Origin of the sequence: Egicoccus sp. AB-alg2, from assembly GCF_041821065.1 — a bacterium.
Lineage (GTDB): Bacteria > Actinomycetota > Nitriliruptoria > Nitriliruptorales > Nitriliruptoraceae > Egicoccus.
Window position 1 is genome coordinate 1 of record NZ_JBGUAX010000015.1, and the last position, 56,365, is coordinate 56,365.

Genomic DNA, 56,365 nt, shown 5'->3' on the forward strand with positions numbered 1-56,365 from the left:
AACGTTGAGGCCGCCCACCGGGCGGCCTCAACGCATTCCACCAGCCTGCTCGCACCGCGCCGACGTCCACACGTCCGGCACCCAGCCGCCGCGCCGCGGACAAGCCGAGTTTCTCCATCCGGCCCGCCTCCGGGCGTCCCGTTCCGGGCGGCCGACATCGCGCCGCCCGCGGGCGGCCGCGTGCGCCGCCACGGCATCGGCGGTGGCGTCACCGGGGCATTGGTCCCCGAATCATCGTTGGCATCCGAACGATTTGCGTATGCTCTCGCGAGGCCGGCCCAGGGGAGACGGGCCGGCAGTGCGTACGGGACGTGGGAGGAGTGCCACCATGGCACGAAAGCGTGCTGCAGTCCGGGGCTCCGAGTCGGGCGGCGGCCCCCGGCTCGAGGCCAACGCCGTCGGGTTCCCGACGGCACTCGCGACGGCCGTCGGGCTCATCATCGCCTCGTCGGTGCTGTTGACGGCCACGACCGGGTTCGGCGTCGGCGGCGTCGTGTTCGCGATCGCGATCCTGATCGCCTACGTGCTCATGATCTTCCAATCCATGAGCTTCTCGGAGGCCTCCGGCGTCATGCCGTTGGCCGGCTCCGTCTACGACTACATCGCCTCGGGCCTCGGTCGGTTCTTCGGGGTGACCGGCACGCTGGTCGCCTACCTCGTGGTCCACCTGTTCGCTGGCACGGCCGAGACCGCGGCGGCCGGACTGTTCGCCAGCGTGAACTTCCCGTTCCTCGAGGGGCTGACGCCCGAGACGTCCTGGGTGGTCGGCGTCGGGCTGCTGCTCGTCTTCGGGATCGTCAACGCACTCGGCATCCGCCTCTACGGCGCCGTCGAGGTCGCCCTTACCGCGGTGATGTGGGTCACGCTGGTCGTCTTCGGCCTGCTCGGCGTGCTCCGCGCGGCGACGGTGGACACCGGCGGCTTCTTCGGCGAGTCGCTCGTCGGCAACGACCTGACGGCCGTGCTGTCCATGGTCGGCCTGGCCATGTTCCTGTTCGTCGGTGTCGAGTTCGTCACACCCCTCGCCGCCGAGCTGCGCGAGCCGGCTCGCACGATCCCGCGTGCCATGTTCCTGGGGCTCACCGCCGTCGCGGCCGCGATGGTCCTGTACGGCGTGGCCGTGCTGCGACAGGTCCCCAACGAAGAGCTCGAGGGTGGTGTCCTGCTGTTCGAGACCCCGCTGCCGATCCCGACGTTCGCGCAGGAGGTGCTGGGCACGTTCGGGCGCTGGTGGCTGGCCCTCGCCGTGCTCTTCGCCGCCGCCGCGACCATCAACACGTTGCTCGCCGGCATCCCGCGCATCCTGTACGGGATGGCGAAGGACAACGCCTTCCCGCCCGTCTTCGGCTGGCTGCACCCCCGCTACAAGACCCCGTGGGCCGGGATCGCGCTCGCGGTCGTCATCCCCGCGGCCCACGCCATCTACATCCAGGGCGACATCGACTCCATCATCGTGCTGATCCTAGCCGGCGTGTGCGCGTGGCTGTTCGCCTACATCCTCGTCAACATCTCGGTGATCCGCCTCCGCGCCCGGCGCCCGGACCTGCCGCGACCGTTCCGCACGCCCTGGTTCCCGGTGCCGCAGGTGCTGGCCAGCCTCGGGATGCTCGTCACCATCTGGTACATCGCGCCGCCCGGCATCAGCCGCGGTGACGTCTACCTGCGGTTCTTCGGCATGCTGGCGCTGACGGCACTGTTCGCGGTCTGGCAGACGGTCGTCAAGACGAAGAAGCCGCTGTTCGAGCCGGTCGAGCCCGAGGACTTCGTCCGCGAGGAAGCCGGCGCCGTATGAGGCCGACCGACCTGCGCGACCGGGTGGCCGGCGACCTGGACGGTTGTCGGCTGCGCCCGGTCGACGCCACGCACGCCCTGCTCGAGACGGACGCCGGGCCGCTGTGCTGGTGGGAGGTTCGTCAGGAGCGTCGCCGCCTGCTGCAGTTGCAGGTCAGCGCCTTCCATCTCGACGGTCCGGCGACCACGGCCGACGTGCGGGTGACGTTCCGCCACACCGGCAACGTCCGCCGCACCGGCCTGCGCGCCAGCGTGAAGGGGCGTGACCAGCTCGTCGGCGTCTCGTTGCGCGACCAGCTGCTCGCGGACGGCGAGCTGCAGGCGGCCAGTCTGCCGCTCGACTTCACCCGGTTCACCGTCGAACCCCTTCGGGGCCGGTGGCGCGCGACCCTCGAGCTGATGGGCGGCTCGTACGTGCGCACGACCTTCCCGCCCAGCGGCAGCTACGTGCGCCTGGCCGCCGACCAGACCGCCGCCCTGCTGGCTACCGTCCGCGTCCTGCACCGCCGGCTGCCGGTCGCGCCCGAGACGTTGCGCCCGGACCCCTCGCCGGCGAGCGACCTTTCCGACCACCTGCCCCGGAGAACCGTGTGACCGCTGCGACCACCGACTGGCACGAGCTCGCGACCCGCACCACGCTGCGCAGCCGGGCGGTGATCGACGGCGCGCTCCACGACGCGGTCAGCGGGGCGACCTTCCCGGCGGTCAGCCCTCGCGACGGGCGCGTCCTGGCCGAGGTCGCCGCCTGCCAGGCGCAGGACGTCGACCGGGCGGTCGTCGCCGCACGCGCCGCCTTCGACGACGGCCGCTGGTCCCGTGCGCGGCCCTCGCACCGCCGGCAGGTCCTGCTGCGGCTCGCCGCCCTCGTCGAGCAGCACGCCGACGAGCTCGCTCTCACCATCTCGCTGGAGATGGGCAAGCCGATCAGTGACGCCCGGGCCATCGAGGTACCCGCGCTGGTCAAGACCCTCACCTGGTACGCCGAACTGGCCGACAAGTTGCTCGACGAGCTGCCGCAGACCGGCCCGGACGAGCTCGCGATGATCACCCCGCGAACCCGTCGGCGTCGTCGGGGCCATCGTGCCGTGGAACTTCCCGCTCACCATGGCCGGTTGGAAGCTGGGGCCCGCCCTGGCGGTCGGCAACTCGGTCGTGCTCAAGCCCGCCGAGCAGTCCCCGCTGTCGGCCCTTCGGCTGGGGGAGCTGGCGCTCGAGGCGGGCCTGCCCGACGGCGTGCTCAACGTGGTTCCCGGGCTCGGCCCCGACGCCGGACAGGCACTGGGTCGCCACGACGACGTCGACGTGCTCGCGTTCACCGGCTCGGGCGAGGTGGGCCGGCACCTGTTGCGCTACGCCGCCGACTCCAACCTCAAGCGGGTCTACCTCGAGCTCGGCGGCAAGACCCCCAACGTCGTGTTCGCCGACGCCCCGGACCTCGCGGCCGCGGCCGCCACCGCCGCCTGGGGCATCACGTTCAACCAGGGCGAGATGTGCACCGCGGCCTCGCGGCTGCTGGTGCAGCGCGACGTGCACGACGAGTTCGTGCAGCAGGTCCTGGACGCCATCACCGCCCGGCGGGTGGGTGACCCGCTCGACGAGGCGACCCAGATCGGCCCGGTCGTCGACGACACGCAGTTGCGCCGGGTGCTCGACTACGTCGACGTCGGTCGCGACGAGGGTGCCCGGTTGCGGCTCGGCGGCGCCCGGACGCTGGAGGACACCGGCGGCACCTTCGTCGAGCCGACGGTGTTCACCGACGTGCGTCCCGACATGCGCATCGCCCAGGAGGAGATCTTCGGGCCGGTCCTCAGCGTGCTGCCCTTCGACGACGTCGACGACGCCGTCCGCCTCGCCAACGGCACGGTCTACGGGTTGGCCGCTTCCGTCTGGACCCGGGACCTGGCCACCGCGCACCGCGCCGCCCGCGCCATCCGGGCCGGGACCGTCTGGGTCAACTGCTTCGAGGAGGGTGACCTCAGCGTCCCCTTCGGCGGGATGAAGCAGTCGGGGACGGGCCGCGACAAGTCGCTGCACGCCATCGACAAGTTCGTCGACCTGAAGACGACCTGGATCGCCCTGTGAGCGCTCGCGGTCACCGGCCCGGGTTCGGCGTCCGCCCGGTGTCCCGTCCCCGGCCGGCGGCGCGTTCGGGCCGGCGCCACGGGTCGGGCCTCGGCGTGGCTGAGCGCCGCTCGCCCGCGGTGGCTGCGCTGGTCGGTCTGCTCCTCGTGCAGGCCGCTGCCGCCGTGGGCTTCGCCGTGTTCGTGACCTTCGCCGTCCTGCGGGAGTGGGGCACCGCCGCGGCGCCCGACCCCTCGGCGGTGGGCGTGCTGAGCGTCGGCGCCACCATGCTCCTCGGCGTGGTGGCCCTGGCCCTGGTCTGCGCCGGGGGGCTGTGGCGCGGGCGACACTGGGCGGGGACCATCACCGGGCTGCTGCAGGCGGTGCTGCTGGTGGGGGCCGGCGTTGGCCTGCTGTCGCTGGGTTGGCAACCGGCGTTGGGGCTCGTCGCGGCGGCCGGCGTCCTCGGGCTGCTGCTGTTGGCCGGTCGCCGCCGCGAAGTTCCCACCTGACCCGCCCGTTCGGTCGCCGCGGGGAGGACACGAAAGCCGGTTGACTCGCTGACTGCCGTCCCGGGAGGCATCCGGCATGAGCGCAGCAACGCGGCTCGAACGCAGCCGCCACGTCCTGCAGGCCGAGCACGCGGAGCTGCGGGTCGAGCAGGGCGTCGTCACGATCACGAAGCAGGTCGTGACCCGCCAGGAGCCGGTGGTCACCCACGTTGAGTTGGCGCGCATCCGCGGCGCCGACCTGCGCAAGCCCACGCGTGGGCAACCCGGCTGGCTCCACGTCTCCGCCGTGGGTGGCACGACCAGCCCGCCGTCAGAGCTCGCCGCGGCCAGCGACCCCTACACGGTGCCCGTCACGATGCGCACGCTGGGCACCGCCCGGCGGTTCGTGCGCATGGTCACCGAGCACGTCCGCGACCGCGGCCTTCCCACCGAGCGCCCGGGCGACGCCCCCCGCTCCTCCAGCGTGCTGGTGACGCCGGCCGCGGCCCGCACGGCACCGTCGCCACCGCCGGCCACGACGACGAGCGTCCCGCCCCCGCCTCCACCCGCCGTCGAGGGCGGCCGGCCGCCGCTGCGTTCGTCCACGCCACCTCCGTCGGTGCCGCCGCCCGGCGCGACGGCGCCGTCAGTCCCCGGGTAGCAGGAACGGCCGGCGAACCACCTCGTCCAGCACGAGGGAGGTCAGCGTGCCGCGGGCCCCGGTGAGACGGCGGATCTCTTCGAGCAGGAAACCGCGCAACTCCTCGAAGTCGGCGACGCGCACCATCAGCAGCACGTCGGCCTCGCCGGTCATGAGGGCGGCGTACTCGACGTGCGGGAGTGCCAGCAGGCCGGCACGGACCGTCTCCCAGTCGAGCGTCGTGCCGGGGCCGGCGGAGAGCAGGACGACGGCCGCGACGCCCAGCCCGAGCCTGCGGCTGTCGACGACCGGCGCGAAGCCCCGCACGACACCGGCCTCGCGCAGCCGCTCCAGGCGTTGGTGCACGGCGGACCGCGACAGGTGCAGCCGCTCGGCCAACGCCGTGACCGAGGCGCGTCCGTCGTCGCGCAGCAGCGCGAGCAGCTCGAGATCCACGTCATCGGCCTGGAACGACACTCGTTCGAATCCCCGGTCGCGTGCGAGACAGGATGCTCACGATAACCGCATTCGCCGCGCGATCTGTCGCGCGCGTCGTTCGGTCAGGTGACGACGTGCGCGCACTGTCTAGGCTCGTGCGGTATCGCCGCACGCGAGGTGAACCCGTGCCCGAGGCGTCCTCCGCCGCCGACGAGCCCGCCTATGGTCGCGGCCTGCCGCTGGACCCGGATCCGGCGCAGGCCGAGGCGCTGCTCACGCGCGCCAGCACGCTCGTCGCCGCACTCTTCGACGGCGTCGGTGACCGGCCGGTCGCCGGGACGCCCACCGATCCCGCGTTCGTGGCCGGGCTGCTGGCCGACCGTCCTGGCGAAGCTCAGCCGATCGAGGCCGCGCTGGCCACGCTGATGGAGGCCATCGCCCAGGGCCACGAGAGCCGCACGGGCGGCCACCTCGCCTACATCCCCGGCAGCGGGCTGCTGACCGCCGCGATCGGGGAGTTGTTGGCCAGCGCCGGCAACCGCTACACCGGCCTGCACGCGCCCTCGCCGGGGGCGGTGGCGCTGGAAGTCGGGGTGCTGCGCTGGCTGTGCGAGTTGTTCGGCATGCCCGAGGGCGCCCAGGCCGTGCTGCTCTCCGGCGGGTCGATGGCCAACCTGACCGCGCTGGTCGCCGCCCGCGAACGTCACGCGCCGGGCCGGCCGCAGCTGGCGACCGTGTACGTCGGCGAGCAGGCCCACGCGTCGGTGCGCAAGGCGGCCCGCACGATCGGGATCCTGCCCGAGCACGTGCGTGTGTGCCCGTCCGGTGACGGTCTGCGCCTCGACGTGGAGACCGTCCGGGTGATGGTCAAGCAGGACCGCGCCGACGGGCTGGTCCCGACCGCGATCGTGGCGGCCGCCGGCACCACGAACTTCGGCGCCGTCGACTGCCTCGGACGTCTGGCCGACCTGGCCGCCGACCTCGGCGTGTGGCTGCACGTCGACGGCGCCTACGGCGGGTTCTTCCGACTCACCGAGCGGGGACGGGCGCGGCTGGCGGGCATCGAGCGGGCAGACTCGATCACCCTCGACCCGCACAAGTCGCTGTTCCTGCCGTTCGGCACCGGGGCCGTGGTCGTCCGCGACCGGCGCGCGCTCGTCGACGCCTTCGGTGAGGAAGCCGACTACCTGCGCGACCTGCCCGACGCCGACCAGCTCCCGGACCTGGCCGAGCTGACCCCGGAGCTGACCCGCGAGTGGCGCGGCGCGAAGCTGTGGCTGCCGCTGAAGCTCCACGGGCTGGCACCGTTCGTCGAGGCACTGGACGCCGACCTCGACCTGGCGGCGTGGGCACACGACGAGCTGGCGGCCATGCCGGGCGTGACCACGTGCGGGCCGCCGGACCTGTCCATCGTCGGCTTCCGGGTGCCCGGCGACGACGCCGCCCAGGACGCGGCCCTGGCCCACCTCAACGCCGAGGGACGGGTGCGCCTGTCCAGTACCCATCTGGACGGGCGGGTCGTGCTGCGGCTGGCGGTTCTCTCGCACCGCACGCGGCGGCACCACGTGCAGTACGTGCTGGATCGGCTGCGCGACTGGCTCGAGCGGCCGACGACCGGGACGACCTGACGCCCTGGTCCGCCGCCGATGTTCAGACGCCGGCGACCTCGGCCAGGAAGCCGTCGACGAGCGTCGCCACGTCGCGTTCGCAGCGCTCGCGTTCCGCGGCGGCGATCGCCAGCAGCGTGTCCAGGTCGGCGCCCGTGGCGGCTTGCAGGTCGGCGTGTGCCGCCGCGCCGCCCATCTCCAGCCAGCTGGCGACGATGTCGGCGTCGACCTCGGGGTGGAACTGCAGGCCGAGGTTGCGCCGCAGCCGGAACGCCTGCGGACCGACCTCGTTGCGGGCGAGCTCCTCGCCGCCGTCGGGGACGGTGAACACGTCGTGGTGCCATTGCATCCACGGGCCCGGCGGGACCAACTGCGGGGCCTCGGTGCGCACGGAGGTGAAGCCGATCTCCGCCTGGTCGGCCGCCTTCACCTCGCCGCCGTGGGCCGCCGCCAGGGCCTGGCCGCCGAAGCAGATGCCCAGCACCGGGACCGCCTCGCGGTCGGCCTCGCGCAGCAGGTCGAGCTCCCGCTGGATCCAGGTCCCGACGGCGCGATGGTCGTAGACCGACCAGATCGCGCCCAGCGGCACCAGCAGGTCGAACTCGCGGGCGCGCGGGAACGGGCCGTGGTAGGTCGCGTCGTGGATCGAGCCGCCGATCGGCAGCAGCTCGAGCTCGAACCCACGCTCGGCCAGCGCGCGGCCGACCAGCCCGGGCTGCGAGCCGGGATCGTGCTGGATGAACAACGCACGCACGGGAGCGCTCCTCTCGCCGGTCGGACAGTCTAACCCGGCAACTGTTCGGACCCGAACGGTCTGCTACCGTCGCGGGTCGGGAGTTGGGTGCAGGCCGCAAGGCACTCGGGAGGAGACGCGCCGTGACGACGCCGACGCTGCAGACCACGACCGCGCAGGCGACCCCGCCCGGCGTCGCGCCGTTCCTCGGCGACCGCTGGCTCGACCTCACCGACCCGGACGTCTACCGCGCCGGCGTGCCGCACGGCACCTTCGACCGGCTGCGCCGCGAGGACCCGGTCAGCTGGTGGGAGGAGCGCGAGGGCAGCGGTTTCTGGTCCATCACCCGCTACCGCGACCTGGTCGACCTCAACCGCGACTTCAAGGCCTTCACCTCGTCCAAGGGCATCCGCCTCGAGGAGATGGACGAGGAGGAGCTCGAGGCGCGCAAGACCATGATGGAGCTCGACCCGCCCGAGCACACCCGGCTGCGCCGGCTCGTGCAGGGCGGCTTCACCCGCCGCATGGTCGCCAGCTACGAGGGCGCCATCCGGGCGCTCGCGACCGAGCTGCTCGACGAGGTGCTGCCGCGCCGGCACTTCGACTTCACCGTCGACGTCGCCCGTCAGCTGCCGCTGCGCATGCTGGGGCGGCTGCTCGGCGCGCCCGAGGAGGACTACGACTGGCTCGTCGCCCACGGCGACGCCATGATCGGCAACACCGACCCGGAGTTCACCGCCCACGTCGTCGACCAGACCGACACCGAGGCGTTCCGGCTGATGCCGTTCCGCAGCCCCTCCGGCGTGGAGTTGTTCGAGTACGCCCAGCGGCTCGCCGACGCCCGCCGCGCCGCGCCCGAGGACGACGTCGTCAGCCAGATGCTCGCGCCCACCATGGACGGCGAGCCGCTGACCGACCTGGAGTTCAACAACTTCTTCACCCTGATGGTGGCCGCCGGCAACGACACCACCCGCTACTCGATGGCGGCCGGCCTGCTCGCCCTGCTCGACCATCCCGACCAGCTGCAGCTGCTGCAGGAACGCCCCGAGCTGATGCCGACCGCGGTCGAGGAGATGCTGCGCTGGTCGTCGGTCACCATGCACTTCCGCCGCACCGCCACCCGCGACGTGGAGATCCACGGCCGCACCATCAAGGCCGGCGACAAGGTCGTGCTCTGGTGGATCTCGGGCGACTTCGACGAGGCCCAGTTCCCCGACCCGTACCGGTTCGACGTCACCCGCGACCCCAACGAGCACCTCGCCTTCGGACGCGGTGGTCCCCATCGGTGCATCGGGGAGTGGTTGGCGCGCCTGGAGATTCGCGTCACCATGGAGGAGCTGCTGCCGCGGCTCGCGTCGGCGCGGGTGGCCGGACCGATCGAGCGGCTGCGCTCCAACTTCATCAGTGGGATCAAGCACCTGCCGCTGGAGGTCACGCTGCGCTAGCCGGCGGGCAGGCGAACGGGACGAATGGCTCCGCGACCGGGGAGGGCCGCGGGGCAGGAGAGAGAGCCGCATGGACACCTACGACCGGATCCGCGTGCTGTGGCCCGACCACCTGGGCCTGGCGCGCGGGAAGTACCTGCCGATCCGCTACGCCGACAAGGGCGCCTTCCACTGCATGGCCCTGTTCGCGCTCGGCTACGACCGGGAGATGACCCCCGCGCCCGGCACCCGCATGCTCGAGGGCCTGCCCGACCTGCACGCCACGTTCGAGCTCGACCAGGTCCGCAAGGGCTGGGAGCCCAACACCGGCGTCGCCGTCGCCGACATCTGGTTCCGTGGCGAGCCGGTCGCGATGTCCGCGCGCCACGCGCTTCGTCGCGCCATCGACGACTGGGAGGCGCTGGGCTACAAGGCCAAGGTCGGCATCGAGCTGGAGGCCTACATCCTGCAGCCCGATGGCGAGGGTGGCTGGACCCCGTGGGAGACCCCGGGCGGCTACGTCTATGGCACCGGCACGGCCGTCGACCCGATCGGGCTGCTCGACGAGATCATGCGCGAGGCCGCCGACGCCGACCTGCCGATCGAGTCGATCAACTCCGAGTACGACATCCCGCAGTTCGAGTTGACGCTGCACTACGACGACGCCCTCAAGGCCTGCGACGAGGCCTTCCTGTTCAAGGTCCTCGCTCGCGAGATCGCCACCCGTCACGGGCTGCTGCTGACCTTCATGGGCAAGCCGCTCGGCGACCGCGGCGGCTCCGGCCTGCACGTCAACGTCTCCTTCGAGGACGTCAACGGCCACAACGCCCTCAACGACGAGACCGCCGAGGACGGCCTGTCCAAGCTCGCCCACCAGGCAATTGGTGGGCTCATCGAGCACCACCGCGGGATGACCGCGCTGCTCGCCCCGACCGTCAACGCCTACAAGCGGCTGCGGCCGGGACAGCTGTCCGGCTACTGGAACAACTGGGGCTACGACCACCGCGGCACGACCGTGCGGATCTCACCCGAGCGCGGGGCCGGCCTGCGGCTCGAGCACCGCATGGCCGACGGCGCCGCGAACCTCCACCTCGCCGCCGCCACCGTGCTGCAGGCCGCCCGGCTCGGCGTCGAGCACGACCTGACCCCGCCACCGGCGGAGACCCAGGACTGCCTCGAGTCCACCGACGCGACCGAGCACTGCCCGGACTCCCTGCGTCTGGCCCTCGACGCGCTCGAGGAGGACACCGTGCTCACCGACGCGCTGGGCAAGGACCTCGTCGACCACTTCCTCGTCATCAAGCGGGCGGAATGGGACCGCTTCGCCGCCGCCGTCACCGACTGGGAACTGCGCGAGTACCTGCCTTTCCACTGACTTCGATCCTGGGTCCCCCGTCTCGTCGCTGCGCTCCTCGTTGTCCCCCAGGCAACCCGCGCGTGGCAGGCTCACCGGGGAACCCGTACCGAGCCACAACCCATCCTGGGTCCCCCGTCTCGTCGCTGCGCTCCTCGTGCCCCCACAGGCAACCCGCGCGTGGCAACCGACCGGGGCCGGGAACCCGAATCCGTACGTCGCACGTGGAGGAACGTCGTGAGTGAGCACCGGATCGAGGTCGCGGGCGTCGAGGTGGCGACGCAGCACTACATCGGCGGGCGCCGGGTCGGCAGCGCGTCCACCTTCGAGGTGCGCTCGCCGCTGGACTGGGACTGGAAGCTCGCCGACGTCGCCCGCGGGGACGCGTCCACCGCGCGCGATGCCGTCACCGCAGCGGAGGAAGCCTTCCCCGCGTGGGCCGCGCTGAGCGCCAAGGAACGGGCCGAGCACCTGCACCGCCTGGCCGACGTCATCGACGCCAACGTCGAACGCGTCGCACAGGTGGAGACCGTCGACATGGCGATGCGGTTGCAGAGCCTGCGCGAACGGCTGGTGCACCGCGGCGCGGAGAACTTCCGCAACTACGCCGACCTCGCGGCCGGCTACGAGGAGCGGGTCTGGTCGTCCAAGGGCACGGAGAACCGCGTCATCCGCATGCCGGCCGGCCCGGCCGTGATCATCACGCCGTGGAACGCGCCGTGGATGCTCTCGACCTGGAAGATGGCCCCGGCGCTCGCGGCCGGCAACCCCGTGGTGCTGAAGCCGGCCGAGTGGTCACCGCTGTCGGCCTCGATCCTCGCCGACCTCGCCGACGAGGCCGGCATGCCGCCGGGTGTGCTGAACGTCGTGCAGGGCATCGGCGAGGAGGTCGGGGCCGCGCTGGTGGCCGACCCGCGGGTGCGGCGCATCTCGTTCACCGGTTCGCCGGAGGCCGCCCGCCACATCGGGCGGGCCGCCGCGGAGAACATCGTGCCGTTCACCGCCGAGCTCGGTGGCAAGGGACCGCTGCTGGTCTTCGAGGACGCCGACCTCGACGCGGCCGCGAAGAAGGCCGCCTGGCAGTACGACGACTCCGGCCAGGTCTGCCTCGCCGGCACCCGACTGCTGGTACAGGACTCGATCCGTGAGGCGTTCCTGGAGCGGTTCCACGCCTACGTGGACACGCACGTGCTCGGTGACAGCCGCGCCGACGACACCACCATCACGCCGATGATCCACCCCGACCACCTCGCGCGGGTCGACGGCTTCGTGCAGCGGGCCCGGGACAACGGTGACCGCGTCGTCCGCGGCGGCCGGGTCCGTCCCGACGGCGGCCTGTTCTACGAGCCCACGCTGGTCGAGCCCGCGTCCAACGACAGCGAGATCGTCCAGCGCGAGGTGTTCGGCCCCGTGCTGACCTTCCAGACCTTCGCCGACGAGGACGAGGGCGTGCGGCTGGCCAACTCCACCGACTACGGGCTGTCCGGCATCGTCTACACCGGCTCGCGCGAGCGTGCGGAGCGCGTGGGCCGCGCCGTCCGGGCCGGCACCGTGTGGGTCAACACCTTCCTCGTCCGCGACCTCACCGCCCCGTTCGGCGGGTGCCGGATCTCCGGCATCGGTCGCGAGGGCGGTCACTTCGCGCTCGAGTTCCACGCCGACCTGAAGACCCTGCAGATCCTCGACGGCTCGACGGGCTAGTCGCCGGTCGCCGCGTCCGAGGTGCCCCCCATGGGCCGTTCCCGCGGTGCGCCACGGCCCGGCATCCGGTGCAGGCCCCAGAACGCGCCGTACCAGCGACCATCGGGGTCCTCGCGGTCGATGAACTCCTCGACGACCTGCGTGATCCGGGCGTTGAACTCGGCCAACGAGGCGTCGTCGAGGTAGAGGTCGAACCGCGCGCCGCCGGCCAGCGCGTCCGGGCCGGCGGCGTACAGCTCCTCGCGGAAGGCCTCCAGCCCGGCGTCGTACCAGCCGGGCTCGTCGACGGCCGTGTGGGGGAACGACAGCCGCCAGGACTTGCCCGTCGACAGGTACGGCTTCTCCAGCGCCCCCTTCGCGCCCTTGCGCACCTGCTGGGCCGCCAGGAACCCGGTGTCGACCAGCACCCGGACGTGGTGCAGGACCGTGCCCGGATCCTTGCCGAGCTCGTCGGCCAACTCGCGGTTGGTGCGCGGCTGTCGGTTGCACAACCGCAGGATCCGCAGGCGCAGCGGATTGGCCAGGGCCCGTACCTCGTCGGGCGTCGCTTCGCGTCGCTCCATGCGCCCAGGCTAGCCATGCGGTGGGGAAGCGCACATCGATGGAGAAATGCCCATCGATGTGCCAGACTCCACGGCGGCCAACCATGGTGGTTGGCTGCGGAGGCGGAGCGGGCGCGTGTCGGACACCAGCCGGACCTCCTCGGACGCGCCGGCGGCACCGCCGGCCGACCGGCGTCTCGGGCGCGACTACGTCAAGTTGTGGACCGCGTCGACGGTCTCCAACCTCGGCGACGGCATCGACAACGCCGCGCTGCCACTGCTCGCCGAGGCCCTCACGCGCGACCCGTTGCTGTTCGCGGGCGTTGCGACGGCCAACCGCCTGCCGTGGCTGATGTTCAGCCTCCACGCCGGGGCGATCGCCGACCGGGTCGACCGGCGCAAGCTGATGGTGGTCTCCAACGCGGTCCGCTTCCTGCTCATGGGCGCGTTGGGCGTCGCGGTCCTGACCGGCACGGCCTCGATCTGGCTGCTGTACGTGGTCGCGCTCGGGCTCGGGACCTTCGAGGTGCTGTTCGACAACGCGGCGCAGGCACTGATGCCGGCGGTCGTTCCCCGTGAGCACCTCGAGAAGGCGAACGGGCGCCTGTTCGCCGGCGAGATCGTCACCAACCAGTTCGCCGGACCGCCGCTGGGCGCGTTTCTGTTCGGTGTCGCGGCGGCGCTGCCGATCCTCCTGGACGCCGGGACCTTCCTGGTCTCCGCCGCGCTGATCGCGGCCATGACCGGCGACTTCCGCCGTCGGCGCACGGTCGCGCGCGGTGCCACCGAGGCCGCCGAGGCCGCCGAGGTGGCCGAACCGACCTGGGCCGCGGATGGCGAGGCCGTCACGAGCCCGACCGAACTGGCACCGGGGGCGGATCCGACCGCAGCCGTCCCCGGTACCGGTGACCGTCTCACGTCCGTCCCCGCGCCGGACGCCACGTCCGCGCCGAAGATGCGCCACGAGATCGCCGAGGGTCTGCGGTGGCTGTGGCGCCATCGACTGCTGCGCACGCTCGCGATCCTGCTCGCGGCCATGAACGGCACGGCCGCGTTCGGCATGGCCATCCTGGCACTGTTCGCCGTCGGCGAGGAGTCGGTCCTCGGCCTCAGCGCCTTCGGCTGGGGACTGCTGCTGACCGCCGGCGCGGCCGGGTCCTTCCTCGGCAGCCTCGTCGCCGAGCGTGTCGTCGCCCGCTTCGGGCGCGCCCGGACGTTGTGGGCCACGCTCGTGTCCGCGATCCTCGTGCCGGCCGCGATCGGCGTCGCCGACACGGTCTGGCTGGTGGTGGCCGCCCAGGCGTTGTTCGGCCTCACGGCCGTGCTCTGGAACGTCATCACGGTGTCGCTCCGGCAGTCGATCATCCCCGACGAGCTGCTCGGGCGCGTCAACAGCGTCTACCGCTTCCTCGGCTGGGGGGCGATCCCGGTGGGGTCCATGCTCGGCGGGGCCATCGCCAGCGGGTTCGGCCTGCGGGCACCGTGGTTCGCCGCGGCCGGCGTCATGGTGGTGGCGCTGGTCGCCGCCGTCGGCGTGATCGACGACCGCACCATCGACGAGGCCCGTGCCGCCGGCGAGTGACGTGCCGCCGGCGGGTGACGTGCCGCCGGCGAGTGACGTGCGCGGCGCCGCCCGTCAGTAGCGCCTGGGCACGAAGCGCTGCTGTTCCATCGGGGGTCGGTCGGCGTGGCTGGCGGGCGGCCGCAGCGGCAGGTCGACCTGCTCGCCGGTCACGTCCTCGTACGGGATCTGCTCCAGCAGGTGCGCGATGCAGTTCAGCCGCGCGTTGCGCTTGATCTCGCCGTCGACGACCCACCACGGCGAGGCGTCGGTGTCGGTGTGCGCGAACATGTCGTCCTTCGCGCGCGAGTAGTCCTCCCAGCGCTCCCACGACGCGACGTCCATGGGGGAGAGCTTCCAGCGCTTCACGGGGTCCTCGGCCCGGGCGCGGAAGCGGCGCTCCTGCTCCTCGTCGCTGACGGAGAACCAGTACTTGATGAGCTGGATACCGGCCCGCTGCAGCATCTGCTCGAACTGCGGCGCGGTGCGGAAGAACTCGGCGACCTCTTCCTCGGTCGCGAACCCCATCACCCGCTCGACCCCGGCGCGGTTGTACCAGGAGCGGTCGAACAGGGTGATCTCGCCGGCGGCCGGCAGTTGCTCGACGTAGCGCTGGAAGTACCACTGGGTGCGTTCGCGGTCGCTGGGCACACCCAGCGCGACGGTGCGCACGATGCGGGGGTTGGTCTTGGCGGCGATGCGCTCGATGGCGCCACCCTTGCCGGCGGCGTCGCGGCCCTCGAACAGCACGACGACCCGGTGGCCGGTCTCCCGCACCCACTGCTGGAGCTTGACCAGCTCGACCTGCAGCCGCGCCAGTTCCCGCTCGTAGTGCTTCTTGCGCACGCGTCCGCGCTCGTCGTACGCGTCAGATCCCAGCCGCCGTTCCCCGTTGGTCATCGCCGTCCGCCTCCCGTCGGTCGGGTGACGCTAACGCGACCAGCAGGTCGGCGACGCCGTGCGGTCGGCCATGGTGGGTGCCGTGGGCCGCGCCGGGCAGCTCGACCAGGCGGGCGTCGGGGGTGATGGCGGCCAGTTCCTCGACCCAGCGCCGGCCGACCATCGGGTCGCGCTCGCCGCGGACGATCAGGACCGGGTGGCGCACCAGCGGCAGGCGTCGGTCCAACCGGTGGCGCAGCGCTGCTCGCACGTACGTGATCGCGGCCAGGCGGTTGGTGAGCAGGCCGTCGGTGACGGCGGTGGCGACCAGCGAGGGGCGCTCACGGGTCGCGTCGAGCAGCAGCCGCCCGGCCTGCCGGAAGAACCCGTGCCGGTGGCGGTCCACCGTCGGGCCGATCAGCGCGACGTGCCCGACCAGCTCGGGATGGCGGATGGCGAGGTCGGTGACGACCTGGCAGCCCATCGAGTTGCCGACCACCGTGGTCGGGTGCCGGCCGGTCGTGCGCAGCCAGTCGGCGAGCACGTCGGCCAGCCCGGCGACGTCGGTCGGCACCTCGGTCGGCGGGCTGTGACCGATACCGGGCAGCTCCAACGCGACGGCGGGCAGACGGCCGTCGAGGGCGTTCAGGAGTGGTCGGAAGTACCTCGAGGTGGTGCCCGAGCCGTGCACGAGCACCAGCGGTCGGACGCCGGGCCGGGCCGCGTCCGCGGTCTCGCGACTGTGCAGCACCCGCCGGGGACCGCCTCGCGAGGCGTCGACGACGGTCCAGCGGCGGATCAGTGCGATGGTCAGCCCTTCCGTGGGGCGCGGATACCCCGGAACTCCCAGTCTCCCCCGAGCGCGGTCGAGCGCACCTCCTCGGACTCGGTCGGTTGGGCGCCCACCTCGTCGCGGATGGCCGTCGGGCCGGTGACGATGCGGTTGCGCAGCGTGCCCAGGCCCTCGACCTCGACCTCGACGACGTCGCCCGGCTGCACCGGTCGGGAGTTGGCGGGCGTTCCCGACAGCACGACGTCGCCGGGCTCGAGGGTGATGGTGCGGGCCAGATCGGCCACGAGGTAGGCCATGTCCCACTCCATCTCCGCGGTGTTGCCGTCCTGCTTGACCTCGCCGTTGACGAGGGTGCGGATGCGCATCCCGTCGCGCGGGTCCCAGGCGTCGGCGCTCACCATCCCCGGCCCCAGCGGACACAGCGTGTCGGAGCCCTTCACACGCAGCATCGAGCCGGCGTCGGTGTCGCGGAAGTCGTGCAGGCCGTAGTCGTTGGCCACCGTGTAGCCGGCGATGTGGTCCCAGGCCTGCGCCTGGGTGACGTTGCGGGTGTGCCGGCCGATGACGATGCCGATCTCGCCCTCGTAGTTGAGCCACTGGCAGCGCTCGGGACGCACCACGTCACCCTCGTGGCCGTTGAGCGCGGACACCGGCTTGTGGAAGTAGGTGGGCGCCGGCGGCAGGGTCGTGCCGAACTCCTCGACGCGTGAGCGGTAGTTGAGGTGCACGCACAGGATCTTGGACGGCAGGACCGGGGGCAGGTGCACGGCTTGCGCGACCGGGACGCGACGGCCGTCGCCGGCGACCAACTCGTCGCCCTCGCGCACCACCGTCGTGGCCGCGCCCGCCAGCAGGATCCGCCGTGTCTCCATGTTCCTCGCCACTCCCGTCGCTCGTGTCGTTCGGCTCCGAACGGTAGTCGGCCGTCGGGGGGTCGCGCCCGACCGCGCGTTCGTCTATCGTTCGGGACCGAACGGTTGGCTCGGGCACGCGTGCCCTCGGCCGGCCGGAACCGCACGCGGGTGAGGGAGCACACGTGGCCGAGTTGCAGGGATTCGTCTTTCCGCGCACGGCGACCGGGCGGTCGTCGATCCTGCCGGCGCCGCCCTGGCACTACAGCGGCGACCTGCTGACGATCGAGTACCGCACCGATCCGGAGCGGGTGATCGAACTGCTGCCCGACCCGATCGAACCCGCCGACGACCCCGGCGCGGTCGCGCTGGTGTGGGCGGACTGGCAGTCGTGCTCCGACACCTTCGACGAGCTGCTCGACCCGGTCCGGGCGCAGTACAAGGAGGTGTTCTTCGTCGTCCGCGGTCGCTACCAGGGCGAGCACGTCTCGCGCTGCGTCTACATCTGGGTCGACAAGGACTACGCGCTCGTGCGCGGGCACTACCAGGGCTATCCGAAGAAGCTCGGGTCCATCCACCTCACGCGGCCGGTCGCCTACGGCAAGGCCGGCCCCCGGCTGGAACCAGGCGGCCGCTTCGGCGCCACCCTGGCCGCCTACGACCGCCGGCTGGCCGAGGCGCGCTTCACCATCACCGGTACCGCGGACCAGGGCGGCTTCGTGAACAGCCACGCGATGCTGCACACCCGGTTCCTGCCGGCCATCGAGGGCGCGCAGGCACCGCCGTCGTTGCACGAACTGGTCACGATGAAGACCGTGGACGTCGACGCCGGACCGGTGTACGTGGGCGACGCGGACCTGACGCTGTTCGATGTGCCCGGCGAGGAGTTCGGGCGGCTCGCGCCGCGCGAGATGATCGGTGCGTACTACCGGCAGGTCGGGGCGACGTTCGTCGGCGGGACCACGGTCCACTCCTACGACGACTGAACACCCGACGAGCCGGCCAGGACGAGCCGGCCAGGACGAGCCGGCCACGACGAGCCGCTGACAGCGACCCAGCGACACGACCAGAGCAAGCCGCGGCGCCGGCAGGCCGGCGACCGTCACCGAGCAGGGAGGAGCAAGCCATGGGTGAGATCGTCGGAGCGGGCCTGATCTCGCACGCGCCCACCATCATGTTCGACGAGCCGACGCGCCGCGAACTCAACGAGGGCCAGGAGATCTCCCTCGTCCCCGGGCTCGTGCGGCTGCGCAAGGAGATCCTGGACGAGCTGCAGCCCGACACCATCGTGATCCTCGACACCCACTGGTTCACGACCGTCGAGCACGTCGTGTCGGCACACGAGCACCGTGAGGGCAAGATGACCTCGTCGGAGCTGCCGCGGGGCATGAAGCAGGTGCCCTACGACTACGACGGCGACCGGGAACTGGCGCTGCTCATCGAGAAGCACGGCAACGCGCTCGGGACGCCGACCACCGCAATAGACGACCCGTACCTGCCCGTCTACTACGCCACCGTCAACCTGGTCCACTACCTGCACCAGGGCGAGAAGGTCGTGTCGATCTCGATCGTGCAGACCGGCGACGACGACGACTTCCTCACCTTGGGCCGGGCCATCGGCGAGGCCGTCGCCGCCAGCGACCGACGCGCGGTCGTGCTCGCCAGCGGCGGGATGAGCCACACCTTCCACCGGCTCAAGAACCTGCCCGAGCACGAGGCCAGCGACCCCGCCCACATCATCACCCCGGAGGCGCGCGCGGCGGACGAGGAGCGGATCGCCTGGATGGAGGCCGGTGACCACGCGCGGATCATCGACGAGATGGACGCCTACCACCCCCACAACCCCGAGGGCGGCTTCGGTCACTACCTGGCGATGGCGGCGGCGATCGGCGGACGCGACTGCCGGGCGCCGGGCCGCAAGCTGTCCGACTACGAGAACGCCACCGGCACCGGCCAGGTCCACGTCTGGTTCGACCGCCCGGAAGGCGGCTGGACGGCCTGACCACCCCGCCACCGCGCGTGTGCCACCTGGCGGGTGCGTGCGCGCGGACGCTGGCCACCTGCACGAAGCCAAGCGCCCACCGGTGCGCTTGGCTTCGTCATCGGGCGAGCGACACGACGCCGACCGGCCACGGGCGGGCGGCCCCTGGAGAGCAGCATGGACTCGCATCTCGCGGACGTCTGGTTCGAGCTGACCGACCTGCAGGTCGTCAGCGGGTCGGGCGCGACGATCACCACCGCCGACGGCGTCGACTACCTCGACCTCACCTCCGGGATCGGCGTGGTCAACACCGGCCACTGCCACCCGGCCGTCGTCGAGGCGGTGCGCGAGCAGGCCGGCCGGTTCCTGCACGCGCAGGTCAACTGCTACCGCCACGACAAGCTCGAGCCGCTGGCCGCCCGGCTCGCCGAGGTGACCCCGACCGGCATCGAGCGCTTCTTCCTCGCCAACTCGGGCGCCGAGGCGACCGAGGCGGCGGTGAAGCTCGCCAAGCAGGCCACCGGCAAGCCCAACGTGATCGTCTTCCAGGGCAGCTTCCACGGCCGCTCGCACCTGACGATGGCGATGACCACGTCCAAGGCGGTGTACCGGGCCGGCCACGCACCGCTGCCCTCGGGCGTGCTGGTGGCGCCGTTCCCGTACACGTTCGTGACCGGCGAGGACGAGGACGCGTCGGTCGCCCGCTGCCTGCGCGAGTTCGACCTGCTGCTGAAGACCCAGACGGCGCCCTCGGAGGTCGCCGCGGTCGTCATCGAGCCCGTGCTCGGCGAGGGCGGCTACGTCCCGGCGCCGCGGGCGTTCCTCGAGGGCCTGGCCGAGCGCTGCCGGCAGCACGGGTTGCTGTTCGTCGCCGACGAGGTCCAGACCGGCTTCGGCCGCACCGGCGCGTTGTTCGCCATCGAGCACACCGACGTCCAGCCCGACGTGCTGATCATGGCCAAGGGGATCGCCTCCGGCTTCCCGCTCTCGGCGATCGGCGCGTCGGCCGAGACGATGGCGGGCTGGCCCGTCGGCTCGCACGGCGGCACCTACGGCGGCAACCCGATGGGCTGCGCCGCGGCGCTGGCCACCATCGACGTGCTGAGCGCACCCGGCTTCCTCGACGCCGTCCAGGTCCGGGGTCGGCAGTTCCTCGACGGCCTCGAGGAGTTGCGGGCCCGGCACCCGGCGATCGCGGAGAACCGCGGCGTCGGACTGATGCTGGCGACCGAGATCGTCGACCACGCCGGACGGCCCGATCCGGTGCGGACCGCTGCCCTGTTGTCGCACCTGCTGCGCCGGGAACGCGTGGTCGTCATGAGTTGTGGGCCGTTCGGGTCCACCGTGCGGTGGATCCCACCCCTGATCGTCGGCGAGGATCAGGTCGCCGACGCGATCGCCGCGTTCGATCGCGCGCTCACGGCCACCGAGGACGTGGAGGACGTCGCATGAGCCAGACCCCGGTCCGCATCGACGGCGAGTCCGTCACCACGGATGAGTCGATGGAGATCTACGCCCCCTACGACGGCAAGCTCGTCGGCGAGGTGCCCGCCTGCGGCGCCGAGCACGTCGACCGCGCCGTCGCCGCCGCCACCCGGGCCCTGCGCGAGGAGCGGCTGCCGGCATGGCGCCGTGCGGAGATCCTCGACCGCGCGGCGGAACAGCTCGCCGACGACGAGGTCGCCGAGGACTTCGCGCGCACCATCGCCCTGGAGGCGGCCAAGCCGATCAACACCGCCCGCGTCGAGGTGTCGCGGGCCGTGTCGACCTTCCGGTTCTCCGCCGCCGTGTGCCGCACCGTCGCCGGCGAGGTCCTGAACCTCGACGCCTCGCAGGCCGGGGAGGGCCGGCTGGGGTTCGGGCTGCGGATGCCGATCGGCGTCGTCGGCGCGATCACGCCGTTCAACTTCCCGCTCAACCTCGTCGCCCACAAGCTCGCGCCCGCCATCGCCGCCGGCTGCCCGGTCGTGCTCAAGCCCGCCCACCAGACACCGCTCACCGGCATCAAGCTCGCCGAACTGCTGATCGACCGCTGCGGGCTGCCCGCGTCGTGGCTGCACGTCGTGACCGGACACGGCTCGGAGGTCGGCGCCGCGCTGGTCGACCACGACGACGTGGCCATGATCACCTTCACCGGCTCCCCGCCGGTCGGCTGGGGCATCCGCGCGTCCGCGCCGCGCAAGAAGGTGTCGCTGGAGCTCGGCAACAACTCGCCGGTCATCATCCAGCCCGATGGCGACTGGCAGGGCGCGGCGAAGAAGATCGCGGCCGCCGGCAACAGCCACGCCGGGCAGTCGTGCATCTCGGTGCAGCGGGTGTTCGTGCACCGTGACGTCGCCGACGACTTCACCGCCGCGCTGGTGGAGGCGGTCGAGGCGCTCGTGGTCGGTGACCCGCTCGACGACGCGACCCAGGTCTCCACGCTGATCGACGAGGAGAACCGCGACCGCGTCGCCGGCTGGATCGACGAGGCCGTCGCCGCCGGTGCGACCGTGGCCACCGGCGGCAAGGTCGACGACGCCGGCGTGCTGCAGCCCACCGTGCTCACCGACGTCAGCGGCGACATGAAGGTCTGCGCCGAGGAGGTCTTCGGGCCGGTGGTCGGCGTCGCGACCTACGACGACGTCGAGGAGGCGTTGCGAGCGGCCAACGACACCAAGTACGGCCTGCACGCCGGCATCTTCACGCAGGACCTCGCGGTCGCCAGGCGCGCCATCGAGGAACTCGACTTCGGCGGCGTGGTCGTCAACGACGTGCCGACCTGGCGTGCCGACCAGATGCCCTACGGCGGCCTGCGCGACTCGGGGAACACCCGCGAGGGTCCGCTCTACAGCGTCCTGGAGATGACCGAGCTGCGGTCGGCCGTGTTCTCCTGAACCTGTCACCGCCCGGGTGGCCGGTCGCGTCCAGGCGAGAGCGTGCACCGGTCGCCCGGCGCACGGGGGTCAGGGGAGCTGCCCGCACCAGGCCAGGGCGCGGCGGACGATGCGGCCGTGCCCCTCGGACATCTCCTCGGCGATGTGCGGGCTGACGGCCTCGCGCGGCGAGAGCCAGGCGAGGTCCAGCGCGTCCTGCGGCGGCCGGCACTCGCCGTCGCAGGGCACGACGTAGCCCAGCGCCACGGCGTGCTGGCGCGGGTCGTGGAACCCGCGGCCCTCCTCGGGGAAGTACTCCGCGACGGTGAAGGGCGCGATCCCGGGCGGCAGCTGCGGTGCCGCCTCGGCGCCGAGATCCTTGGTCAGGTGGCGCCAGAGCGCGTCGCGCAACGTCTCGCCGTACATGACGCGGCCCGACACCACCGCGCGCGAGACGCTGGCGTCGGGCTGTGCTCGGAGGAGCAGCCCGACCTTCTCCACGCGGCCGAGGTGGTCGACGCGGACCGGGACAGCCTCGACGTACACCATCGGTACCTGGCGTCGGACCTCGTGCAGGGCGTCCTCGTCGAGCCAGGACGGGTGGGTCTCCGTGAGGTCGGACGTCGACATGGTTCGCGGCTCCGGGGGTCGGTGGCGCGCAGTGTTCCACCCGCGACGCTCTCACGTGTCGAAGCTGCGGCCGGCGAACGGCGACGATGGTGCATCCGACTGCACGAAGCGGACCGGTCGGACAGCGCCCGGCCGTCGGCACCGCCACGGCAGCGCGGACGTGTGTCCCGGGCGACCGGGGTCCGCCCGGACGTGGCGGCTCGGCGGCATCCCCACGGGCCGCGTCACGGTGGCGCTCGTGCCCTGCGGGCCCTGTCGACGAGGGGCCCCCGCGACCGGAGGAAGACACACCGTGAAACCGTTCCACCGATCCGGGCAGCGCGCCCTGGCCGCATCCGCAGCCGTCGCGCTCGCCCTCGCCGCCTGCAACCAGGAAGGCGACCAGCCCGAGGAGTCGCCCGAGCAGACGCAGACGGACCCGGGTACGGAGGCGGAGACCGACGACGAGGTCGCGCTGCCCACCGGGGTCTTCGGCGAGCAGTGTCAGGAGATCCTCGCCGCCGCCGACCTCGAGAACGGGGCCACGACCGAGCCCGGCACCGTCGGTGACGACGACGCCGGGACGGACGCGGGTACCGACACCGAGGCGGGCACCGACACCGGCACGGAGACCGACACGGACGCGGACGCCGGTACCGACACCGGCGCGGACGCCGGTACCGACACCGACGCGGACGCCGGCACCGACACCGACGCGGACGCCGGCACCGACACCGACACCGACGCGGACGCCGGCACGGACGACGCCGGCACGGACGACGCCGGCACCGAGGGCGACACCGGTGACCTCGACGCCGAGGCCGACACCGAGTCCGACGACCCCGGCGGCACGGCCGGTGACGAGGACGCCACCGCCGACACCGACGACACGACCGGCGCGGACACCGACCCCGGCACCACCGGTGAGTTCGGCGAGCAGCAACTGCGCGAGATGCCGCTGGTCGAGGTCGTCCAGGCCCTGCCGGCACTCTCCCAGCTGGCCGGGATGCTGCAGACGTCCGACCTGCTCACGCAGCTCGAGGGTGGCCAGGTGACGCTCTTCGCGCCCACCGACGAGGCCTTCCAGGGCTTCGACTCGCCGGGCGTCGCCACCGACGAGGGCGACACCGGTGCAGCCGACGACACGGGTGCGACCGACGACACCGGTGCGACCGACGACGCGGCCGGCGACACCGGTGCGACCGACGACACCGGCGCGACCGACGACGCGGCCGGCGACACCGGTGCGACCGACGACACCGGCGCGACCGACGACGCGGCCGATGACGCGGGTGCGACCGACGACACCGGCGCGGCCGACGACACCGGTGCCGCCGGCGACGCCGGCGTGGCCACCGACCCGGGTGCCGAGGCCGGGGACACGGAGAGCGTGCTCGCCTACCACGTGCACCCCGACGGTGCCCTGATGGCCCAGGACCTGGTCGACCAGGGCTCGGTGTCCACGCTGCTCGGCGCCACGGGCGCGACCGGCGACGCCACGACGGACGACGCCACGACGGACGACGCGACCGACGAGACCGGTGCGACGGATGACACGGGCGCTGCCGACGACGCGACCGACGACACGGGTGCGACGGATGACACGGGCGCTGCCGACGACGCGACCGACGACACGGGTGCGACCGACGACACGGGTGCGACCGACGACACGGGTGCGACCGACGACACCGGCGCGACCGACGACACCGCGACCGGTGGCGAGGAACTGACCGTCACCGCGACCGACGACACCGTCACGATCGAGGGCGCGCAGAACAGCGCCACCGTCGTCTGCGCCAACATCGAGACGGCCGACGGCGTCATCCACGTGATCGACGAGGTGCTGCTGCCCGACACCCAGAACGGTGCCGCGCAGCAGGACGACACGACCGAGGGTGCGACCGGCGGCGAGACCGACGCCGGCGCAGACGACACGGGCACGGACCTCGAGGACGAGGCCGACACCGGCACCACCGCCGACCCGGGCACGGACACCGGCGTCGACGGGCAGACCGAGGGCGACACGGACGGTGGCGCGACTGGCTGACCGACCGTTCCCCCGCGCGCGGGACGAGGAGGGTGACCTCCTCGTCCCGCTCGCCGTGTCCGGGGCCCTGCTGACGTGGTCGGTCGGGACCAACCTCGGGCTCGGTGACGAGGGGTACCTCGAGCGCAACGTCGCCCTCGCCGTCGGGTTGTGGTGGTTGGCACGGCGACTGGGGTACGACGCAGCCGAACTCGGCCTCGGCCGTGCGAGCCTGCGGCGAGGCACCGTCGTCGGTGCCCTCGCGTTCGCGGCCGTCGCCGTCGCGGTGGCGCTGGGCGTGGCGCTGCGCGACCGGCTCCCGATCGTGGACGCGCTGCTGGCGGACCAGCGCGCCGACCTCGCTCCATCGGAGCTGGTCCACCAGGTGCTGCTTCGCATTCCCGTCGGCACGGCGGCGTTCGAGGAGTTCGCCTTCCGCGGTTTCCTGCTGGCCGTGCTGCTCCGCCACCTCGACACCCGCACCGCCTGGCTGTGGGCGGCGGCCGTGTTCGGACTGTGGCACGTCCCACCGACGATCGTGACGCTGCGCATGAACGGCGTGGCTCCGGCCAGTGGGGAGGGGCTGGTGGCCGTCGCCGGCGCCGTGGCCGTGACGGCCGTGGCCGGGCTCGGCTTCACGTGGCTCCGCCGGCACGGTGGGCACCTCGTCGCGCCCGTGCTCGCGCACTGGGCGACCAACGCGACCGGGCTGCTGGCTGCCGCTGCGGCCCGTTCGGGCTGACCTGCCCCGGGTTCCCACCTCGGCCACCGACGATCGGCCATCTCGGGGGACCGGAGTCCCGGGTCGGTCGGCAACCCTGCCGCGGTCCGTGACCGTCCCTCTCCGCACGAAGGTCCATCGTGGATCCGGTTCTGCTGCTCGCCGTCGTGGTGATCGCCGTCGTCGTGCTCATCGGCGTGCTCGTGAGCGCGCAGCGTCGACGCGACGCCGCGCTGGAGCCCGTGGCGCTCGGTCCCAGCTGGACCCCGCCCGGCGTGGACCCGGACGACGACGCGCCCGACACCGCGTACCCGGACGTGGATCCCGAGGACCAGGCCAGCTTCATCGCCGAGCGCACCGGTGCCCCGCGCAAGGTCATCGACGAGGTCGTCAACGCCTGGCACGAGTACCTGTCCGTGATCGGCCTGGCCAGCCTCCCGGCGACGCACCGCTATCGCATCTACGACCCGTACAACCCGCCGGTCGCGCGACGTGGCCACGACGGCACCCCGGTCGCGGACCCGGACCGTGTCGCTCGCGACATCGGCATGCGCACCGGCATCCCGGAGCGCGACGCCGCTGACGTGCTCGCCGCCGAGCTCGCCTACCTGGAGCGCGTCGACCGCGCCTGACCCCGACAGCCTCGGGGGAGCGGCAGCTGCCGTGCGTCACACCGTCGGGACGGCCAGCCGGGCTAGCGGGCCAGGACGTCAGTGACCCGCGTCAGTACAGGAACATCGGCTTGTCGACGACCGTGCGGACCTTGGGTTTGTAGGCGTCGGCGTCGTACAGGGCGGCGACGTCCACGCGCTTCACCCCCCGGTCGATGACGTCCAGCGGCACGTCGCCGTAGGTGCCGGCCTGCAGCCCCACCAGCCGGCCCTTCTCGTCGTCCAGGGTGAGGTCGGCCGCCATGACGGCGTAGTTGGTGGCGACCATGAGGTCGAGGGAGTCCGGCCGCCCGGAGCGCATCAGATGGCCGAGGCTCTGCACGATCACGTCCTGGCCGGTCAGGTGCGTGATGAAGGCGCCGGTCGCCGAACCGATGCTCTCGCGCGGGATCAGCGGGTCCTGCACGTCGTCGAGCTCGCCGGTCATGCGCGCCCCCTCGGACACGGTGACCATCGCGTAGCGGCTCGGGTTGCGTCGCCGGTCCTCGACCAGCAGCGCGGCCAGCCGCTCCGGGTCGAAGGGCACCTCGCAGATCAGCGCGCGGTCGACGCTGGACAGGTAGGCCGACACCAGCGACGTCTCGCCCGAGTGACGGCCGAACAGCTCCACGACGGCGATGCGCTCGTGGGAGCCGGTCGACGTTCGCAGCTGGTGGATGAACTCCACGCTGCGGGTGACGGCGGTGGAGAAGCCGAGGCAGTAGTCGGTGCCGTGGACGTCGTTGTCCATCGTCTTGGGGACGCCGATGACCGGTACGCCCTCGTGGTGCAGCCGGAGCGCGTAGGTCAGGGTGTCGTGCCCGCCGATCGCGACGATGGCGTCGAGCCGCAGGGCGTCGATGACCGACAGGACGTGCGTGGTGACGTCGTAGGGACCGTCGCCGAGCTGACGGTGCGCCAGGAACCGCGGCAGTTCGTGCGGCTGTGCGCGCGACGGATCGACCCGCGAGGTGTGCAGCACCGTGCCGCCGGAGCGGTCGATGGTGCGCACCCGCTCGGCGTCCAGGGCGTACAGCGAGCGCTCGGCCGAGCCCTCGGGATCCTCCGGCTGGTACTCGACCAGGCCGGCCCACCCCCGCCGGATGCCGACCACCTCGTGGCCGTCGTTGGAGACACGCTCCACGAACGCCTTGATGCAGCGGTTGACGCCGGGCACGTCGCCACCGCCGGTCAGGATCCCGATCCGCACCGGTTCTGCTCCTCCGACGGGCGCAGCATGCCATCCCGCGACCCACGTGCCCGGAACCGCGCGTTCCCGGACGGGCCGGCGGCGGCCCCGCTCGCGTCAGGTCGCCGGCGTGGCCCTCTGGTAGGCCTCCGACAGGAACACGTAGCCGGCGACGTTGGGCCGCGGGACCTCGGGAACCTGCCGTTCCACGATCTTGGCCGGGACTCCCATGGCGATGGTCCGGGCCGGCACCTGGGTGCCCTCGGTCACGACCGCGCCGGCGGCGACGACGGCACCCTCGCCGATCACGGCGCCGTTCATGACCACCGCTCCCATGCCGATCAGGGCGTCGTCGCCGACGGTGCAGCCGTGCAGGATCACCCGGTGACCGACCGTGACGCGATCCCCGATGGTCACGGGAAAGCTCGGGTCGGCGTGCACGACCGTGAGGTCCTGCAGGTTGCTCTCCGTGCCGATGGAGACGGTCGCCAGTTCGGAGCGCACCACCGTGCCGAACCAGATCGACGCCTTCGGCCCCACCAGCACGTCACCCGCGACGGTCGCCGTCGAGGCGACGAACGCCTCGGGGTCGATCCGCGGCGTGTGGCCGTTCACGGTCAGCACGTTCGCCATGTGTCGCTCCTCGCCGTCGTCGGTGCGGTAGGCCAGGACCCTAGGCGGGCTTGCCCATCCGCCAGTTGGCGCGGCCGGTGTCGTCCAGGCCGACGAACCGGACGTCGATGCGTGACCCCAGCCGCCAGCGGCCCGTGGTGGTCGTCACCCCGTGCTCGTCGACGTCGAGGCGGCCGCGCTCGCGCGGCGGCAGGTCCAGGGCCCGCTCGGCGGTGACGAACCCCGTGACGCCCAGGCGTGGGAGCCGGATCCGCAGGCCGTTGACGGTCAGGCCCGTGACGACGGCCGGTTCCGGACCGTCCAGGAACCCGCGGTCGAGCAGCCGCGACCAAAGATCGCCGCGTTCGCGGGCCTGCAGGAAGTTGATCGCGCCGGCCCGCGCGTCGAGCCAGCCGGCCAGCCCGCGCAGGTCGTCCACCGACAGCGGCGGTGTCTCGCCGGCCAGCGCCGCACGGATCTGGCGGTGGACGGTCAGGTCCGCGTAGCGCCGGATCGGCGAGGTGAAGTGGCAGTAGGCCGCCGCCGCGAGACCGCGGTGGGCGGACGGGTCGGGCTCGTAGCTCGCCCGGGCGGTCGAGGAAGTGGCGGCCGCCACCAGCAGGTCGCAGTCCTCCGTGCGGCCCTCGGCGGCCAGCCGGTCGACCTCGGCCAGCACCTGGCCGACGACCTGGTCGGCGTCGCCGGCCGCGGCGTCGAGGGCCGGGATGGTCGCGCCGGCGAGTTCCGCTGCGGCGCGCAGGCGCTCGAGCCGTTCGGGGTCGACCCCTTCGTGGGCGCGGTACAGCGCCGGCACGCCCGCGGCCACGAGCCAGCCGGCCACGCTCTCGTTGGCCGCCACCATCAGCCGCTCGACGAGCCGGTACGCGTCCGCGTGCGGCTCGGCCTCGACGGTCGTGAGCCTGCCGTCGACGACGGCCGGTGCCACCTCGGCGGCCGCGAACAGGTCCTCGAAGGTCGTGCGGGCGTCGCGCTCGGCACCCAGACGCCGCGCGGCCTCCACGACCGCGTCCAGCACGCCGCCGACCTCCGCAGCCGGGTCGCCGGACAGGCGCTGGACGGGCCGCTGGTCGCCGCGCAGCCAGGCCTCGGTCGCCGCGTAGCTGAGCTTGGCGCGCGAGCGGATGGCCGCGACCTCGAGGTGCGGCTCGCCGAGCCGCCCCTCGCGGTCCACGGCGAACCGGATCGACAGGGCCTGCCGCTCCACGTCCGGTAGCAGCGACAAGGCGTCCTCGGACAGCGCCGGGTCGAGCATGGGCGCGTTGGCGCCCGAGGCGAGGTAGGCGCTGGAGGCGACGGTGCGGGCGTAGAGGTCGGCGGGCGAGCCGAGGCCGACCGTGCCCGCGGCGTCGGCGATGTGGACGGCCACCTCGACGGGGCCCTCACCGCCGTCCCAGTGCGCGGCGATGGCGTCGTCGAGGTCGCGGGCGTCGGCGTCGTCGATCGTCACGCACGTCTCACCGGTCCGGTCGACGACCGTCAGCGCCGCGCCCGGGATCGCTCCCTCGACCGAGAGGCCGTCGGCCCCACCACGACCACCGCCCGCCAGTTGGCCGACCACCCGGGTGTGGGTCGTGTTGGCCTGCACCGGGTCCAGGCCGGCGGCCTGCGGTCCACCCACGACGAGGGAGGGGGCGGCGCGACCGAGGGCGACCACCACGGCCGCGGCACGGATCGCCTGCGGCGAGCCGACCACGTGGGGGCCGGCGACCAGCGCCTTGCCGACGGGCGCGCCCTCGTCGTCGTCGACGGCCAGCACGACGATCTGCCGACCGACCTGTGCCTGCAGCCGCGGCGCCAGCGACGGGTCCAGACGGATCCAGCCGCTTCCGATCGCCGGGTCCGGTTCGAGCACGAGCCGTCCCGGGCCCTGCTGCACGCGGCCGACGAGCATCCGGCGGGCGCGCTCGACCAGCGTCATCGATTCGACGCTCGCGCCCTTGTCGTCGAAGGTCACGGTCGCGTCGACGAGGTCGTCCGCCAGGAACCCGGATGCCACCGGTGGCGGCACGAAGGCGGAATCGACGGTGCGTGCGGCGCCGTCCGGGTCGTGCCCGGTGACCTCGACCGGGGTGGCGCCGTCGGTCGCGACGGGGGTGAGGAAGCCGAAGCCTCGCGGGTGGGGGCGGTAACGGGCGCGGACCTGCACGGCGGACGGGACCTTCGTTCTCGGGGGTGGAGGCGGCGCGGCAGTGTGGCACCTAGCGGGGCCCCGGCGGCAACCCGCCCGGGTCGACGTCCTGGACCCGCGCGGTGACCTCGTCGAGCGGCCCGCGGTGGGTACCCGGCCAGTAGACGCGCTCGCAGTCGCGACAGCGCGTGAACGACTCCTGGCCCGCCCGCACCAACGGTGGCAGCGCGTCGAGCACCTCGGCCTTGTCGACCGCGACCAGGCGGCCGTTGCAGCGCACACACCGGGTCCCGGGCCGCATGCGCGGGGCCAGCGCGTAGCGCTCGGCGACCTCCAGCAGTTGCACCTCGGGGTCGTCGGCCCGTGGGCAGTAGCCGTGCACGACGTCGCGGCGCATCAGCAGGCCACGGTCGCGGCTGAGCAGGATCCGCTCGCTGGTCACGGCCACCTCGGCCAGCCGTGCGTCGTCGACGTCACGGTCCCACCACGTGTCGAACCCGAGCCAGCGCAGCCGCCGCGCGAGCGTGCCGAGGTGCACGTCCAGGGCGAACCGCCGCGGCTCGGGCGGCGGCGGGAACAGGTCGAGGCCCGGCGGCGGCGTGGCGCGCGTGAAGGGGGGATAGGCCGCGATCCGTTCACCGCCGGCGACGAGGTGGTCGAACCCGACCGCCGTGCCGTCCACCACCAGCAGCCCGAGCTCCACGTGCGGGACGCCGATCGACTCCACGACGTCCTTGACCGAGCGGGGGCTGCCGACCGGGACGCGGAGCTCGGGCTGGCCGGCCAGCACGGCGAGGCCGGCGTAGCACCGGACCTCGACGTGCCGGACCTCCACGACGCGTCAGTTCTCGTACACGCCGACGACGCGGTTCTGCTCGATGATCGCGTCGGCGTAGGTGTCGAGGAACTCGCGCCGGCTCGGGCTGCCCTCGACCGGGCGCGACAGCGCGTACACCCAGAAGTAGTAGTGGTGCGGACCGTGGCCGGGTGGTGGCTGCGGCCCGCCGTAGCCGGCCTCGCCGAAGTCGTTGGTGCCGGCGCGGTACTGCTCGTCGGCGCCCGGTGCCACCTCGGTCGTGTCGGCGGGCAAGCCGTAGAGCAGCCAGTGCGTGAACCCATCGGGCAGCGGCGCGTCGGGGTCGTGGCAGACCACGGCCAGTTCGACGGCGTCCGACGGCACGCCGGAGATGCGCAGGGTCGGCTGCTCGTTGCCCTTGTCGTTGGCATGGCGGTCCTCGAGCCGGCCGAGCGGCTCGAACTCGGGACTCGAGATGGCCAGGTCCTGGATGTTGAGACCCATGGGTCCTCCGGGATCGGGGCGGTCAGGTTCGTCCGCAACGCTAGGCGGGCCGATCCGCGGCAGGCCCGCCCTTCAGCCGTGTCCGGAGGGCCGGCCCGCGCCGGCAGCAGCAGGGAGGACTTCGTCCGTTTGACGGCCAGAAGTCGCGCGTGATTGGTTTCCTGCATGGACGAAGTCGTGGAGCCGTGCCCAACACCCGTACCTCACCGTCGTCGCCACCTGGGGCGGCGCGTGAACCGCGACCGACTGGCGGTCGGGGTCGATCTCGGTGGCACCAGCCTGCGTGTCGGCCTGGTCCCGGGGGACGGCCGTCTGCTGGCGCGTGACAAGGTCCCGACGCCACCCGAGGGTGCCGACGCGGTCCTCGAGCGCATCGCCGGCCTGGTCCGGGACGTCGCGGACGAACGCTGGGGCGAGGTGGCCGCCGTCGGGGTCGGGATCCCGGCCGCCGTGGCGCCGGACACCGGTGCGGCCGCGCTCGTGCCCAACGTGCCGGGGCTCGAGGGCCGTCGGGTCGCCGAGGCCTTGGCGTCACGGTTGCGACGGCCGGTGCACGCGGACAACGACGTGGCCCTGGCCGTGGTCGGCGAGCGCTGGTGCGGTGCCGCGGTCGGGCACGACGACGTCGTGCTGCTCTCGCTCGGGACGGGCGCGGGAGCCGGGATCGTCAGCGGCGGTCGCCTGGTCACCGGACATCGAGGCGCGGCGGGCGAGATCGCCGACCTGCCGCTGCCCGGCCCGGTCGCGCAGCGCGACGGCACCTGGTTCGAAGCCGCCGTCGGCACCCCCGCGTTGCGCCGGCGTGCCGCGGAAGCCGGGCCCTGGGACGGTGCCCCGGCGCTGCTCGACGCCGTGGGTCGGGGCGACGCCGCGGCCGCACGGGTGCTGGACGCCTGGGCGGGCGACGTCGCGCTGGCCGCGATGACGCTGGTCGCGGTGCTCGACCCGTCCCTGCTCGTGCTCGGCGGCGGCATCGGTCGTCGCCCCGAGGTCGTGGAGGCCGTGACCGGCGCGCTCGGCCGGCTGACGTCACGCGCCCCCGAGGTCGTGGCGGGCACGCTGGGGGACTGGGCCGGGGTGGTCGGCGCGGCCTCGCAGGCCGTACCCTCTGCGTCGGCCGCCGGGGACGCCGCCGGCCGACAGGAGCACGTGTGAGCACCCAGGCCGGCCCTGCCGGGCGCGCCGCCAGCCAGGACACCGGTCGACCGCAGCCCGCTCAGCGGTCGACGGCCGAGCGCATCGCCCGGGCCGTGCTCCGCGTGGAGAACGCCGAGCCCCGGGCGCTCATGCCCATGAAGGGCTCGCTCGTCATCTCCGCCGTCCGCTGCGTCATCACCTACGCCATCATCCCCGCGATGGCGCCGATCATCAGCGGCATCGGGGTGCTGGCCACGCCGCTGTCGCTGCTGTTGTCGGCGGTCGCCGCCGTGATGGCCGTCGTCAGCCTGCGCCGCGTCTGGCTCGCCGACTGGAGCGGGCGCTGGGGCTACACCGTGTTCGCCGTGATCGTGCTCGTGCTGCTGGCCGTCGTGATGGCCTTCGACGTGCAGCGGCTGCTGGCCGCCTGAGCCCCCGTCGCGGCCGGTCCGCCCGTTCAGGCCTCGGCGCCGGTGCGCGTCCAGGCCGCGAGCGGCCAGTCGAGCTGGTCGAGCAGGACCTCGAGCCGCTCGACGGCCCGCACCGCGGTCGCGCGCCGGTCCTCGCTGGGCACCAGCTCGCTGCGCAGCCCGGTGGAGCTGGAGCTGCGGGTGCGCTGCCACACGCCGTCGAGCTTGGCGCCGTCCAGCGCCTTGCGGGCCTTGCGCGTCGAGCCACGCACCTCCAGCACGACCACGTCGCGGCCGCGGTCGTCCGTGCCGGGTGCGACGCGTAGCTGGGCCGTGAGGTCGCTGGCCAGCATCCGGGCCAGGCCGTTGGCCTTCGACCCCGGCGCCCGGCTGGTCGCCGTCAGCGGTCGGACACACCCGCTGCCCCCGTGGGCGAGCCACACCGCCACCTCGTCGCGCCCCAGCCGTCGCTCGCCGTCACCGGGGTCGGCGTCCCAGTCGATCGTCGCGAGGTCGGCATGAACCGGGTCGGCGTAGCCGGCGTGCGGCCGCGAGGGCCGGCCGGGCACGATGGCCGGCGGCACCTCGCCGCCCTCGTCGTTGAGCCGTTCGTAGGCCCGCTGGAGCCGGTGGAACGTCGCTGGATCGCCACCACGGTCGGGATGGTGTTCCCGGACCAGCCGCCGGTAGGCCTTCTTGATCGCCTCGCCGTCGGCCGTGCCGGGCAGCTGCAGGGTGCGCAGCGCCTCGGAGCGGGTCGGGCGATCCACGGGGAGCATCCTCGGCGACGGTGACGATCGGGCGGCGAGCAAGCGTACGACTAGCGTGGCCGACCGGTTCGACCCGGGAGCGCTGGATGGACGAGGGCAGGGCGGCGACGGCATCCGAGCCGGCGGTGGTCGCCCGGCGACTGTGGAGCCGGCTGGAGGTGGTCCACACCGTGGCGTACTTCTCGCCGATCGTGGCCGACGCACAGGCCCGGGTCGGGCTGGACGCGGGGCTGATGTCCTATACGGCGGCGCGGATCGGGCCGCTGGGCGCCGTCGGGCCGGAGACCGCCGCGGCCGTCTTCTACGGGTTCTCGCCGACCGCGCTGGCCGCGGTGCTGCCGGCAGCCTGGGAGTGGGCCACGCCGACCGAGGTCGTGGCCGCTACCCGCGACGCCGTGGGCCGCACGCTGGCGCCGTTCTGCGACGGCATCGAGGAGGACGTGTCGCGGGCGGCCGAGCTCGCGCGCGAGGTGGCGGACCTGCATTCCCTCGCGGGCCGGCCGATGGGTGCCGCCCGTCGCGCCGTGCCGTGGCCCGATGAGCCCCACCTGGTGCTGTGGGAGGCGGCCACCCGGGTCCGCGAGACCCGCGGCGACGGGCACGTCGCCTGCCTCGTGGCGGCCGACGTCGGCGGGATCGAGTCGCACCTGCTGGCGCGGGGTGACAGCCCGCGGCTGCGGCAGATCCTGTCGCCACGGCGCGGATGGAGCGACCCGGAGTGGGACGCCGCCGTCCGGCGCCTGGTCGAGCGGGGCTGGCTGGACGGCGAAGCTCGACCGACGCCGGCCGGCACGGAGGTGCACCGCCACGTCGAGGCGCGCACCGACGTGGTCGCGGCCGCGCCGTGGGTCGCGTTCGGCGACGCCAAGACGGCCCGCCTGGAGGCGTCGCTGGAGCCGCTGGTCGGGCGGCTGGTCGACAGCGGCCTGCTCCCCGGGGTGGTGACACGCCTGATCACGGGCTGACGCGGCCTTCCTCCACGCCAGCCGGACCGCCCAGCGGGGCGAGGACCGCCGCCGCGCACGGGCCGAGCCGGTCGATGGCGTAGCCGCCCTCCTGCAGCACGACCAGCGGGCGGCCGAGCGCGGCCAGGGCCTGGCCGATGCGGGGGTAGGCCGCGGCCGTGAGCGCGAGCGAGCCGATCGGGTCCTCGACGGTGGTGTCCAGACCCAGCGACACGACCACCGTCGCGGGGTCGAACGCTTCGACGGCCTCCAGTGCGACGCGCAACGCGTCGAGGTAGGCGTCGTCGGCGGTGTCGCGCCCGAGCGGCAGGTTCAGAATCGTGCCGCGCCCGGGACCCTCGCCGCGTTCCTCGGCGAAGCCGGTGAAGAACGGGTAGAGGTGGTCCGGATGGCCGTGCAGCGAGACGTACTGGACCGCGGGATCACGCCAGAAGACGTCCTGCGTCCCGTTGCCGTGGTGCACGTCGAGGTCCAGGACGCTGACCCGGCCGCCGGCGGTCAGCCAGCGGGCCGCCACCGCCGCGTGGTTGAACAGGCAGAACCCGCCGAAGTAGTCGGCGCCGGCGTGGTGGCCAGGCGGCCGGGTGAGCCCGTAGACCGCGGGTGCGCCGTCGGCCACGAGGCCGGCCGCGGTCATGGCCACGTCGACGGCGGCCCGAGCCGCGGCGTACGAGCCCTCCACCAGCGGGGTGGCGGTGTCGAAGCACCACCAGCCGAGCTCGGCGAACGGCGACGACGAGCGGCGCCCGCCGCCGCCGACCCGTGGGTGGCGGAACGTGTCGGCGATCATCACCTCGGGCCCGCCGGCGGCCCGCCAGGCCGCGTAGCCGTCGCGCAGGAAGGCGACCATGTCGGCGTCGTGGACGGCGAGCAGGGCGCCCTCGTCCGCGGCCTTCGCCGGGGTCAGCGGGTGACCGGCGGCCTCCAGCGTCGCCCGGATCGCGTCCAGGCGGGCCGGCCGCTCCCACACCGGGGACACGGCCTGCCCGGCGTTGAGTTCGAACGGCGGGTCGTGACGCCGGTGGGTGTCGTCGTCGACGACGGGGACCGGCCCGGGCGCGCTCACGTGGTGGGAGGCCGGGAACCGAACAGGTTGCCGTCGGTGTCGTCCGCCAACGTCGAGGTGCCCGGGGTCGTGCCGGGACCCGCCGTCGGCGGCCCCGACGGGGCCGGAGGCGGCAGCGGCCCGTCGCCGCCCGCCGTCGGCGCCGGTGGAGGACCCCAGATGTCGGGTTCCTGGGCGCGGTTGCGTAGCTGGGTCCACACCGCGAAGCCGGCGGACGCCAGCAGGGCCAGGATGGCGAGCGTGCGCCCCGCGCGGCCCTTCTTCCCCGGCGTCTCCACGACGGTGGGGCGGATGGGCGGCGACACCTCGGCGATCGCCGCGGGCAGGTGCCGGGCGATCGCACGGGCGACCTTGTCGGCCTCTTCCTCGACCTTCTTCTTGTCCTTGCGCTTCTGCTGCACGGTCGCGGCCGCACCGACCAGGCCGACCACGCCCAGCACGGCACCACCGACGGCGCGGGCCTGACCGACCAGGGTGTCACGGGGCGGGATGCGGGCCTCCAGGGCGGCCAAGTCCCGGTCGAGGGCCGACCGCAGGTCGCGCACCTGCCGCAGCGCCTGGTCGGCGTCCTCGGCCGGCGGCAGCTGGGAACGCTCGTTGGTCTGCTCGGCCCGTTCCTTTGCGGCCTCGAACTGGCGCTGCGCCTTGGCCACGCCGTCCTGGGCCTGCTGCTTGATCCGCTGGGTCGCGTCGCCGGCGCTCACGGCTGCACCCGCTGCTTGGCCCATTCCACGGTTTCCTCCACCGACGCCTTGGTGCGCTCCGGGGTGTTGGACGGCTTCTGCAGCTTGCGCTTGCCGATCAGACCCAGGATCGCTGCGATCAGGATGTAGACGAACGTCACGATCAGCCAGGCCGCCCACGGCGGTAGGACCTCCTCGAGCGCCTTGGCGCCGGTCACGCCGACGAAGCCGAGGATGAACAGACCCAGCACCGCCGCGCCGAGGAACATCGCGACGGCGGTGACGCGGGCGACCAGGATCTCCGTGAGCTCGAGCTTCGCGAGCTCGATCTCCTTGCGGACGAGTGCCTGGCCGTTGGCGGTCAGCGACCGCATGATCTCCGAGGTCGGGCGTGGGTCGCCGTCCGCGGGCGTGCTGGCCGGCGGGGGGCTGGTACCCGCGGCGTGGTCGGTGGACACCCTGGGCTCTCCTCGTGCGGTGTCGTCGAACCCTAGGTCAGTTCGACCGCTGGGGGGACGAGCGTCACCCCGTGCACTCGGTCGGGGAAGTGACCTCCGCCCCGGCCGGCCGAGGTCCGGACGTTGGCACCCGGGGGTGGGGACTGCCAGCGCCGCTACCCTGCGAGGGTGGCCGCGACGACGTTGACGATCGATGGAGGTGGGGCGTTGAACGACCAGCGCGGCGAACCTCTGCGCGTCCAGGTCGAGGTGCCGGGCCGGCTGGCTCCCGAGCCGGCCGCCGAGCCGGCACCGCCACTCGACGAGCGCAAGCTGGCGATCCTGCGTGCGATCGTGACGGAGTACGTGTCCAGCGGCGAGCCCGTCGGCTCCAAGCGGGTCGTCGAGTCGGCGCAGCTGTCGGTGTCGGCCGCGACCGTCCGCAACGAGATGGCCGCGCTGGAGGAGCTGGGCTACATCCGCCAGCCCCACACGTCGGCCGGCCGGGTGCCGACGGACCGTGGTTACCGCCGGTTCGTGGACGACCTCGCCGACCGCGCCGACCTCGACGTGCAGCGCCGGGAACTGATCGGCGAGCTGCTCGGGTCGGCCCGTGACGTCGAGGACCTGCTGGCACGGACCACCTCGGTGCTCTCGCAGCTGACCCGGCTCGTGTCGCTGGTCATCGCCCCGGCGATCGAGTCGTCGCGTCTCAAGCTCGTGGAACTCGTCGCGCTCGGCCCCACGTCGGCGCTGCTGCTGCTGGTGGCCGACACCGGTCGGGTGGAGAAGCGGTCCGTGGAGCTGCCGCACGGCACCACCGAGACCGAGCTCGACCGGGTCCGGGTCGTGCTCGGCGAGCACGTGCGCGGCCGCCGGCTGGGCGACGTCCACGGCTCGTTGACGGCCATCGTCGACGACGCGCCCGCGGACCTGCGCGACATCCTGCAGGCGGTGGCGGACGCGACGGCGGACGACCTGCGCGACGACACCGTCCACCACGTCTTCGTCGGCGGGCAGGCGTCTCTGGCGGGCGAGCAGGCGTTCGAACGCGACCAGCTGTCGCGGGTCTTGCAACTGCTCGAGGAACGCGCCACCCTGGCGCGGCTGCTGTCGCAGAGCACCGCCGACGACGAGCCGACGGTCCGCATCGGCGGCGAGAACGAGGTCGAGGACCTGCGCGCGACCTCGCTGGTGGCCCAGCGCTACCGGCTGGTGACCGCCGGCTCGCTGGGCGTCCTCGGCCCGACCCGCATGGACTACGCGGCCGTGCTCGCCACCGTCCGCGCCGTCGCGGACCAGCTGCAGGCCTCGCTGACCGACCTGTCGCGATGAGCCACCCGGTGACCGGCCGGCACCGCCCCCGCATCCGACTTCCCTGACGAGACGAGTCCCAGAGCCGTGCCCGACCTCTACGAGCTGCTCGGTGTGCCGCGCGACGCCTCCGCCGAGGACATCAAGCGCGCCTACCGCCGCCAGGCGCGTCAGCACCATCCCGACGCCGGCGGCGACGAAGACACCTTCAAGCAGATCACCCACGCCTACCAGGTCCTGTCCGACCCGCAGAAGCGGGCCCGCTACGACCGGTTCGGTGACGACGGCACGCCCCAGTCGCGCGGCGCCGGTCAGGACCCGTTCGGGTTCGGTGCCGGCGGGTTCGGCGGCATCGGCGACGTCATCGACGCCTTCTTCGGCTCCGCGTTCGGCGGCGCCACCGGCGCCACCGGCGGCAGCGGCCGCGGCCGCACGACGCCCGGCCGTGACGTGCTGGTCGGCGTGGAGCTGGAGCTCGAGGACGTCGTCACGGGCGTGCGCCGCGAGGTCGAGGTCGAGGTCGCCACGCCGTGCGACCTGTGCGGCGGCTCCGGGTCCGCCAGCGGCCGCCCGCCGAGCGCCTGTGCGACCTGCGGCGGCAGCGGGCAGGTCCAGCGGGTGGTGCGCACCGCCTTCGGGCAGCTGGCGACCGCGGCGCCCTGCACCAGCTGCGAGGGGACCGGACGCAAGGTCGCCGATCCCTGCACCGGTTGCGGCGGCGAGGGCCGGCGCGTCCAGCGCCGCACGCTGGGCATCGACGTGCCCGCCGGCGTGGAGGAGGGCGACCGCCTGCGCGTGCCGGGTGCCGGCGAGGCCGGCCGCCACGGCGCGCCACCCGGTGACCTGTACGTCGAGGTGCACCTGGCCCCGCACGAGTGGTTCGAGCGCGACGGTCGCGACCTGGTGGCCGAGATCACGGTGCCGGTCACCCAGGCCGCCCTCGGCGGCAGCGTGACCGTGCCCACGGTCGACGGCGCCGAGGTCGAGGTCGAGGTCCCGGCGGGCACCCAGAACGGCGAGGAACTGCTGATCCGCCGCGCGGGCCTGCCCAACACCGCCAACGGCCGGCGCGGTGACCTGCGTCTGGTCGTGCGCGTCGAGGTCCCGATGGGTCTGAGCACCGAACAGCGCGACCTGCTGGCGAGACTCGCAGAACTGCGCGACGAACCGCTGGCCGCGGACGGCCGCGGCCTGTTCACCCGCCTGCGTGACGCCTTCCAACGCTGACGACGTGGCATGAGCCTGACGCCCTACGTGCACGTCGACGCGTCGCTGGCCGGGGCGCCCGCCGGGCACGAGGTGGTGCTGGACGAGGTCGCACGTCGCCACCTCGCGACCGTGCTACGGCTGTCACCCGGCGCGGCGTGCCACCTCGCCGACGGGGCCGGTTCCCACGCTCCTGCCGTGCTCACGGCATCGGGGGCCCGGCTGGCGGAGACGGCCGTCACCCAGCCGACGCCCGCGCCCCGGCTGGTCGTTGCCCAGGCCCTGGCGAAGGGCCGCAAGTTCGACGACGTGGTCCGGCTGGGCACGGAGCTCGGGGCGGACGGGTTCCTACCCGTGGTCGCCGCCCGCAGCGTCGTACGGATCGACGGCAAGACCGACCGGGTGGTCGCACGCTGGCTCGCGGTCGCCCGCGCCGCCGCCGAGCAGTCGCGGCGGCCGTTCCGGCCCGACGTCGCGGCGCCCGTGCGGCCCGCCGACCTCGCCGCACGCGCCGGCACGACCCTTCTGGTGGCCCACCCCGGCGGATCGCCGCTGCACCGCCGCCTCGAAGCGATCGGTGACGAAGCCGAGCTGGTGCTGGCCGTCGGGCCGGAGGGCGGCTGGACCGACGAGGAGGTCGAGGGCCTGTGTGCCGCCGGCGCCATACCGGTAGGACTCGGACCTGCCGTCCTGCGCACCGAGCACGCCGCCGCCGCCGGCCTCGCCGTCCTCGGCGCGCTGACCGGCCGTTGGGACAGCTGACTTCGCCCGTTCGCACTCCGCCGGGCAGCCGCCCGGTTGCTAGCTTCGTGGTCGGGTCACCACAGGCGGTGAGGAATGGGCTCGACGGTGGACACGCCGACCCTGGACGATCCCTACGCGTTGGCGCTCGGCGAGCGCCTGCGTCGTGTGCGGCAGCAGCAGCGGCTGTCCCTCCACGACGTCGAGGCGCGCAGCGCGGGCGAGCTCAAGGCCAGCGTCCTCGGCGCGTACGAACGGGGCGAGCGGGCGGTGTCGATCAGCCGCCTGCACCTGATGGCGCAGTTCTTCCGGGTCCCCGTCAGCGAACTGCTGCCGGAGCCGCGCGGCGGGGCGGGCGCGTCGGCCGCCGATGCGGACAACGACGGAATCTCGCTCGACCTGGTCGCCCTCGACCAGATCCGCGACGACGAGCCCGCGCTGGCCCGCTACATCGATGCGATCAAGGCCCGACGCGGCGACTACAACGGCCAGGTCCTCACGATCCGGGGTGGGGATCTCGAACTCCTGGCGGCCGTGCTGGGGGCGAGTGCCGACGAGCTGCGGACGCGGCTGACCACCGCCGGGCTCGTGCGCTGAGGGGTACGCTGCAGGGCCGCCATCCGCGTCCGGCGACCCCGATCCAGGAGCCAGAGAGTCTCCGTGAGTAGCACATCGTCGCCGCTCGGCGACCCCCGCACGGCGCCCCTGCCGGCGGACACCGTGAAGGTCCTCGTCCCCGGCGAGCACTCGATGGTCTCCCTCCTCGGGACCAACGACGAACTGCTGAAGCTGATCGAGAACGCGTTCACCGCCGACATCCACGTCCGTGGCAACGAGATCACCATCGCCACCGCCGATCCGGCGGAGACGGCGCGGGTCGCGCGGCTGTTCGAGGAGCTCGTGCTGCTGCTCGGCCGTGGCCAGCTGCTCGACAAGGCCCTCGTGCGCCAGACCATCCGCATGATCCGTGCCGACGAGGACGAGCGCCCCTCCGACGTGCTGTCCGAGGCGCTGATCACCCACCGCGGCCGCACCATCCGGCCGAAGACGCTGGGCCAGAAGCGCTACCTCGACGCCATCAAGGCCAACACCGTCACCTTCGGGATCGGACCGGCCGGGACGGGCAAGACCTACCTCGCGATGGGCGCTGCCGTGCAGGCGCTGCGGGCCAAGCAGGTCAACCGGCTGATCCTCACGCGCCCGGCGGTGGAGGCGGGGGAGCGGCTGGGGTTCCTGCCCGGCACGCTGCACGAGAAGATCGACCCGTACCTCAAGCCGCTGTGGGACGCCCTCCACGACATGATGGAGGCCGAGGAACTGATCGCCCACGTCGACCGCGGCACCATCGAGGTCGCGCCGCTGGCCTACATGCGTGGCCGCACCCTGAACGACGCGTTCATCGTGCTCGACGAGGCGCAGAACACGACCGCCGAGCAGATGAAGATGTTCCTCACGCGCATCGGCTTCAACTCGAAGGCGGTCGTGACCGGCGACGTCAGCCAGGTCGATCTGCCCTCGGGCCGCAAGTCCGGCCTGCGCATCGTCGGCGACATCCTCGAGGGCATCGAGGGTGTCGCCTTCTCCCGCCTCGGCTCCGGTGACGTGGTCCGCCACCACATCGTGCAGCGCATCGTGGAGGCGTACGCGGAATGGGACAAGGCGCAGGAGGAGGCGGCCGACCGCGACGGTGCCACAGGTCGGGAGTCGTAGGGGTGGCCGTCTTCCTCGCCGACGAACAGGACGTCGCCGTCGACACCGACGACCTCGTCGCCCTGGCCCGCCACGTGCTGCGTGCCCAGCGCGTCCCCGAGGACATGGAGCTGTCGCTGCTGCTGGTGGACGCCACCACGATCGCCGGTCTCAACGCCCAGCACATGGGCAAGGCCGGCCCGACCGACGTGCTCGCCTTCCCGATCGACGAACCCGGCGAGACGCCACCGGACGCCCCGGCCGTCCTCGGCGACGTCGTGCTGTGCCCGGCGGTCGCCTACGAGCAGGCCGGACAGTTCGACCGCACCCCCGACGACGAGCTGCGCCTGTTGACCGTGCACGGGATCCTCCACCTGCTCGGCATGGACCACGCCGAGCCGGAGGAGGAACGGGCGATGTTCGGGCTGACCGACGAGCTGCTGGCCTCCTACGCCCGTGGCGCGGCGGCTGGACCCAGCTGATGGCCGAACCCGGCAGCGAACCCGTGCGCCCCCGGCGCGCACCGCGCTCGGGGGCGCGCCCGTGAACGTCGCGCTGACGCCCCTGCTGGTCGCCGGCGGCCTGCTGCTGGTCGTCACCGCCCTGCTGGCCGCGATGGAGACGGTCATCGACCGGGTCAACGTCGTGCGGGCCCTGCGCCTGGACGAGGAGGAGCGCCGCGGGGCGCCGGCGCTGCTGTGGCTGACCGAGCACCGCGCCACGAGCCTCAACGTGCTTCTCGCCCTCGGCCTCACGATCCGCCTCACCCTGGGCGCCGTCGCGGCCCTGATCGGCTGGCGCCTCGACGCCGGTCCGGGAGCCCTGCTGTCGGTCGTCCTGGCGATCGCCGTCGCGCTCGTCGCCGGCGAGGTCGTGCCGCGCACGATCGTCCTGCGGCACCTGGAGGCCAGCGGGCTGCGGCTGGCCCCGCTCGCCAAGGGCCTGGTCCGTGGGCTCGATCCCGTCGCCCGCGGGGCCGTGACGCTGGGCCGGGCACTGGTCCCGCGCCGCCACGAGGTGTCCGGGCCGTACGCCACCGACGACGAGCTGCGGCAGCTGGACGCCGACGGGGACGACCAGGACGAGGAGCTCGAGCCCGAGGAGCGGGCGATGATCCGCTCCATCTTCGAGCTCGCCGACACGATCGTGCGCGAGATCATGGTCCCGCGACCGGACATGGTGACGGTGCCGGAGGACGCGCCGTTGCGCGACGTCGTCCAGGTCGTGCTCGAGCGCGGCTACTCGCGCGTGCCGGTCCACGACCCCGACGACGTGGACACGATCGTCGGGGTGGTCTACGCCAAGGACCTGCTGCGTCGCGTCGCGACCGAGCAGCGTCGTGAACGGTGGGGCGACCTCGTGCGCCGGCCGACGTTCGTGCCGGAGACCAAGCGCTGCGACGAGCTGCTGCGCGAGCTGCAGGAAGCCACCGTCCACCTCGCGATCGTGGTCGACGAGTACGGCGAGATCGTCGGGCTCGTCACCATCGAGGACATCCTCGAGGAGATCGTCGGCGAGATCGTCGACGAACACGACCACGAGGAACCGCTGGTCGAGCTGCTCGACGACGACGTGATGCGTATCGACGCCCGGTTGGGGGTCGACGACCTCAACGAGCTGCTGGACGCGACCCTGCCCGAGGAGGGCTGGGACACGGTCGGCGGGCTGGTCTTCGGCACGCTCGGCCGCGTGCCGGTCGAGGGCGAGCGGCTCGAGCTCGAAGGCCTGTGCATCACGGTCGAGCGCGTCCAGGGCCGGCGTGTGGGCAAGGTCCTCGTGAGTCGCCGCAACGGCAACGACGGCCGGGCCGGCGACTCGGGGCCGGCGTGACGCCGTACGCTGCCAGCCCGCCCCCACCCGCCGGTCCGGCGGCGGGCACGCGCCGGAGGAACCCCACATGAAGGCCGATCCACGCCCGCGCGGCGCCACCTACGACGAGGCCGACCTGCTGCGACGGGCCCGCGCCGTCCGCTCCCGCGCGTATGCCCCGTACTCCCACTTCCGGGTCGGCGCCGTCATCGTCACCGACGACGGGCAGGTCTTCGAGGGCGTCAACGTGGAGAACGCCTCCTACCGGATGACCACCTGCGCCGAACAGACCGCCATCGCGACCATGGTCACCGCCGGCGTCCTCCGTCCGATCGTCGCCGTCGCCGTCGTGGGCGACGGCGAGGACCCGTGCACCCCATGCGGCGCGTGCCGGCAGACCATCTTCGAGTTCGGCCCGCAGGCGACCGTCTACTCGTCGGGGGACGGCGGCCGTCCGCTCGTCACCCACATCACCGAGCTGTTGCCGCACGGCTTCGGCCCCAAGCGCCTCGCCCAGGGCCAGTCGTGACCGACGCCCCACGACCGGGAGCCCGCCATGGAGGGCCGTGAGCTGGACCTCGCCGCGATCCTGGCGGGCGCCGACGAGCCGACGCCCGAGGGGCACCGGTCGGGGCTGCTGGCGCTGGTCGGGCGGCCCAACGTCGGCAAGTCGACGCTGCTCAACCAGATGGTCGGCGAGAAGGTCGCGATCGTCACGCCCGTGCCAGGTACGACCCGCAATGCCATCCGCGGCGTCGTCACCCGCGAGGATGCGCAACTGGTCTTCCTCGACACGCCCGGGCTGGCCAAGCCGCGCACCCTGCTGACCCGACGTCTCAACGAACTGGTGCGCGACACCTGGGCCGGCGTGGACGCGATCTGTTTCCTGGTCGACGTCGCCGCGGGCATCGGCAAGGGTGACGAGTACCTGGCGAGCGAGCTGGCCGGGATCCGCACTCCCATCGTGGCCGTCGCCAACAAGGTCGACCTGGTCAAGGACAAGAACGCGCTGCTGCCCCGCCTCGAGCGGCTGCAACACCTGCTGGGCGAGGGGCGCGAGTTCGCCGACCTCGTGCCCGTGTCGGCCCAGAACGGCCAGAACGTCGACCGGCTCCTCGACGTGCTGGTGTCGCACCTGCCGGAGGGGCCGCGGCTGTTCGGCAGCGGCCAGGTCTCCGACCAGCCCGAGGCACAGCTCGCGGCCGAGATCCTGCGCGAGAAGCTCATCGCCGGCCTCCAGCACGAACTGCCCCACTCGGTGGCCGTCACGGTCGACGAGATCCGCCCCTCCGAGGAGCGCGACGACCTGCTCGAGGTCGACGCCGTCGTCCACGTCGAGCGCGACAGCCAGAAGGGCATCATCATCGGTAAGCGCGGCGCGAACCTCAAGGCGGCCGCCACCGAGGCGCGCAAGGAGCTCGAGGTGCTGCTCGGGGCAAAGGTGTTCCTGACAACGCATGTCACGGTCGCCAAGGAGTGGCAGCGCGACCCCAAACAGCTCGGCCGTCTCGGCTACTGACCCGCCGCACCGGAGGCCGCGTGCCCGCACCGCTGGACGACCTCGTGCTGCTGGACTACCGGCGGCGCGTGGCCGGCCTGTACGCGGGCCTGCGCGCCCGCGGCATCGACGAGGACGGCTGGCGCTGGTGGCGGGCGCAGCGCGACGAGCTCTTCGCGTCCCATCCGGCCAGTCCCGTACCGGCCGACCGGCGCGCGGGTTTCGACGGGCTCGCCTACCACCCTTACGACCCGCGCCTGCACCTCGGCGAGATCGCGCTCGAACCGGCCGAACCCGCCGTGCTCGAGGTGGCCCACAGCGCCGTGGGCACCACGCCGGCGCGCCGCTTCGCGGTCCTGCCGCTGCACCTCGACGGCCACGTGCACCGGGTGTCGGTGTACTGGCTGGACGTCTACGGCGGCGGGGTGTTCGTCCCGCTGCGGGACGCGACCAACGGCACCACCAGCTACGGCGGTGGGCGCTACCTGCTGGACACCGTGAAGTCGGCCGACCTCGGCGGGGACGTCGACCGGCTGGTGGTGGACCTCAACTTCCTGTACCACCCCTCCTGTGTGCACGACCCGCGGTGGTCGTGCCCGCTCGCGCCGGCCGATGAGCGGCTGCCCGTGCCGGTCGCGGCGGGTGAGCGCCTGTCGGTAGCGTGAGCACCATGGACGGGCCCGTGGTGCTGCAGACCGGGCCGGAGACCTTCCAGGTACTGCTCGGAGGCGGTCGCCGGCTCGATGCCGTGCTGGCCCACCACACCCGTCGCGGACTCGGCCTGCACGGCGTGCCCCCCGTCCAGGTCGCGACCGAGATCGTGCGTTTCCTGCTCGAGCGCGACGGGCTCCCGGAGCCGGGGGAGCGGCCCGTCGTGCTGGCGGCCGCGGCCGGCCGCTACCCGGAGTTCGTCGAGGAGGTCCGGGGCCGTCTGGGCTGACGATGCCGGGCACCACGATGGTCGTTCGTTATCTTCGGTCGCGCGTCCAAGGCGACGAGCGCAAGGAGGAGCGGGCATGCCCAAGGCGGTCTGGAACGGCGTCGTGATCGCGCAGTCCGACCGGACCATCATGATCGAGGGAAACCACTACTTCCCGCCCGGCAGCGTCGACCGGTCCCTGCTCCGCGAGGCGGACAAGACGACCCGCTGCCCGTGGAAGGGCAAGGCGTCCTACTTCGACCTGGTCGTCGAGGGTCGGGTCAACTCCGCCGCCGCCTGGACCTACCCCGACCCACGGTCGAAGGTGGCCCACATCAAGGACCACATCGCCTTCTGGGGTGGCGTGCAGGTGGGCTGACCGGGCGGACCGGCCGGGTGTCGGCGCCGGTTCGTCGGCGGATTCGTCGGCCGGTTCGTACGACGTCTATCGAACGGATCCCGGATTCGTACGGCGTCCGGTCGTACGGGGCCGGTGTCGGGGCCGGCCGATGGGTCGGGAACCCTGTCAGCTCCCACGCCCTACGTCCTTCCAGGAGCTCCCGTGAAGCTGCGTTCCCGCTTCCTCCCCATCGCCGCGGTCGCGGCACTCGCCCTTGCCGCCTGCGACGCCGGCGACGACGCCGCCGACCCGGGCATCGAGGACACGGAGACCGGCGCCGACACGGCGACCGACGAAGGCGCCGACGAGACCGACACCGGTGCCGACGACGAGGCCGCCGGCGAGGAGGCCGCCGGCGATGACGCCGCTGGCGACGAGGCCGCCGGCGACACCACCGACGAGGTCCAGGGCGACGCCGCCGGCGAGATCGAGCTGCAGATCGCCTCGTCGGACCTCGGTGACCACGTGGTCGACGGTGAGGGGCGCACCCTCTACGTCTCCACCAACGACGAGGAAGGCGTGGCCAACTGCCTCAACGACTGCGCCCAGATCTGGCAGCCGCTGCTCGTCGACGGTGAGCCCGCCGCCGGTGAGGGCGTCGACGAGGCGCTGCTCGGTACGTTGGAGCGCGAGGACAGCGGCGAGACCCAGGTCACCTACGACGGCTGGCCGCTCTACACCTTCGTCTCCGACGCGGAGGCGGGGGACGTCCGTGGCCAGGGCATCAACGGGACCTGGTGGGTCGTCGCCGCCGAGGGTGGCCCGCTCGAGGAGGGCGGCGCCCAGTCCGAGCCGGGTGACGCCGACGCCGACGGCCAGGCCGACGAGGCCGACGCCGAGGGTGAGGACGAGGGCGACGAGGACGCCTGAGGGCTCCGCAGCACCACCGCTCGACGAGGCGCGGCCCTGGGCCGCGCCTCGTTCGTGCGCGGTCGAGGGCCCGGCGCGGGCGGCGCTAGCCTCGCCCATCGGGCCGCGACCCGACCCTCCACGACCCGGAAAGTGCGCGCGACGATGGCTGCCAAGAAGAGCGACCTGGGCGTCACGCCCATGAGCGAGGACGTTTCCGCCTGGTACAACGAGCTCGTGTTCAAGGCCGAGCTCGCCGACCGCGGGCCGGCCAAGGGCTCGATGGTCATCCGCCCCTACGGTTTCCGGGTCTGGGAGCTGCTGCAGAGCCAGCTCGACCAGCGCTTCAAGGACACCGGGCACGTCAACGCGTCGTTCCCGTTGTTCATCCCCGAGTCCTACCTCAAGCGCGAGGCCGAGCACGTCGAGGGCTTCTCGCCCGAGCTCGCGGTGGTGACGCACGCCGGCGGCAAGGAACTCGAGGAGCCGCTGGTCGTGCGGCCCACCTCCGAGACCATCATCGGCGAGATGTACAGCAAGTGGGTCTCGAGCTACCGCGACCTGCCCATCCTGATCAACCAGTGGGGCAACGTCGTGCGGTGGGAGCTGCGGCCGCGCATGTTCCTTCGCACCACCGAATTCCTGTGGCAGGAGGGGCACACCGCCCACGCCACCAGGGACGAGGCGATGGAGGAGACCCTCCGGATGTTCGACGTCTACGCGGAGTTCGCGCAGAACGTCGCCGCCATCCCGATGGTGAAGGGGGAGAAGACCCCTGGCGAGCGGTTCGCCGGCGCGGTCGACACGTTCTCCATCGAGGGGATGATGCGCGACGGCAAGGCGCTGCAGTCGGGCACGTCGCACTACCTCGGCACGAACTTCGCCAAGGCGTTCGACATCACGTTCCAGGACGAGAACAACGACCTGCAGTTCGCCCACACGACGTCCTGGGGCATGTCCACCCGCATGATCGGCGCGGTCATCCTCGCCCACGGCGACGACCAGGGGCTGGTGCTGCCGCCGCGGCTCGCGCCCGTCCAGGTCGTCATCGTCCCGATCGGTCGCGGCGAGCAGGGCGAGGGGCCGCGCACCAAGGCCCACGAGCTGGCGCAGCGGCTGACCGACGCCGGCGTCCGCGTGCACGTCGACGACCGGGACGCGTCCCCCGGCTTCAAGTTCAACGACTGGGAGCTCAAGGGCGTCCCGCTGCGGGTCGAGCTCGGCCCGCGCGACCTCGAGGCCGGCCACGTGCTGGTCGCCCAGCGCGTCGGCGAGCTCGACGACAAGGGTCGGCCCGTCAAGCAGACGCTGGGCTTCGACGAGTTCGTCGCCGCCGTGCCCGACCGCTTGAACGCCTACCACGAGCAGCTGCTCGAACGGGCCCGCCGCTTCCGCGACGAGCACAGCGCCGAGGTCGACGACTGGGACGCCTTCACGAAGCAGGTCGCGGTCGGGTTCGCGTACGCGCTGCACTGCGGCGAGGCCGCCTGCGAGGACGAGATCAAGGCCGACACGGCGGCGACCCCCCGCTGCATCCCGGTCGACGGTCCGCCCGAGGAGGGAACCTGCATCCGCTGCGGTAAGGCGGCCGCCTACGGCAAGCGTGTCGTGTTCGCCCGCGCCTACTGAGGTCAGGCGGATGTACGCGGCCCGAGACGAGCGGTGGGGACCGGTCGACGAGCTGTTCACCTCGCTGCTGGTCGGTGAGGACGACCTGCTGCGGTCGATCCGCTCCTCGACGGCCACGGCCGGACTGCCGGCGCACGAGGTCGCCCCGAACCAGGGGGCGCTGCTCGCGCTGCTGACCCGGATGGTCGAGGGCCGCCGGGTGCTGGAGATCGGGACGCTGGCCGGCTACTCCACGATCTGGTTCGCGCGTGCGGTCGGCCCCTCGGGCCACGTCATGACGCTGGAGGTCGACCCGCGCGCCGCGCACCTGGCGAAACGGAACCTGGTGATGGCCGGGGTGGACGCGTGGGTGGAGGTCATGGTGGGTGCGGCGACGACCTCGCTGACCGAACTGGTCGAGCAGGGGACCGAGCCCTACGACGTCGTCTTCATCGATGCCGACAAGCCGAACAACCCCGCCTACCTGCAGGCGACGTTGCAGCTGACACGCCCCGGCAGCCTCGTCGTGGCCGACAACGTCGTCCGTGACGGTGCGATCCTGGACCGCGACTCCGGCGACGCACGGGTCCGCGGCGTCAGAGCGTTCCTCGAGATGATCGCGGAGGAACCCCGCCTGGAGGCGACGGCGCTGCAGACCGTCGGGGTCAAGGGCTGGGACGGGTTCGTGCTGGCGCGGGTCCGCGCGCCGGCTTGAGGAGGAGGTGGTACCCGTGCCGACGCTGCCCGAGTTCGCCGGCTTCCCGCCCGAGGCGTTCGACTTCTACGCCCGGTTGGCCGACGACGACAACAACGCGCGGGAGTGGTTCGACGCCAACCGCGACGTCTACGAGCGCGCCGTCCGTCTGCCGATGGAGGCGCTGCTGGCCCGAGCCGACGACGAGGGGTGGGGCGACGGCAAGGTGTTCCGGCCCAACCGCGACGTGCGCTTCTCCAAGGACAAGCGGCCGTACAAGACCCACTGCGGGGCGGTGATCGCCTTCCGTGACGGCACCGGGCGAGCCAGCAACTACGTGCAGTTGGATGCCGAGGGCATGATGGCCGGCTGCGGCTACTGGGAGCTGTCACGGGACCAGTTGGACCGCCTTCGTCGTGCCGTGGACGACCAGCGTCACGGCACCGAGCTGGTGCGGCTGGTCGACGCGGCGCGCGGCGCGGGGGTCGAGGTGCTGGGCAGCGAGCTCAAGCGGGCCCCGCGCGGCTACGCCGCCGACCATCCGCGGATCGAACTGCTGCGCCACACGCGGCTCGCGGCCTCGCGTCGCTGGCCGGTCCAGCCGTGGATGCACACGGCCGAGGCCTACGACCGCGTGACCGGCCTGTGGCGGGAGGCCGCCCCGATCGCCGTGTGGCTGGAGACCCACGTCGGCGCCGCCGTCGAACCTCGACGTCCCCGCGGGGGCTGACGGGCGTGGGCGGCCGGCCGAACGGGGCGGGCGGTCTGGTGTCGTGGAGTAGCGTCAGCCGCAACGATCTCGAGGAGTTGCCGTGGCGACGATCCTGCTGGTCCGGCACGCGACGACGGCCGCGACCGGCAAGCGCCTGGGCGGCTGGACCCCGGGCGTCCACCTCGACGACGCCGGCCGCGAGCAGGCCGAACGCACCGCCGGACTGCTTGCCGGGCTGCCGATCGCGGCCGTCTATGCCTCGCCGCTGGAGCGCACCCAGGAGACGGCGCGGATCGTGGCCCGCCCGCACGGCCTGCGGGTGCGCACCCGCCGCGACATCGGCGAGGTCGACTACGGCGAATGGACCGACAAGCCGCTCGGCCAGCTGCGCCGGCGGTCGCTGTGGCCCGTGATCCAGCACACGCCCTCGCGCGTCACCTTCCCAAGCGGCGAGTCGATGCGCGGCATGCAGTGGCGCGCCGTCGAGGCGCTGGAGAAGATCGCAGGTGACCACGCCGGCGAAACGGTCGTGGCCGTCAGTCACGCCGACGTCATCAAGGCCGCGCTGGCCCATTTCCTCGGCATGCCGCTGGACACCTTCCAGCGACTGCTCGTCTCGCCGGCGTCCGTCAGCGTCCTCCACCTCGGCGCCGACGGACCGCCGATGCTGCTCGGGTGCAACCTGACCGGCGAAGCGCCCGCGGTGCCGCCACCGCCGAAGAAGAAGACGGGCCGGCGCGACACCACCGGCGCCGACGCCCGCCGGGCCGAGGCCGCCCCCCGTACCGCGACGAAGGCCGATCGACCGTGATCGACGTCGAACTGACCGATCCTCACCACGTCACCGTCGGGACCGTCGGCGAGCCCGGCAACCGCACCTTCCACGTCCAGGCGCAGGACGAGGACGAGCTCGTGACCCTGGTGCTGGAGAAGCAGCAGGTTGCCGGGATCGGTGAACTGCTCGCCCAGCTGCTCGCACGGGTCGACGACCGGCCGTCGACGGACTGGGACCGAGCCGCTATGGCCCTGCGGGAGCCGATCCAGCCACGCTGGCGCGTCGGTGAGCTGGGCGTGGGCATGGACGAGACCGGCGAACGGTTCGTGCTGGAGTTCACGGAGCTGCTGATCGTGGACGACGACATCGACGTCGAGGAGGCACCCGAACCGCGCGAGGTCCGGATCTGGTGCAACCACGACCAGGCCCGCCGGCTCGCGGCCCACGCCGACGAGGTGGTCGGCCAGGGCCGACCCCGCTGCCAGCTGTGCGGGCGGCCGATGGGCGCCGACGGCGAGCACGTGTGCCCAGCGACCAACGGTCACGGGCGGCTGACCCGCTGACCGTGACCGGCGACGACGACCGCGCGATCCCGCACACCGCGGCGGGACCCGCCGCCCCTGGCGATCCCGTCCGGCGCCGGCTGCTGGAGGCGCCGCTGGAGATGGTCGGACAGTTCGCGGACGCGTCCAACGCGACGCTACTGGTCCGCCTGCGCGACCGTGATCGCCGCAGCCTCGACGAGGTCGTCGCCGAGCTCGGCCACGAGCCGTCGGTCGAGGACCTCGACCCCTCGGACCTGGCGGTCTACAAGCCGCGACGTGGCGAGACACCGCTGTGGGACTTCCCCGAGGGCACCCTGCACGCCCGCGAGGTGGCCGCCTTCGAGGTGTCTGACTGTCTGGGCTGGGACCTCGTGCCCGCGACAGTACGTCGCAGCGACGCCCCGTTCGGGGTCGGCAGCCTGCAGCGGTTCGTGCCACACGACCCGGAACAGCACTACTTCTGGTTGCTCGAGCACGGCGAAGACGCGGTCGTGCGACAACTGCAGGCGATGGTCGTGTTCGACCTGCTGATCGACAACGCCGACCGCAAAGGGGGCCACGTGCTGCTGGAACAGCCGGGTTCGTCGACACCGCCGGACCCCGCAGCGCCGCGCATCCAGCTGGTCGACCACGGCGTCAGTTTCTCGACCGAGCCGAAGCTGCGCACGGTGGCGTGGCACTTCGCCGGCGAGCCCGTCCCGCCGCGACTGCGCGACGACGTCGCCGTGCTGGCGGCGGACTTCGACCGGCGGTTGCGACCCCGCCTCGACGGCCTGCTCGACGACACCGAACTGGCGACGTTGGTGGCCCGGGCAGGCCGGCTCGCCGACCTCGCGGTCTTCCCGCACCCACAGGGGCCGCGGCCGTTCCCGTGGCCGCTGCTCTGAGCGCCACCGAGGGGCGCGCGGACCTCGCCGCGTGGTGACCGGATCGGCCCGCGACGTCCGGTACAACGGCGGCATGGAGATCGCCCCGCTGACCGATGCCCACCTCGATGCCGCGCTGGACCTGTGGCGGCGGACCGAGCACCTCGCACCCGCGCCGCGCGAGGAGGTCGAAGGGCTGCGCGCGCACGACGCCGGCCTGGTGCTGGCCGCGGTGGACGAGGGTCGGCTGCTCGGTGTCGTGCTGGGCTCCTGGGACGGCCGGCGCGGCGCGATCAGCCGACTGGCGGTCGACACCACGACACGCCGTCGCGGTGTCGCGCAGGCGTTGGTGAAGGAACTCGAGGACCGGCTGCGCGAACGCGGGTGCACCCGGGTCAGCCTGTTCGTCTACGGGGGCAACGATGCCGGCCGCGCCTTCTGGTCCGCGGCCGGCTACCGCGAGGCCCCGGACGTCGTGATGTTCTCCCGCAGCCTCGTCACCGCGTGCGACGGCGGCGCCGTGGACGACGACGCGCATCCGGGCTGCTGATGGCCACCTACCGCGAGCAGGGCATCGTCCTGCGGACCTACAAGCTCGGCGAGACCGACCGGATCCTGCACGTGTGCACGCAGGGCCGCGGAAAGGTCCGGGCGGTCGCGAAGGGCGTTCGCCGACCGGGCTCGCGGTTCGGAGGACGCCTCGAGCCGTACAGCCACGTGGACCTGCAGCTGTACGAGGGCCGCAACCTCGACATCGTCAACCAGGCCGAGTTGATCGCGCCGCACGCCCGGGTGCGCGAGGACTTCGCATTGTCGGCGTGCGCGGGCACGATGACCGAGCTGACCGACGCGGTCGCCCAGGAGGGCGAGCGCGACAACGCCCTGTTCCTCCTGCTGCGCGCGGGCCTGCAGGCGCTGGACGCTGCGCCCCCGGACCCAGCCGTGTTCGTCGACGCCTTCCTGCTCCGGCTGGCGTCGATCGTCGGTTTCCACGCGTTCACGGACGCCTGCGCGGTCTGTCGCACCCCCGGCGAGCACGCCTTCCTCAGCGTGAAGGCGGGCGGCACGCTGTGTGCCACGTGCGCGCCGACGGGTACGCGTGCGGTCGACCGTGAGGTCGTCCACGCGGTCCGGCTGCTGGGGGCGCCGGGGGAGTGGTCGGCGCTGCCGAGCATCGTGCGCGATCATCCCGACGCGCAGCGCACCGCCGCCTCGTACGTGCGCGCCTTCGTCGAGCACCACCTCGACCGGCGCCTGCGCAGCTACGACCTGGTTCCCCGCGCCTGAGGAACCCGACCGGCGTCGGACGGACGGCGGCCTCGGGGCAGCCCACTGCACCCCGAGTAGGCTCGGTGCGGCAGGCACGGACCGATCGAACGGCGTTCGCGAGGAGGCGGCGTGGACCTCGAGGATCTCGACCTCGACCGCATCCCGAAGCACGTCGCCATCATCATGGACGGCAACGGTCGGTGGGCCAACCGGCAGGGCCTGAAGCGCAACGCCGGCCACGAGGCGGGCGAGCGGGCGCTGTTCGACACGGTCGAAGGGGCGCTCGAGCTCGGGATCACGGATCTGACCGTCTACGCGTTCTCGACCGAGAACTGGAAGCGTCCGCCCGACGAGGTCCGCTTTCTGATGGGCTTCAACGAGTCGCTGCTGGTTCGCCGGGCGGACGAGCTCCACGACCGCCGGGTGCGGGTGCGCTTCATCGGCCGGCGCAACCGTCCGGTTCCGAAGCGGCTGGTGCGGCTGATCGAGGACACCGAGGCGCTGACGGCCGGCAACCGGCGCATGACGCTGCGGATCGCGTTCAACTACGGCGGCCGCACGGAGTTGTTGGACGCCGCCCGCCAGCTCGCGGACGACGCGGCCAGTGGCCGGATCCGCAAGATCGACGAGCAGGCGATCGCCCGCCGGCTGTACGACCCGGAGATGCCCGACGTCGACCTGCTGGTGCGTACCTCGGGCGAGCTGCGCCTGTCCAACTACCTCCTGTGGCAGGCGGCCTACGCGGAGCTGTACTTCACCCAGACGTTGTGGCCGGACTTCGACCGACACGAGCTGCGGCGCGCCGTGCATGCCTACCAGTCGCGCGACCGGCGATTTGGCGGCGCGGTCGACCGGCCGGACGCGGCATCGACCGATACGCCGTCGACCGATGCGCCGAGGACCGATCCGTCGGCGGCGGTCTCCGACCTGTTGCGCTGACCCTGGACGAGGAGACGCGGATGGCCCGGTTCGAGGTGCAGCAGATCAATCCCAAGCGCTACGACCCGCGCTCGGCGACGTACGAGGTCGTCGACACCCGCGACGGTCATGCGGTGGCGAGCTTCCGTGACCGCGCCGACGCCCAGACACACGCCGACCGGCTCAACGAGGGTCCGTTCGACCTCGACGACCAGGACCGGCGTCGCCGGCAGGAGGACGACTGGGGCTCGTGGAAGAAGTGGGACTGACGCCCCGCCGGTCGCGTCAGCGTCGGGTCCCGGCCACGGTGCCGACGAGGTCGCCTTCCCACGGCCGGACCGCGCAGACGACCGCGCGTTCGCCGGCGGCGAAGCGGGCGTCGTCCGGCACGAACGCGACGTAGTCGTACTCGCTACGGCTGTACGCCGCGCCGACGAACGCGGAGAAGGCGGGCTCGCAGACGTCGAGGGCGGCGTCCGGAACCGACAGCCCAGGTGCCACGTCGAGGTTCGTCACGAGGTAGACCTCGAGGTCGTGTCGCCGCTCGCAGTCGACCGGCGAGATCACCGTGGGCCACCAGAGGTCGTCCGTCGTCGCGCAGGTGCCCACCTCGACGTCCAACCCGGTCAGGTCGCTGTCGGGTCCGACGGGGACGACCCATTCGCCGTACTCCGCGAAACCCTCGAAGCCCTCGAGGGCGCCTTCAAGGAGGGGCCGGGCCGCGAAGGTGGCAGCGACGAGCAGGACGATCATGCCGGCCACCAGGACCAGCGCCAGCGGCCAGCGGTGCCTGGACGGGCCGGGCGGCTGCCAGGCGGCTCCGCCGCTCGGGGGCGGCGCCTGCCAGTGCGGCCCGCCGGTCGGCGCCTGCCAGTGCGGTTCGCCGGTCGCGCCTGGTGCCAGCCCTCGTGGTCCGTCGACCGCCGGCGGCTGCCACGCGGGTCCCCCCGACGTGGACGGCGGTGGCGGTGGGTAGGTCATCCCTGACGGCTCCTGGACGGCGAGCGGAGGTCGCCGGACGGCTCGACGCCGGCGAAGCGTAAGGACGCCGCCAGCCGAGATCGGGCCGTTTCCAGCAGTCGGCCGGACGGCGCGCGTGGCCAGCCCACTCGAGCCCGTCGGCCCACTGGCGGGGGATCGTGGCCACCAACGGACGACACCTACTCGCGCGAGCCGCCTGCCGTCTCGACGAGGGTGTCGGCGACCGCGGTCAACGGAACCGTCTTGTCCAGGAACGCCGCGGCTCCGGCGTCGCGCGCTTCCCGCTCGACACGCTCGTCGCCGTAGCCGGTGAAGACGACGACCGGCAGGTGCGGGAAGTCCTGTTTCAGGAGTCGGGTGGCGGTGATGCCGTCCATGACCGGCATGGCGACGTCCATGAGCACGATGTCGGGCACGTGCTCATGGACGGCGTCGATCGCTTGCTGACCGTCCCCGACGTCGGCCACGACCGTCAACCGGGGATCGCGAGCGAACGCGAAGACGAGCAATTGCCGCAGGTCGGCCGCATCGTCCACGATCACCACGCCGCAGGCCATGCTCACGCCTCGGAGGGCGCCGGCGCGCGGCGCATCAGCACGTGTTCGTCCACGGGGCTGTCGGCGAGGAGTTCGGCCACCAGTGACTGCGACGCCTCCAACGCTCGGGACACGGCCGTACCCGTCATCTCTTCCTCGCCCAGCGAGCGTGCGTAATTGGCCGTCGCCAAGGCCTGGACGACGTTGTCGTGCAGTTCGAGCGCCGTCCGTCGGCGCTCCTCGGCCCGCTGCACCGCCGTCTCAGCCTCCGTGCGAGCGGCGACCGAGCGGGCGACGTCGTACATCCCGAGGCCTTGTACCGCCGTCACCACCGTGACGAACGAGACGTGGACGGCCGCCCAGAACAGCGGGCGCTCCATCTGGTACGGCTGCTCGAAGAGGAGCCCCCCGGCCACCGCGAACACCACGTGATGCCCCACCGCGAAGATGGCCGCCGCGAAGAACACCACCCAGTCGCGGTAGAGCGCCACGAGACCGAAGGCGACGAAGAAGTAGAAGTGCGCCTCGGTGACGCCTCCTGTCACGTGCACCAGCACCGCCGAGACGTACATCAATCCCAGTCCGCCGGCACCGGCCGCCAGTCGAGGGT

Annotated in this window: 60 protein-coding genes and 2 pseudogenes; 43 read left to right on the plus strand and 19 right to left on the minus strand. The window is 72.9% G+C overall.

Annotated features, from left to right (window positions below; translation table 11 throughout):
- The first annotated feature begins 328 nt into the window (after positions 1-328).
- The 5 genes and pseudogenes from ACERM0_RS21305 (at position 329) to ACERM0_RS21325 (ending at position 5,004) form a co-directional block, all read left to right on the plus strand.
- Positions 329-1,792: an APC family permease gene (locus ACERM0_RS21305; protein WP_373680655.1), complete on the plus strand. Its 1,464-nt coding sequence runs from the start codon at positions 329-331 to the stop codon at positions 1,790-1,792.
- Positions 1,789-2,385 carry a DUF3156 family protein gene (locus ACERM0_RS21310; protein ID WP_373680656.1) on the plus strand — a complete coding sequence of 199 codons (597 nt, stop codon included), beginning with the start codon at positions 1,789-1,791 and terminating at the stop codon, positions 2,383-2,385. The genes ACERM0_RS21305 and ACERM0_RS21310 overlap by 4 nt, the downstream gene beginning before the upstream one ends.
- Positions 2,382-3,873 (plus strand): annotated as a pseudogene (locus tag ACERM0_RS21315) (aldehyde dehydrogenase). The gene ACERM0_RS21310 and the pseudogene ACERM0_RS21315 overlap by 4 nt, the downstream one beginning before the upstream one ends.
- A 119-nt stretch (positions 3,874-3,992) precedes the next feature.
- On the plus strand, positions 3,993-4,364 hold the full coding sequence (locus ACERM0_RS21320) for a hypothetical protein (protein WP_373680657.1): 372 nt from the start codon (positions 3,993-3,995) through the stop codon (positions 4,362-4,364).
- 76 nt (positions 4,365-4,440) lie between these two features.
- Entirely contained in the window at positions 4,441-5,004 is a 564-nt protein-coding gene (locus ACERM0_RS21325; RefSeq protein WP_373680658.1) for a hypothetical protein, read from the plus strand.
- Here the strand turns inward: ACERM0_RS21325 and ACERM0_RS21330 are convergent.
- Complete coding sequence (locus ACERM0_RS21330; protein ID WP_373680659.1) at positions 4,990-5,460, minus strand: Lrp/AsnC family transcriptional regulator; 471 nt, start codon at positions 5,458-5,460, stop codon at positions 4,990-4,992. The genes ACERM0_RS21325 and ACERM0_RS21330 overlap by 15 nt on opposite strands.
- 146 nt (positions 5,461-5,606) lie before the next feature.
- Between ACERM0_RS21330 and ACERM0_RS21335 the strand changes: the two genes are divergently transcribed.
- Positions 5,607-7,049, plus strand: coding sequence for an aspartate aminotransferase family protein (locus ACERM0_RS21335; protein WP_373680660.1), 1,443 nt, complete (start codon positions 5,607-5,609; stop codon positions 7,047-7,049).
- Between the two features lie 22 nt (positions 7,050-7,071).
- Here ACERM0_RS21335 and ACERM0_RS21340 read toward each other — a convergent pair whose 3' ends face one another.
- Positions 7,072-7,782 carry a type 1 glutamine amidotransferase gene (locus ACERM0_RS21340; RefSeq protein ID WP_373680661.1) on the minus strand — a complete coding sequence of 237 codons (711 nt, stop codon included), beginning with the start codon at positions 7,780-7,782 and terminating at the stop codon, positions 7,072-7,074.
- A 122-nt stretch (positions 7,783-7,904) separates the two neighbouring features.
- Between ACERM0_RS21340 and ACERM0_RS21345 the strand changes: the two genes are divergently transcribed.
- From ACERM0_RS21345 to ACERM0_RS21355, 3 genes are all read left to right on the plus strand, one after another.
- Complete coding sequence (locus tag ACERM0_RS21345; RefSeq protein ID WP_373680662.1) at positions 7,905-9,206, plus strand: cytochrome P450; 1,302 nt, start codon at positions 7,905-7,907, stop codon at positions 9,204-9,206.
- Between the two features lie 70 nt (positions 9,207-9,276).
- Positions 9,277-10,560 (plus strand): glutamine synthetase family protein, encoded by a 1,284-nt coding sequence (locus ACERM0_RS21350; RefSeq protein ID WP_373680663.1) that lies wholly within the window; start codon positions 9,277-9,279, stop codon positions 10,558-10,560.
- A 216-nt stretch (positions 10,561-10,776) separates the two neighbouring features.
- Complete coding sequence (locus ACERM0_RS21355; RefSeq protein WP_373680664.1) at positions 10,777-12,240, plus strand: aldehyde dehydrogenase; 1,464 nt, start codon at positions 10,777-10,779, stop codon at positions 12,238-12,240.
- On the opposite strand, the gene ACERM0_RS21360 is transcribed toward ACERM0_RS21355, so the two are convergent.
- A complete protein-coding gene (locus ACERM0_RS21360; protein ID WP_373680665.1) occupies positions 12,237-12,803 on the minus strand; it encodes an ArsR/SmtB family transcription factor in 567 nt (188 codons plus the stop codon). The genes ACERM0_RS21355 and ACERM0_RS21360 overlap by 4 nt on opposite strands.
- Positions 12,804-12,918: 115 nt before the next feature.
- On the opposite strand from ACERM0_RS21360, the gene ACERM0_RS21365 reads away from it, so the two are divergent.
- Complete coding sequence (locus ACERM0_RS21365) at positions 12,919-14,364, plus strand: MFS transporter (RefSeq protein ID WP_373680666.1); 1,446 nt, start codon at positions 12,919-12,921, stop codon at positions 14,362-14,364.
- Between the two features lie 54 nt (positions 14,365-14,418).
- Here the strand turns inward: ACERM0_RS21365 and ppk2 are convergent, their stop codons facing one another.
- Genes ppk2 through ACERM0_RS21380 form a run of 3 tightly spaced genes read right to left on the minus strand, consistent with a single transcriptional unit; the run spans position 14,419 to position 16,887 of the window.
- Positions 14,419-15,243 (minus strand): polyphosphate kinase 2, encoded by an 825-nt coding sequence (gene ppk2 / locus ACERM0_RS21370; protein ID WP_373680667.1) that lies wholly within the window; start codon positions 15,241-15,243, stop codon positions 14,419-14,421.
- Positions 15,212-15,973 (minus strand): alpha/beta fold hydrolase, encoded by a 762-nt coding sequence (locus ACERM0_RS21375; protein WP_373680668.1) that lies wholly within the window; start codon positions 15,971-15,973, stop codon positions 15,212-15,214. The genes ppk2 and ACERM0_RS21375 overlap by 32 nt, the downstream gene beginning before the upstream one ends.
- A gap of 59 nt (positions 15,974-16,032) precedes the next feature.
- Entirely contained in the window at positions 16,033-16,887 is an 855-nt protein-coding gene (locus tag ACERM0_RS21380; RefSeq protein ID WP_373680669.1) for a fumarylacetoacetate hydrolase family protein, read from the minus strand.
- 164 nt (positions 16,888-17,051) lie between these two features.
- Between ACERM0_RS21380 and ACERM0_RS21385 the strand changes: the two genes are divergently transcribed.
- From ACERM0_RS21385 to ACERM0_RS21400, 4 genes are all read left to right on the plus strand, one after another.
- Positions 17,052-17,852 (plus strand): acetoacetate decarboxylase family protein, encoded by an 801-nt coding sequence (locus tag ACERM0_RS21385; protein ID WP_373680670.1) that lies wholly within the window; start codon positions 17,052-17,054, stop codon positions 17,850-17,852.
- A 140-nt stretch (positions 17,853-17,992) separates the two neighbouring features.
- On the plus strand, positions 17,993-18,868 hold the full coding sequence (locus tag ACERM0_RS21390; protein ID WP_373680671.1) for a catechol 1,2-dioxygenase: 876 nt from the start codon (positions 17,993-17,995) through the stop codon (positions 18,866-18,868).
- 156 nt (positions 18,869-19,024) lie between these two features.
- Positions 19,025-20,299, plus strand: a complete 1,275-nt coding sequence (locus tag ACERM0_RS21395) for an aspartate aminotransferase family protein (RefSeq protein WP_373680672.1) — start codon at positions 19,025-19,027, stop codon at positions 20,297-20,299.
- Positions 20,296-21,723: an aldehyde dehydrogenase family protein gene (locus ACERM0_RS21400; RefSeq protein WP_373680673.1), complete on the plus strand. Its 1,428-nt coding sequence runs from the start codon at positions 20,296-20,298 to the stop codon at positions 21,721-21,723. The genes ACERM0_RS21395 and ACERM0_RS21400 overlap by 4 nt, the downstream gene beginning before the upstream one ends.
- Positions 21,724-21,792: 69 nt before the next feature.
- Here ACERM0_RS21400 and ACERM0_RS21405 read toward each other — a convergent pair whose 3' ends face one another.
- Positions 21,793-22,332 carry a DUF4916 domain-containing protein gene (locus tag ACERM0_RS21405; RefSeq protein ID WP_373680674.1) on the minus strand — a complete coding sequence of 180 codons (540 nt, stop codon included), beginning with the start codon at positions 22,330-22,332 and terminating at the stop codon, positions 21,793-21,795.
- Between the two features lie 292 nt (positions 22,333-22,624).
- Here ACERM0_RS21405 and ACERM0_RS21410 point away from each other — a divergent pair, with 292 nt between their 5' ends.
- The 3 genes from ACERM0_RS21410 to ACERM0_RS21420 all read left to right on the plus strand — a co-directional run bounded on the left by ACERM0_RS21410 (position 22,625) and on the right by ACERM0_RS21420 (position 25,690).
- Entirely contained in the window at positions 22,625-24,358 is a 1,734-nt protein-coding gene (locus tag ACERM0_RS21410; RefSeq protein ID WP_373680675.1) for a fasciclin domain-containing protein, read from the plus strand.
- Positions 24,342-25,079: a CPBP family intramembrane glutamic endopeptidase gene (locus ACERM0_RS21415; RefSeq protein ID WP_373680676.1), complete on the plus strand. Its 738-nt coding sequence runs from the start codon at positions 24,342-24,344 to the stop codon at positions 25,077-25,079. The genes ACERM0_RS21410 and ACERM0_RS21415 overlap by 17 nt, the downstream gene beginning before the upstream one ends.
- Positions 25,080-25,198: 119 nt before the next feature.
- Positions 25,199-25,690, plus strand: a complete 492-nt coding sequence (locus ACERM0_RS21420) for a hypothetical protein (protein WP_373680677.1) — start codon at positions 25,199-25,201, stop codon at positions 25,688-25,690.
- Between the two features lie 91 nt (positions 25,691-25,781).
- On the opposite strand, the gene ACERM0_RS21425 is transcribed toward ACERM0_RS21420, so the two are convergent.
- The 5 genes from ACERM0_RS21425 to ACERM0_RS21445 all read right to left on the minus strand — a co-directional run bounded on the left by ACERM0_RS21425 (position 25,782) and on the right by ACERM0_RS21445 (position 30,958).
- Positions 25,782-26,918, minus strand: coding sequence for a 6-phosphofructokinase (locus tag ACERM0_RS21425; RefSeq protein ID WP_373680678.1), 1,137 nt, complete (start codon positions 26,916-26,918; stop codon positions 25,782-25,784).
- A gap of 96 nt (positions 26,919-27,014) precedes the next feature.
- Positions 27,015-27,530, minus strand: coding sequence for a gamma carbonic anhydrase family protein (locus ACERM0_RS21430; protein ID WP_373680679.1), 516 nt, complete (start codon positions 27,528-27,530; stop codon positions 27,015-27,017).
- A 40-nt stretch (positions 27,531-27,570) separates the two neighbouring features.
- Positions 27,571-29,676: a ribonuclease catalytic domain-containing protein gene (locus ACERM0_RS21435; RefSeq protein WP_373680680.1), complete on the minus strand. Its 2,106-nt coding sequence runs from the start codon at positions 29,674-29,676 to the stop codon at positions 27,571-27,573.
- Between the two features lie 52 nt (positions 29,677-29,728).
- Positions 29,729-30,493: a Mut7-C RNAse domain-containing protein gene (locus tag ACERM0_RS21440; protein ID WP_373680681.1), complete on the minus strand. Its 765-nt coding sequence runs from the start codon at positions 30,491-30,493 to the stop codon at positions 29,729-29,731.
- Between the two features lie 6 nt (positions 30,494-30,499).
- On the minus strand, positions 30,500-30,958 hold the full coding sequence (locus ACERM0_RS21445) for a YbhB/YbcL family Raf kinase inhibitor-like protein (RefSeq protein WP_373680682.1): 459 nt from the start codon (positions 30,956-30,958) through the stop codon (positions 30,500-30,502).
- Between the two features lie 231 nt (positions 30,959-31,189).
- Here ACERM0_RS21445 and ACERM0_RS21450 point away from each other — a divergent pair, with 231 nt between their 5' ends.
- Both ACERM0_RS21450 and ACERM0_RS21455 read left to right on the plus strand, forming a co-directional pair.
- Entirely contained in the window at positions 31,190-32,113 is a 924-nt protein-coding gene (locus ACERM0_RS21450; protein ID WP_373680683.1) for an ROK family protein, read from the plus strand.
- Positions 32,110-32,526, plus strand: a complete 417-nt coding sequence (locus ACERM0_RS21455; protein WP_373680684.1) for a hypothetical protein — start codon at positions 32,110-32,112, stop codon at positions 32,524-32,526. The genes ACERM0_RS21450 and ACERM0_RS21455 overlap by 4 nt, the downstream gene beginning before the upstream one ends.
- A gap of 26 nt (positions 32,527-32,552) precedes the next feature.
- Here ACERM0_RS21455 and ACERM0_RS21460 read toward each other — a convergent pair whose 3' ends face one another.
- Positions 32,553-33,275: a J domain-containing protein gene (locus ACERM0_RS21460; RefSeq protein WP_373680685.1), complete on the minus strand. Its 723-nt coding sequence runs from the start codon at positions 33,273-33,275 to the stop codon at positions 32,553-32,555.
- A gap of 86 nt (positions 33,276-33,361) precedes the next feature.
- Here ACERM0_RS21460 and ACERM0_RS21465 point away from each other — a divergent pair, with 86 nt between their 5' ends.
- Positions 33,362-34,240, plus strand: a complete 879-nt coding sequence (locus ACERM0_RS21465) for a hypothetical protein (RefSeq protein WP_373680686.1) — start codon at positions 33,362-33,364, stop codon at positions 34,238-34,240.
- Here the strand turns inward: ACERM0_RS21465 and ACERM0_RS21470 are convergent.
- The 3 genes from ACERM0_RS21470 to ACERM0_RS21480 are packed head-to-tail and all read right to left on the minus strand — an operon-like array spanning position 34,230 to position 36,447.
- Positions 34,230-35,306: a histone deacetylase family protein gene (locus ACERM0_RS21470; protein ID WP_373680687.1), complete on the minus strand. Its 1,077-nt coding sequence runs from the start codon at positions 35,304-35,306 to the stop codon at positions 34,230-34,232. The two genes, ACERM0_RS21465 and ACERM0_RS21470, sit on opposite strands and share 11 nt — an antisense overlap.
- Positions 35,303-36,010 carry a hypothetical protein gene (locus tag ACERM0_RS21475; protein WP_373680688.1) on the minus strand — a complete coding sequence of 236 codons (708 nt, stop codon included), beginning with the start codon at positions 36,008-36,010 and terminating at the stop codon, positions 35,303-35,305. The genes ACERM0_RS21470 and ACERM0_RS21475 overlap by 4 nt, the downstream gene beginning before the upstream one ends.
- Positions 36,007-36,447, minus strand: a complete 441-nt coding sequence (locus tag ACERM0_RS21480; RefSeq protein WP_373680689.1) for a phage holin family protein — start codon at positions 36,445-36,447, stop codon at positions 36,007-36,009. The genes ACERM0_RS21475 and ACERM0_RS21480 overlap by 4 nt, the downstream gene beginning before the upstream one ends.
- Before the next feature lie 168 nt (positions 36,448-36,615).
- On the opposite strand from ACERM0_RS21480, the gene hrcA reads away from it, so the two are divergent.
- The 23 genes from hrcA to ACERM0_RS21595 all read left to right on the plus strand — a co-directional run bounded on the left by hrcA (position 36,616) and on the right by ACERM0_RS21595 (position 54,507).
- Positions 36,616-37,761 carry a heat-inducible transcriptional repressor HrcA gene (gene hrcA / locus ACERM0_RS21485; RefSeq protein ID WP_373680690.1) on the plus strand — a complete coding sequence of 382 codons (1,146 nt, stop codon included), beginning with the start codon at positions 36,616-36,618 and terminating at the stop codon, positions 37,759-37,761.
- 66 nt (positions 37,762-37,827) lie between these two features.
- Positions 37,828-38,967, plus strand: a complete 1,140-nt coding sequence (gene dnaJ / locus ACERM0_RS21490; protein WP_373680691.1) for a molecular chaperone DnaJ — start codon at positions 37,828-37,830, stop codon at positions 38,965-38,967.
- 9 nt (positions 38,968-38,976) lie between these two features.
- Complete coding sequence (locus tag ACERM0_RS21495; protein WP_373680692.1) at positions 38,977-39,708, plus strand: 16S rRNA (uracil(1498)-N(3))-methyltransferase; 732 nt, start codon at positions 38,977-38,979, stop codon at positions 39,706-39,708.
- An 87-nt stretch (positions 39,709-39,795) separates the two neighbouring features.
- Positions 39,796-40,284 (plus strand): helix-turn-helix domain-containing protein, encoded by a 489-nt coding sequence (locus ACERM0_RS21500; RefSeq protein ID WP_373680693.1) that lies wholly within the window; start codon positions 39,796-39,798, stop codon positions 40,282-40,284.
- Between the two features lie 63 nt (positions 40,285-40,347).
- A complete protein-coding gene (locus ACERM0_RS21505; protein WP_373680694.1) occupies positions 40,348-41,397 on the plus strand; it encodes a PhoH family protein in 1,050 nt (349 codons plus the stop codon).
- Between the two features lie 2 nt (positions 41,398-41,399).
- Positions 41,400-41,858 carry an rRNA maturation RNase YbeY gene (gene ybeY, locus ACERM0_RS21510; protein ID WP_373680695.1) on the plus strand — a complete coding sequence of 153 codons (459 nt, stop codon included), beginning with the start codon at positions 41,400-41,402 and terminating at the stop codon, positions 41,856-41,858.
- A gap of 61 nt (positions 41,859-41,919) precedes the next feature.
- A complete protein-coding gene (locus ACERM0_RS21515) occupies positions 41,920-43,206 on the plus strand; it encodes a hemolysin family protein (RefSeq protein ID WP_373680696.1) in 1,287 nt (428 codons plus the stop codon).
- Between the two features lie 67 nt (positions 43,207-43,273).
- Positions 43,274-43,714, plus strand: a complete 441-nt coding sequence (gene cdd / locus ACERM0_RS21520) for a cytidine deaminase (protein WP_373680697.1) — start codon at positions 43,274-43,276, stop codon at positions 43,712-43,714.
- 27 nt (positions 43,715-43,741) lie between these two features.
- Entirely contained in the window at positions 43,742-44,704 is a 963-nt protein-coding gene (era, locus tag ACERM0_RS21525) for a GTPase Era (protein ID WP_373680698.1), read from the plus strand.
- 20 nt (positions 44,705-44,724) lie between these two features.
- Positions 44,725-45,348, plus strand: coding sequence for a DUF1684 domain-containing protein (locus ACERM0_RS21530; RefSeq protein ID WP_373680699.1), 624 nt, complete (start codon positions 44,725-44,727; stop codon positions 45,346-45,348).
- A 5-nt stretch (positions 45,349-45,353) separates the two neighbouring features.
- Positions 45,354-45,623, plus strand: coding sequence for a hypothetical protein (locus ACERM0_RS21535; protein WP_373680700.1), 270 nt, complete (start codon positions 45,354-45,356; stop codon positions 45,621-45,623).
- A gap of 76 nt (positions 45,624-45,699) precedes the next feature.
- The gene (locus tag ACERM0_RS21540) at positions 45,700-45,981 is read left to right on the plus strand and encodes a DUF427 domain-containing protein (protein WP_373680701.1); all 282 of its coding nucleotides are present in this window, start codon (positions 45,700-45,702) and stop codon (positions 45,979-45,981) included.
- 183 nt (positions 45,982-46,164) lie between these two features.
- Entirely contained in the window at positions 46,165-46,872 is a 708-nt protein-coding gene (locus ACERM0_RS21545; protein ID WP_373680702.1) for a hypothetical protein, read from the plus strand.
- Between the two features lie 144 nt (positions 46,873-47,016).
- Entirely contained in the window at positions 47,017-48,480 is a 1,464-nt protein-coding gene (proS, locus tag ACERM0_RS21550; protein ID WP_373680703.1) for a proline--tRNA ligase, read from the plus strand.
- Between the two features lie 10 nt (positions 48,481-48,490).
- Positions 48,491-49,174, plus strand: a complete 684-nt coding sequence (locus tag ACERM0_RS21555) for an O-methyltransferase (protein ID WP_373680704.1) — start codon at positions 48,491-48,493, stop codon at positions 49,172-49,174.
- A gap of 16 nt (positions 49,175-49,190) precedes the next feature.
- Entirely contained in the window at positions 49,191-49,883 is a 693-nt protein-coding gene (locus tag ACERM0_RS21560) for a DUF2461 domain-containing protein (RefSeq protein ID WP_373680705.1), read from the plus strand.
- 82 nt (positions 49,884-49,965) lie between these two features.
- Positions 49,966-50,676: an MSMEG_4193 family putative phosphomutase gene (locus tag ACERM0_RS21565; protein WP_373680706.1), complete on the plus strand. Its 711-nt coding sequence runs from the start codon at positions 49,966-49,968 to the stop codon at positions 50,674-50,676.
- Positions 50,673-51,203, plus strand: a complete 531-nt coding sequence (locus ACERM0_RS21570; RefSeq protein WP_373680707.1) for a DUF3090 family protein — start codon at positions 50,673-50,675, stop codon at positions 51,201-51,203. The genes ACERM0_RS21565 and ACERM0_RS21570 overlap by 4 nt, the downstream gene beginning before the upstream one ends.
- 2 nt (positions 51,204-51,205) lie before the next feature.
- A complete protein-coding gene (locus tag ACERM0_RS21575; RefSeq protein WP_373680708.1) occupies positions 51,206-52,072 on the plus strand; it encodes an SCO1664 family protein in 867 nt (288 codons plus the stop codon).
- Positions 52,073-52,103: 31 nt separating this feature from the next.
- Positions 52,104-52,601, plus strand: a complete 498-nt coding sequence (locus ACERM0_RS21580; protein ID WP_373680709.1) for a GNAT family N-acetyltransferase — start codon at positions 52,104-52,106, stop codon at positions 52,599-52,601.
- Positions 52,601-53,338: a DNA repair protein RecO gene (recO, locus tag ACERM0_RS21585; RefSeq protein WP_373680710.1), complete on the plus strand. Its 738-nt coding sequence runs from the start codon at positions 52,601-52,603 to the stop codon at positions 53,336-53,338. Before ACERM0_RS21580 ends, recO begins: the two co-directional genes overlap by 1 nt.
- 111 nt (positions 53,339-53,449) lie before the next feature.
- Positions 53,450-54,259, plus strand: a complete 810-nt coding sequence (gene uppS / locus ACERM0_RS21590) for a polyprenyl diphosphate synthase (RefSeq protein WP_373680711.1) — start codon at positions 53,450-53,452, stop codon at positions 54,257-54,259.
- Positions 54,260-54,279: 20 nt separating this feature from the next.
- Positions 54,280-54,507, plus strand: coding sequence for a hypothetical protein (locus ACERM0_RS21595; RefSeq protein ID WP_373680712.1), 228 nt, complete (start codon positions 54,280-54,282; stop codon positions 54,505-54,507).
- A 16-nt stretch (positions 54,508-54,523) separates the two neighbouring features.
- Here ACERM0_RS21595 and ACERM0_RS21600 read toward each other — a convergent pair whose 3' ends face one another.
- The 3 genes and pseudogenes from ACERM0_RS21600 to ACERM0_RS21610 all read right to left on the minus strand — a co-directional run.
- Positions 54,524-55,219, minus strand: a complete 696-nt coding sequence (locus tag ACERM0_RS21600) for a hypothetical protein (RefSeq protein WP_373680713.1) — start codon at positions 55,217-55,219, stop codon at positions 54,524-54,526.
- A gap of 179 nt (positions 55,220-55,398) precedes the next feature.
- Positions 55,399-55,776, minus strand: coding sequence for a response regulator transcription factor (locus tag ACERM0_RS21605; protein ID WP_373680714.1), 378 nt, complete (start codon positions 55,774-55,776; stop codon positions 55,399-55,401).
- A gap of 2 nt (positions 55,777-55,778) precedes the next feature.
- Positions 55,779-56,365: pseudogene (locus tag ACERM0_RS21610) on the minus strand (hypothetical protein); the annotation flags it as partial.

What these genes read in the sequence shown, in the direction of transcription:
- ppk2 (WP_373680667.1), bottom strand. Translation starts at nt 15,243, where the DNA reads ATGACCAACGGGGAACGGCGGCTGGGATCTGACGCGTACGACGAGCGC.
- ACERM0_RS21535 (WP_373680700.1), top strand. Translation starts at nt 45,354, where the DNA reads ATGGACGGGCCCGTGGTGCTGCAGACCGGGCCGGAGACCTTCCAGGTA.
- ACERM0_RS21600 (WP_373680713.1), bottom strand. Translation starts at nt 55,219, where the DNA reads ATGACCTACCCACCGCCACCGCCGTCCACGTCGGGGGGACCCGCGTGG.
- ACERM0_RS21445 (WP_373680682.1), bottom strand. Translation starts at nt 30,958, where the DNA reads ATGGGTCTCAACATCCAGGACCTGGCCATCTCGAGTCCCGAGTTCGAG.
- ACERM0_RS21325 (WP_373680658.1), top strand. Translation starts at nt 4,441, where the DNA reads ATGAGCGCAGCAACGCGGCTCGAACGCAGCCGCCACGTCCTGCAGGCC.
- ACERM0_RS21310 (WP_373680656.1), top strand. Translation starts at nt 1,789, where the DNA reads ATGAGGCCGACCGACCTGCGCGACCGGGTGGCCGGCGACCTGGACGGT.
- ACERM0_RS21605 (WP_373680714.1), bottom strand. Translation starts at nt 55,776, where the DNA reads ATGGCCTGCGGCGTGGTGATCGTGGACGATGCGGCCGACCTGCGGCAA.
- ACERM0_RS21540 (WP_373680701.1), top strand. Translation starts at nt 45,700, where the DNA reads ATGCCCAAGGCGGTCTGGAACGGCGTCGTGATCGCGCAGTCCGACCGG.
- ACERM0_RS21360 (WP_373680665.1), bottom strand. Translation starts at nt 12,803, where the DNA reads ATGGAGCGACGCGAAGCGACGCCCGACGAGGTACGGGCCCTGGCCAAT.
- ACERM0_RS21430 (WP_373680679.1), bottom strand. Translation starts at nt 27,530, where the DNA reads ATGGCGAACGTGCTGACCGTGAACGGCCACACGCCGCGGATCGACCCC.
- ACERM0_RS21395 (WP_373680672.1), top strand. Translation starts at nt 19,025, where the DNA reads ATGGACTCGCATCTCGCGGACGTCTGGTTCGAGCTGACCGACCTGCAG.
- ACERM0_RS21465 (WP_373680686.1), top strand. Translation starts at nt 33,362, where the DNA reads ATGGACGAGGGCAGGGCGGCGACGGCATCCGAGCCGGCGGTGGTCGCC.
- ACERM0_RS21400 (WP_373680673.1), top strand. Translation starts at nt 20,296, where the DNA reads ATGAGCCAGACCCCGGTCCGCATCGACGGCGAGTCCGTCACCACGGAT.
- ACERM0_RS21595 (WP_373680712.1), top strand. Translation starts at nt 54,280, where the DNA reads ATGGCCCGGTTCGAGGTGCAGCAGATCAATCCCAAGCGCTACGACCCG.
- ACERM0_RS21405 (WP_373680674.1), bottom strand. Translation starts at nt 22,332, where the DNA reads ATGTCGACGTCCGACCTCACGGAGACCCACCCGTCCTGGCTCGACGAG.
- era (WP_373680698.1), top strand. Translation starts at nt 43,742, where the DNA reads ATGGAGGGCCGTGAGCTGGACCTCGCCGCGATCCTGGCGGGCGCCGAC.
- recO (WP_373680710.1), top strand. Translation starts at nt 52,601, where the DNA reads ATGGCCACCTACCGCGAGCAGGGCATCGTCCTGCGGACCTACAAGCTC.
- ACERM0_RS21495 (WP_373680692.1), top strand. Translation starts at nt 38,977, where the DNA reads ATGAGCCTGACGCCCTACGTGCACGTCGACGCGTCGCTGGCCGGGGCG.
- ACERM0_RS21350 (WP_373680663.1), top strand. Translation starts at nt 9,277, where the DNA reads ATGGACACCTACGACCGGATCCGCGTGCTGTGGCCCGACCACCTGGGC.
- ACERM0_RS21305 (WP_373680655.1), top strand. Translation starts at nt 329, where the DNA reads ATGGCACGAAAGCGTGCTGCAGTCCGGGGCTCCGAGTCGGGCGGCGGC.
- cdd (WP_373680697.1), top strand. Translation starts at nt 43,274, where the DNA reads ATGAAGGCCGATCCACGCCCGCGCGGCGCCACCTACGACGAGGCCGAC.
- proS (WP_373680703.1), top strand. Translation starts at nt 47,017, where the DNA reads ATGGCTGCCAAGAAGAGCGACCTGGGCGTCACGCCCATGAGCGAGGAC.
- ACERM0_RS21380 (WP_373680669.1), bottom strand. Translation starts at nt 16,887, where the DNA reads ATGGAGACACGGCGGATCCTGCTGGCGGGCGCGGCCACGACGGTGGTG.
- ACERM0_RS21555 (WP_373680704.1), top strand. Translation starts at nt 48,491, where the DNA reads ATGTACGCGGCCCGAGACGAGCGGTGGGGACCGGTCGACGAGCTGTTC.
- ACERM0_RS21390 (WP_373680671.1), top strand. Translation starts at nt 17,993, where the DNA reads ATGGGTGAGATCGTCGGAGCGGGCCTGATCTCGCACGCGCCCACCATC.